The following is a 56312-nucleotide window of genomic DNA, read 5'->3' as shown; positions in this document are numbered from 1 at the left end:
GAGTTCACGCCCGTCCCCGCGCGGCATGCCGAGCAGCGTGGCGATGCCCTCGCTGTCGCGCAGGTCCGAAGGCAACGACTCGACGGGGCGCCCCCGCCACAGCACCGACGCATTGCGCACGCGCGAGGCCATGATCCACGCCTCGGCGAGCACCTCGGCGTCGTGCTCGTCGAGCAGGTCGAGTTCGGCCAGCGCCCGGAGGGTGGAAACGGTGCTCGTCCCGCGCAGTTCCTCGTGGTCGTGGGCGTGCTCGAGCTGGTAGAGCTGCACGCACCATTCGACGTCGGAGAGTCCACCGCGGCCCAGCTTGAAGTGGGTGCGAGGGTCGGCTCCGCGCGGGATGCGCTCGGCCTCCATGCGCGCCTTGAGCGTCCGGATCTGACGGATCGACTTCTCCGAGATACCGCCCTCGGGCCAGCGAAGCGGATCGATGAGGGCCTCGAAGTCACGCCCGAGGGAGGGATCACCGACGACGAAGGCGGCGCGCAGCAGCGCCTGGGCCTCCCAACCCTCCGACCAGCGTTCGTAGTAGCTCGCGTACGAATCGATGGAGCGCACGAGCGGCCCGCTCTTGCCTTCAGGGCGCAGGTCGGCGTCGATCTCGAGCTTCGGGTCCGAGCCGGGCAGGTGCACGAGGCGACGCAACTGCGTGACGACGGCGAGCGCCTGGTCCTGGGCAGCCGAGGCGTCGGCTCCCTCGCGCGGGCGGTGGACGAAGATGACGTCGGCGTCCGAGCTGTAGCCGAGTTCGCCTCCGCCGTAACGGCCCATGCCGATGACGGCGATGTCGGTGATCTGTTCCTTCTCGCTGCCGAGCACCTCGCGCCAGGCGAGGTCGAGGCCGACCTGGAGCGTGGCGGACATGATGTCGGTGAGTGCGCCCGAGACGCCGTCGAGGTCGATCTCGTGGAGCACGTCGGCGATGGCCACGCGAGTGAGTTCGTTGCGGCGCACCGAGCGCGCCGCGAGCATCGCCTTCTCGACGTCCTGCTGGCGGCTGACGACAGACGCCATCGTCGAGGCGATGGCCGTGCGTGAGCGCGGCACGCGGCGAGAGGACTCCGCGAACAGTTTGACGCTCTCGGGTGCGCGTTCGAGAAGGTCGGCCACGTAGCGCGAGCGCGAGAGCACCTCGGCGAACAGTTCGGCGGTGCTGCCCTCGCGCAGGGTGTTGAGGTACCAGTGCGACGTGCCCAGCTCGTCACTGATGCGCCGGTAGGCCAGAAGTCCCGCGTCGGGAGTCGGGCCGTCGGCGAGCCACTGCAGGATGACCGGCATGAGGGTGCGCTGGATCTGCGCGCGACGCGTGAGGCCCGCGGTGAGCGCTTCGAGGTGACGCAGAGCGCCCGCCGGATCCGCGTACCCGAGCGCCGAGAGGCGGTCGCGAGCGCCTTCGTCGGACAGGCGCGCATCGTCGTCGTCCAGGCGCGCGACGGCCGAGAGAAGAGGCCTGTAGAAGAGCTTCTCGTGCAGGCGGCGCACGGAACGCGACAGATCGCGCCAGTGGCGCGTCACCGATTCGGCGGGGTCGCTCGTGAAGCCCACGGCGCGACCGAGACGACGCAGGTCGGCGTCGTTCGTCGGCATGAGGTGCGTGCGGCGCATCTTGCTCAGCTGGATGCGGTGTTCGAGCACGCGAAGCTGGCGATAGGACGTGTCGAGCGCCGAGGCATCCGTGCGCCCGACATAGCCCCACGAACTCAAGGTCATGAGAGCGTCGAGCGTCGAGCGTGCGCGCACCCGATCGTCGGTGCGTCCGTGCACGAGCTGGAGCAGCTGCACGGAGAACTCGATGTCGCGCAGACCACCCTGGCCGAGCTTGATCTGTCGCTCCTGCTCGTGCGAGGGAACGTGCGCCTCGACGCGTCGACGCATCGCCTGGGCGTCCTCGACGAAGTTCTCCCGCTTGCTCGCCTGCCACACCATCGGGCGGATGAGCTCGGTGTACGCCTCGCCGAGGGCCACGTCGCCCGCGACAGGCCGTGCTTTGAGCAGCGCCTGGAACTCCCAGCCCTTGGCCCAGCGCTCGTAGTACGCCTTGTGGCTCTCGAGGGTGCGCACGAGCGGACCCTGCTTGCCTTCGGGGCGCAGTGCCGCGTCGACCTGCCACAGCGAACCCTCGCCGGTGCTTGCGGAACAGGCGCGCATCATCTCGGTGGCGAGTTCGGTGGCCACCCGCAGTGCCACGTCCTCGTCAGCACCCTCGGCTGGTTCGGCGACGAAGACAACGTCGACGTCGGAGATGTAGTTGAGCTCGCGACCGCCGGTCTTGCCCATGCCGATGACGGCCAGACGCGCCTGATCGGCCCCGTCGATCCTCGTCGTGGCGATGTGCAGACCCGCCTCGAGGGCAGCGCCCGCAAGGTCCGCGAGCGAGGCCGCCGTGGCCGGCAGGACGTTGACCGCGATCTCGGTGACGTCGAGCGCCGCGATCTGCACGAGCTGACGGCGGTAGGCGACGCGCAGGGCGTCGTAGGCCGTGACCTTCTCGTCCCGACCGTCGATCTCCGCGATGAGCAGACGGGCCAGCGTGTCCTGATCCCGCCGCTGTGCGGCGACGACGTCACGCCACTGGTCGGGCTTGGCGACGAGGTGGTCACCCAGCGCGCTCGACGCACCCATGACGCCGAGAAGGCGTGCGCGGGCCTCGGTGTCACTCAACGCGTCGGCGAGCGCCTCACGCTCACCGTCGTCGAGGACCTCCCGCAGGCGAGCCAGGAGGAGCAACGCCTGATCCGGGTCGGCCACCGCCGTGACCGTGGCCAACAGCGAGCCCTGATCGAGCAGGTCCGACACCTCCGCGGCGAGGCTCTGGGCGCGCGTCGTGTCGAGGAATCCGGCGCGCCGCCAGGGCGACGAGCCTGCTCGGGCGGCGTTGGCGTTCACAGCCGACGCAGGTCCTGCTTGATCTCGAACTCCGTGACCTGGTCGCGGTAGGCGGCCCACTCGGCGCGCTTGTTGCGCAGCACGAAGTCGAAGACGTGTTCACCGAGCACCTCGGCGACGAAGTCGCTCTCCTCCATCGTGCGGATCGCTTCGTCGAGCGAGGCCGGCAGAGGCTCGATGCCCATGGCGCGACGCTCACGCTCGGTGAGGTTCCACACGTCGTCCTCGGCCTCGGGCGGCAGGTCGAGCTCGTCCTCGATGCCCTTGAGCCCGGCGCCGAGGAGGACCGAGTACGCGAGGTAGGGGTTGGCCGCGGCGTCGAGCGAACGCACCTCGACGCGGGTGCTCTGCCCCTTCGACGGCTTGTACATGGGCACGCGCACCATGGCGCTGCGGTTGTTGTGCCCCCAGCAGATGTGCGCGGGCGCCTCCGCGCCGCCCCACAGGCGCTTGTAGCTGTTGACGTACTGGTTCGTGATGGCGGTGAACTCCGGCGCGTAGCGCAGCAGTCCCGCGATGAAGTGACGGCCGGTGCGCGAGAGCTGGTAGGGCGCTCCCGGCTCGTGGAAGGCGTTCGTGTCTCCCTCGAAGAGCGAGAGGTGGGTGTGCATGCCGCTACCGGGCTCCCCCGCCATCGGCTTGGCCATGAAGCTCGCGAAGTAGCCCTGTTCGAGAGCGACCTCCTTGACGACGGCCTTGAACGTCTGGATGTTGTCGGCCATCGAGAGGGCGTCGGCGTAGCGCAGGTCGATCTCGTTCTGGCCGGGCCCGCCCTCGTGGTGGCTGAACTCGACGGAGATGCCCATGTTCTCGAGCATCGTGATGGCCGCGCGACGGAAGTCGTGCGCCGTGCCGTGCGGCACGTGGTCGAAGAAGCCCGCCGAGTCGACCGGCACCGGGCGACCGCGACGCAGTTCTTTCTCGAAGAGATAGAACTCGATCTCGGGGTGGGTGTAGAAGGTGAAGCCGAGGTCACCGGCCTTCGTCAGCGCTCGGCGCAGGACGTCACGCGGATCGGCCAGGCTCGGGCTGCCGTTCGGCAGGAGGATGTCGGCGAACATCCGGGCCGTACCGGGGTTCTCACCGCGCCACGGGAGCACCTGGAACGTCGAGGCGTCGGGGCGAAGGAGCATGTCGGCCTCGTAGACGCGGGCGAACCCGTCGATTGAGGAGCCGTCGAAGCCGATGCCCTCGGAGAACGCGCCTTCCAGTTCAGCGGGCGCGACGGCCACCGACTTGAGGGTGCCGAGCACATCCGTGAACCACAGACGGACGAATCGGATGTCACGTTCTTCGATCGTGCGCAGCACGAACTCCTGCTGTCGGTTCATGGAACTCATCCTGCCTCACTCGGCCCGCGAACGCGGAGCGGCCCCGGGGAGACTCCCCGGGGCCGCTCACATGCCGGACTCAGTTCACTTGGAGTACTTCACGTGGATGTTCATCCGATCGCGCGTCTCCCCCGAAACCGTCAGCGTGACACCGCTGCCCGCCGTCAGGGTCGAACCCGTCGGGTTGGTGGCGTCGTAGTAGTTCGTCGCCTTGCGGTCGTCGAACGTGGCCACGCCCGGTGCCGAACGCCACGTGGTGGGGACGTCGTTGCGGTGCAACGTGAGCGACGCCGTCTTTTGACGCGAGAACGGCGCGTCCCACGGCTGCAGCTTGTTCGAGACGTTCGTACCGTCGGACCACTTCATCGCCTTGGCGTGACTGTCGACCGGGAGGACGAGGCCGTGGCCGGGGTGCGTGGAAACGTTGTTGTCCTCGTACTCGTTATCGACGTACCAGACGAGCATGCCCGTCTGGAACGCGAAGTGCTCAACGAGGTTCGGCTGCGTCGTAAGGAACCCGAAGTTGTACGGCCCCGTCTTGAGGTAGCGGTCGTAGCCGTTGTACTGACGGTTCTCCGCCATGTAGTAGTGGCTCTTCTTCTCGCTCGTCGAACCGCTCGTGCGCGAGAAACCCTTGGCGACCCAGCCGTTATCGCCGGACTCGACGTCGTCCGACAGCAGCGTGGCGCCGTCGGCGACCACCTTGATGTCGTCGAGGAACGGGCCGGCCATGTGGACGCCACCGTCGGTCTGGTAGCGGAAACGGAAGTCGATCTTCTTACCCGCGTAAGCCGACAGGTCGAAGGAGAGCTGCGACCAGTTCTTGTTCTCACCGGTCACCTCCTTGCCGACCTGCGTCCACGTCGAGCCGCCGTCGGTGCTGACCTCGCCGTAGAGGAAGTCGTAGCCCTCCTCGATCTCGTACCAGGCACCGGTGGTGAGGGCGGCCGACTTCTTGCCCGTGAGGTCGATCGAGCGGGTCAACGTCGAGTTGAGGTTGTCGGCGCTGCCGCCCCACCACTCGCTCTTGCCGGACTGCGGCGTGTTGTACATCGTCGTGATCGTCTTGTCGGGAAGGCCGACGACGACCGCCTGCGGAAGCTTGGCCGAGTCACGATCACTCGGGCCGACGGCGACCTTCTGGCTCTTGCCGTACGGGACGCTCGTCGCGTCGAGCCAGCCGAGCTGCAGCTTCTCCCACGGGCCCATGTAGCCGGGGCGGGAGCCGATGTCGGTCTTGCCGTCGCCCAGCCACGAACCGGCGCTCATGAGCGACCAGTAGGAGACGTCGTTCTGCGCGCGGTTGGTTGTGTCGTAGAGGTCCGGGAGGCCGAGGTCGTGGCCGAACTCGTGGGTGAACACACCGAGGCCACCGTTCTCCGGCTCGGTGGTGTAGTCGCCGATCCACAGGCCCGTGTTGCCCAGCGGCACGCCGCCGAGCTTGTTCTGGGCCGGTCCGCTGCGGCCCGCCTCGTTCGAGTAGGCGTACCAGCGGTGCGACCAGATGGCGTCCTCGCCCTGTGCGCCGCCGCCTGCCTCCTCGCCCTCACCGGCGTGGATGGCCTGGAAGTGGTCGATGTAGCCGTCAGGCTCCTCGAAGTCGCCGTCGCCGTCGTAGTCGTAGCGGTCCCACTTGTCGTAGTCGGCGAGGTAGGCCTTGATCTGGGCGTCGGTCTTGCCGGCCTTCTTCTGCGCCTCGACCCACGCCGTGGCACTGTCGCGGATGAACGACCAAGAGCCTTCAGCCTCGCTCGTGCCATCACCCTCGACGGGGTTGTGGCCGTAGCGGGCCTCGTTGAAGGGCACCTTCACCCAGTCGCTCACGTCGCCCTTGACTGCGAAGCGGCCGTTCGACTGCTTGGCGTAGAAGTCCTTGAACGACTCACCGGCGCCGAACATCATGTCGAGGTAGTGGGAGCGGTTGAAGTCGGACTTCCACAGCGTGCTGTTGTCGTCGGTCGCGCTGCCGTCGAGCTTCTCGTCGGGCTGCTGGATCTTGTTGTGCAGGGGGCCAGCGCTGCCGCCGGTGGCGGGCTTCGTCTGGTCACCGAACTCGACGAGGAAGCTCAGAATGTTGGCTTCGCGGTTGACGTCGTACTGGACGTAGCGATCCTTCTTCTTGCCCTTGTGGCCCTTGCCGTGGTCGCCGCCCTTGACGGCGATGACCCGCTTGCCGTTGACGGTCGTCGTCGTGGCCTCGCCCTTGAGCAACGCGTCGACGGCGGCCTTGCGCAGTTCGTTCTGCTGCTCGGCGAGCGGGTTCGGCCGGTTGTCCGATCGGGCCTGCCGCTGGTTCCCCTTACCCTGCGGCGGCGATTCGGCCGAGACGGCGCTCGGGGCCACGATAAGCCCGAAGGCAGTCATGGTGCCGATGACTGTGGATGCGATACGTCGCTGTGTCATGTGTTCTCCATGGTGTTCCACACGAGGCTGCACCCGACGCGCAGCCACCCAGAAGCTACCCAGGTTGCACTCAGATACCCATGACCGGCGCCACAACGGTTTGATAACGCTACGAATGCGGATTGCGTTCTGCCGCAGGCAAGCTGGACGTCCAAATGCGTCCATTTTCATCGCAAATAGCGTCCGGCAACGGACCAATTTTTCGAACCTGACGCGAATGGCGTCCCACCACCAGCTCGCATGGCAGACCGACGCGCCGCGCGTCAATGACTACCCTTGACCCATGAGTGAAGAGGCAGCCCCCTACCGCGCGTCGGAACGCAAACGTGTGCGCACGGTGACCCTGCAGCAGATGAAGGAGCGCGGCGAGCGCTTCACGATGCTGACGTCCTACGACATGTACACCGCCGAGATCTTCGACGAAGCGGGCATCGAGACCCTCCTCATCGGCGACTCGGCCGGAAACAACGTCTACGGCTACGAGACGACGCTGCCCATCACGCTCGACGAGATGATCCCGCTCGTGCGCGCCGTCGCCGGCGCCGCCAAGCATGCCCTCGTCGTCGCCGACCTGCCGTTCGGCAGCTACCAGGAATCGCCTGCCCAGGCCTTCGCGAGCGCCGCTCGCCTCATGAAGGAGGGACGCGCGCACGCGGTCAAGCTCGAGGGCGGCGCCCACATGGCCCCCACCGTCGAGCACCTGGCGAAGAACGGTATTCCGGTCGTGGCGCACATCGGATTCACTCCGCAAAGCGAGCACGCTCTCGGCGGTTACCGCGTGCAGGGTCGCGGTGACGCTGCCGCACGGCTCGTAGAGGAGGCCAAGACCCTCGAGCGGGCGGGCGCGTTCTGCGTCCTCATGGAGATGGTGCCCGCCCCGGCGGCCAAAGCCGTGACGGAGGCGCTTCGGGTCCCGACGATCGGCATCGGCGCGGGCCCGGACTGCGACGGGCAGGTGCTCGTGTGGCAGGACTTCGCCGGTTTGCGCGACGGTCGCTACCCGCGCTTTGCCAAGAAGTTCGCCGATGTCCGCACCGTTTTGCTCGACGCCGCTCGCGCCTACCATGAGGACGTCTCCTCGGGTGCTTTTCCCGCCACTGAGCACAGTTTCGAGAACTGAATTCCGCACCACGGCGCCACTCACCTCGTGAGGTGAGTGGCGCCGTGTTCTGCCACTGCGTGTCGTGTCCCCGACCTACCGGCCGTCACGAACCGCGGGTCGCGCTCTCGGTGTCGTCCTGCGGCCGGCCGTGCGGCCACCACCCTTCGCGCACGAGGCGCGCCGGCCAGTACGCAAGTACCCCCGCGGCCGCCAAGCCGAGAAGTGCGTTGACGGCCACCGCCGGCGCCAGGCCCACGAGGGCCGTCACACCCGAGAGCGTGAGCGGTCCGAGCGTGTTGCCGGTGTCGCTCAGTTGGCGCCAGATGCCGAGGAACGCCGCGCGCCCGACATCCGGTGAGAAGTCGGCCCCCAGCGTCATGACGAGGCCCGAGCCGATTCCGTTGCCGAACCCGAGGACGCAGCTGACCGCGAGCACTGTCGCGGCCGTGTGGGTGAACGGCATGACAGCAAGTGCCGCGGCCATGAGCAGCATCGACGGCACGGCCACCGCACGCCGTCCGCGTAGGTCCATGACGCGTCCGGCCGGATAGAACACGAGCATGTCGATGCCGGCCGAGATGGCGTAGACGAGGCTCGTCGTCTGCTCGTCGAGGCCGACGTGCGCCGACCACAGCGGGATGACGACCTGGCGCGAGCCACGCACCGCCTGCACGAGCAGGACCCCGAGCCCGACCGTTGCGAAAACCGGCAGGTGGGTGCGCAGCACGTCTCGCGGCGTGACGCGCGCCGGAGTGGCGCCGCCGGCATCAAGAGCACCGGGTAGGTCCTCCATGCGGGTGGCACACCATCCCGCGAGGAGGAGGCAGGCGATGGCCAGAATCCACGCGGCCGGCACCCCGAAAATGCCGATGAGCGCGGCTCCGATGAGGGGGCCGATGAAGAAGCCGATGCGCATGACGCCGCCGAGGAGCGACAGGGCTCGCGCGCGGTGGGTGATCGGTACGGCTTCGGTGAGGTACTTCTGGCGTGCGAGGAGAAAGACCGCCGATGCCATGCCGATGACGAAGACGCCGGCGATGAGGCTCACGAGACTCGGCAGCATGGCGAGGACGCATCCGAGGGCCGCCACCAGACCGGCGAACACGAGGGCTCGGCGCTCCCCGAAGCGATCGGTGAGCCCGGAAGCGGGGATGTTCGACACGAAGGAGCCCAGCCCGAAGAGCATCGCGATGAAGGCTGCGAGCGCCACGCCCGCTCCCCTGCTCGTGGCTTCGGCCGGAATGATCGGCAGCAGTGCCCCCTCGGCCGCTCCGAACAACAGCGACGGGCCGTAGGCGGGTACAGCAAGGCGGCGCAGATCGAATCCGAGTTCCGCGCTCATCTCGCCTCCTCCCGCAAAGCGCCGACGACCCGTCGAGCATCGTACTTCGATGACCTATCTATCCCGCGTGCACCCTCGCCCACGCGCAACGGCACCCACCGGACGCGGTGGGTGCCGTTGCGGTTCGCGATGGGGCGGGTCAGTTGTCGCCCTCGAACTCGCGGTCTTCCTCGTCCCACTTCTCACTCTTGGCGTGGGCCGTGTCGAGAGCGTTGCGAGCCTCCGCCTCGGTGGCGTACGGGCCGAGCAGGTAGGACTTCGAGTTCGTCTCGCCGCCCTGCTCAACGGAGTTCGTGTCGACGTTGTACCAGTAGGCCATGCGGCTCACCTCCACTGGCGCGTGCGCGCCTCGTTGGCTCGTCGAGTCGCGTGTGACCCGACCTCTAGACTCACCCTATGACGAGTACGCGCGCGAAGATCACCCCTGGACACATCGGCCCGAAGCGCTCCGTCCCCTCATCCATCGCGCGCCCCGAGTACGTCGGGCGCAGCGAGGCCCGCGAAGGTCACGAGCGTTACGTCAAGGACGCGGAGACGATCGAGCGCATCCGCGTGGCCGGACGCATCGCCGCCGGCGCCATGGAGGAGGCCGGCAAGGCCGTCGCCCCCGGTGTCACGACCGACGAACTCGACCGCATCGCCCACGAGTACATGTGCGATCACGGCGCCTACCCCTCGACCCTCGACTACCTCGGATTCCCCAAGTCGTTGTGCACGAGCGTCAACGAGGTCATCTGCCACGGCATCCCCGACTCCACGGTTCTGGAGGACGGAGATCTCGTGAAGCTCGACGTCACGGCCTACAAGGACGGCGTACACGGCGACAACTGCGCCACCTACCTCTGCGGCGACGTCGACGAGGAATCACGGCTGCTCACCGAGCGCACGAAGGAGGCCATGATGCGCGGCATCAAGGCCGCCAAGCCGGGGCGCCAGGTCAACATCATCGGTCGCGTCATCGAGCAGTACGCCAAGCGCTTCGGGTACGGCGTCGTGCGCGATTACACCGGCCACGGCATCGGCACCGAGTTCCACAACGGGCTCATCATTCCGCACTACGACGCGGCACCTCACCACGACGACGTCATCGAGGTGGGCATGGTGTTCACCGTCGAGCCGATGCTCAACCTGGGCTCCGGCGACGCCGCAGCAGTGTGGAGCGACGGGTGGACCGTCGTGAGCCGTGACGGCTCCCGCTCCGCACAGTTCGAGAACACCGTCGTCATCACCGAGGACGGCTACGAGATCCTCACGAGCACCGAGGCCTGACGCTCGTTCTCGACGGCGCGCGGGTTGCAGCGTCCCGGTGAACCGGCACTAGTCTGACCGGAATACTTCATCGACCCCCGCGAGCCCGCACCGGGCCGCGACGAGGAGAGAGCATGACGAAGAAGTCCTACCCCCTGGGCATCGACGTGGGCGGTACCGGCATCAAAGGCGCTCCCGTCGACCTCGACACGGGCGAGTTCGTCGCCGACCGCCTCCGGATCGACACCCCCGAAGGCGCTACGCCCGGTGCCGTCGCAGATGTCATCGCCGAGATCGTCGAGCACTTCTCCGACCTCGTCGGTGACGAACCGATCGGGGTGACGATCCCGGGCGTCGTCCAGCACGGCGTCGTGCGCACGGCGGCGAACATCGACCCGGCGTGGATCGACACGAACGCCGAAGAGCTCATCGCGGCGCGCCTCGGCCGCCGCGTCACCGTCGTCAACGACGCGGATGCCGCGGGTTACGCGGAGATCCACTACGGGGCGGCCAAGGATCGTGACGGGCTCGTCGTCGTGACGACGCTCGGCACCGGTATCGGTTCGGCCGTCATCAACGACGGGCAGTTGGTGCCCAACTCCGAGTTGGGTCACCTCGAGATCGACGGCAAGGACGCCGAGAAGAAGGCTGCCCACTCGGCGAAGGAGCGCGAGGAGCTCAGCTACGAGAAGTGGGCCAAGCGCCTCACGAAGTACTACACGACGCTCGAGAACCTTCTGTGGCCCGACCTCCTCGTCGTCGGTGGCGGGGTGTCGAAGAAGGCGGACAAGTTCCTGCCCCTGCTCGAGATCCGAACGGAGATCGTGCCCGCGAGGCTGCAGAACGCCGCGGGCGTCGTCGGCGCCGCGCGTCTCGCGCACGAGGCGCACACCAACTGACCGCTGCGCCCTCGCGGGCGTGACATGACAGAAGGCCGGATTCCCGATCATTTCGGGATTCCGGCCTTCTCGTCCGTTCGGCGTGCGTGGCCGGGGTGCGGCCCGCATCGATGACGTCACCTCGTGAGTTCTGCCACCGTGCCCGCTTCGACTGCCGGGGTGGTGGCCCGCGAAGCTCGTTGAGTAGTACTCAACACCACACAGCGCAGGGTGCGCAACAACCTCATTCTTGATTGATCATTCTGTTCAAAGCGGACGGGTATGCTCTGGTCATACCGCCCATCATGATCAGGGAGACGCACATGGAACCGGCCAAGGACGCTCGCGAGCAGCACCCCGACGTCCAGTTCGACGACACCGACCGCGCACTGTTGCTCGCTCTGGACGAGGATCCCCGCATGACGACAATGGCCCTCGCGCAGCGGTGCGGACTGGCCCGGGGCACGGTGCACGCGCGTCTCGAACGCTTCCGCGAGGCCGGCGTCCTGCGCCTCAACAGCGCCCGCGTCGATCCCGCCAGGCTCGGGCGTCCGCTCAGCGCCATGGTTGCTGTCGAGCTCGACCAGCACGACATCGACGGTGCGATCGCCGCCCTCTCCCGGGTACCCGAGGTGCTCGAGTGCTTCGCGCCCGCAGGCGAGACCGACCTCCTCGTGCGCGTTGTCGCACGCGACCCGGACGACCTCTACCGGGTGAGTGAGGATGTGCGCCTGTGTCCGGGTGTCACTCGGACCCGCACGAGCGTGTACCTGCGTCGAGTCATCCCCTACCGCGTCGGGCCGTTGCTGCGCGAGGGCCTGCCGAAGAACAGGCTTTCGAAGAAGAGTTGAACCGGGCCGACGGGTGTCGGCAGAGGCACTGTCGGCCTAGTCTCGAGAAAGCAGGTCGCTTCGACACCCGCTCGAGAGGACATGACGATGACCGACCCGAAGAAGAAGCTCAGCGCCGCTGAGGTCCGTGAGACTGCCCCGGCCAGCTGGGCGCAGATCATGGGTTCCCTCAAGGCGCGCTACGCGACGAAGGACTTCGCGACGGGTCTCGCCCTCGTCGATCGCATCGGTGCGTCCGCGGAGGAGATGGATCACCACCCCGACATCACGCTCACGTACACCGATGTCGTGGTGTCGCTCGTCAGCCACGACGTCGGCGGGCTCACGAGTCGCGATCTGGCTCTGGCGAAGACCGTCGGCGACCACGCACGCGATCTCGGCGTCGAGGCTGACGTCGCGGGTCTCACCCAGCCCGACTTCGGTTTGGACACGCGCCGTCACGATGACCTCGGCCCGTTCTACGCGGCGCTGCTCGGCTCGTCACTGAAGAACGGCGAGCCGGTGGACTCCACAGGTCAGGTTCCGACGGTGTGGTGGCAGAACCCGGACGAGGACGAGGGCGGCCCCCAGCTTCCGCCGTCCGAGGTCGAGCAGCGCTGGCACATCGACGTATGGGTCGCGGCCGACGCTGCGCAACAGCGTCTCGCGGCCGTCCTCGACGCCGGCGGGCGCCTCGTCAGCGATGCCGCGGCACCTGCGTACTGGGTGGTCGAGGACGCCGACGGCAACCGTCACTGCATCTGTACCCCCGAGGGCCGCTGACGACTCACGTCGCAGCCGCTTGCTCGGCGTGTGACTTGAGCGCGGCGACAGCATCGCTCGGGTGTTCGAGTGCCAACGCGATGCCAGTGACTTGACGCTCAGCTCCGAGCAAGCTGACGACTCGCACCGGTTCGGCGAGTTCGATCCGGACGTTCGGCGGGGCCATAGGACGCTCGATCACGAGGCATGAGCGCGGTGGGTCTGCAAGCGCCCCGATCGGTGTCACGGAACTCACGAGGCGCCAGGGCACCTCGGCCACGGTGAGCGGTGCGACTCGCAGATGCAGCATGTCGGCCGTCAGCACGTGGGGGTAGGCCCTTAGCGTGGCCACCCAGCCGATCGTCCGCCAGATCCCGTACAGGGATAGGGCGAGGACGAGCCACCTAACCCCCGCGAATGCAGCGACTCGATGCCAAGGAACGGCAGTGTGAACCGCTGCCGCTTCCACGGCCATCACGGCGATGAGAACACCCATCACAGGCGCCTCTCCGTCGGGTGCGTGCAGACCAGTGGCCCGATCGGTAGATCAGGGCGGCCACCCCATCGCAGCCACACACCTCGCGCGAGTGAGAGCTCGAGCGTGATGAGACGGTCAATTCGGCGCGGCAGCGGCCCCGCAAGCGCCGCTTCCATCCGTTGCGACCACAGGCCACTCAGGCTCGCATAGGCACGAACGGCAGCGAACACGGCCCAGACGGCTAGGGCCAGCTCGACGACGATGACGGCAACGATGAGATGGCGAAGCCCGCTTCCGCCCGTGACCGCGAGCAGGACCTCCGCGAGCAATACGAGGCCGAGCGCGACCGATACCCATCGGCGCCTCGCGGCGTCCCGTTGCGCGCGTCGAGCACGACCTGACGAATCCTCGTCCGATCCGCCGGGCTCACTCCGAGGAAGCGACACCACACCTCGAAGGCCGGGCCCAGCTTCGCAGTACGCACGAGGACACGCAGTTCGTGCGGCCATTGGGCTGGTGGTGGAACTCGCCCGAGGCGAGCAGCCGTCTCGTACGCCGAGGTGAGTGCCGCGAGCACCCGCCCGTCGCCGTCCCGCCGCCTCACAAGATCGAGGGCGCGGCGTTCGGCGCGGACGAGGCTCTCCGGAAGCCCGATCCGGGCCGCGGCATCCTCCGGCGCCGTTACGGCCTGGTCGTAGACCGCGGCGAACTCGTGCTCATGGGCCAGCATCGCCTCCAGCTTGGAGATGCGCACTTCGATCGCCGCGCGTTCCACCATGGCCTTGTTCAGTGCGACCTGTAGGCGATCCCTCGTGTCCCGGCCCGAATGAGCCGCGTCCTTGAGCGAAACTCCCACATCCGCGAGCGCCCGCAGGGCGAGCAACCGGTCCACGTCGTCACAGTCATAGACCCGATACCCGCTCGGTGATCGTGCGGGCTCGGGCAGCACGCCAACCCGGTGGTCGTGACGGATAGCCCGCGGGCTGACCCCGGCGAGGGCGGCCAGCTCACCGATCAAGAAGAAGCCCGGCATGTCGCTCATGGGTTCATCCTCGACGTTGTCGCCACGTCAAGGTCAAGAAGGCAACGAAGTTCGCGACCTCGAACGCCCATGAAGAGGCCGGTCAAGACGCGAGCCCGCCCCGGACCGGCCTTCGATGGTGCCCTGGCGTCAGCCGAGCTTGTTCCACTTCGCCGCGGAGCGCCTGGCCTTCACGTCGCTCGCCTTCGAGCGGGCGCCCGACGCTGCGCCGGCGAGAGTTGCCTTGGGGTCGTTCTTGAGATTGGCGACCGTTTTCTTCGCGGCGGGAACGCCGTGCTTGAGGGTCGAGCGGACTACCGGAAGCGCCGTCGCGAAGACGGGGAAGAGCGGCGAGAGAGCCTTGTCGTAGGTGCCGACGAGCATGTCCTCGTGCTTGGCGAACTGACGCTTGAAATCGGAGATACCATCGTTAAGCAGCCCGTTGAAGTCGTAGCGCTCGACGCCCTGTTCCTTGACGTGCTTCATCGCCCAGAACTTGAGGCCGTAGTTGAGGCGCAGCTTCATGCCGCGCGGGTTGACGCCGCCGTAGAGCTCGAACGCCGTCTTGCCCGAGACGACGAGCCAGACGAAGGCGACAACCTCGTCACCCTCCCAGGCCGCGATGAGCTGCGAAGCCGGGCCCATGAAATCGCGGATCTGCTCGTGGTAGAGGTCGGAGTGGACGGCGAAGTTGGCGCGCTTCGCGGTCTCCTTGTTGATGGCCAGCACCTGGTCGAGGTCGGCCCGCTCGGTGACGAGGCCGAAGCGCACGTTCTCGGCCTTGAACGACTTGCGCACATTCTGACGGGTGGAGCTCGACAGCTCCTTCATGATGGTGTCCTCGTCGCGCGTCACGTCCACGATGAGAGTGCGCGGGATGAGCCCCGTGTTCTCGCTGCGCTTGTAGCCCGCAGCTTCGACATCGGCCAGCCAGTCCGAGGACGGTGCCGCAATCCTCTCGGCGAGGTCTTCGTCCGAAACGCCCTTCTCCAGCGGGGAGAAGGGGGCCTCCCAATCGGGTTCGATCGTGATGCCGATCGGCCCGTGGGTGCGCTTGACGTAGTCGGCGAGTGCCTCGACGACGCGGCCACGGTCGGCCTCTTGGGCCTGCGGGCCACGCGGGACGTACGCGAGTGACTTGAACGGCTGCGGCAGCGTGCGAAGCAGCACCTGCGCGGAGCCGACGATCCGTGCGCCGTCACGCACGACGACCCGGTCGGCACTCCACTCGTATTGCGACTTCAACTCGCCCCATCCCCACAGCTGCAGGGGGTGTCCGCCGGAGGAGTTGACAAGATCGTCCCACTCGTCGCGGTCGTGGCAGGGGGTCACCGTGAGCGTCATGTGAGTCAGGCTATCGGCTCACGGCGACCCGCTCGAAACGTCCACGCCGGGCGGCCGCTCCGTTCAGGAGAGCGCGGCGCTCTCTCCCTCGGGAACCTCGATGACCTCGACGCCACCGTCGAGACCGTAGTCGCGTACGTGCCCGAGGTAGAGGCCGCGCGCTCGGTCCGCCGCCACCTTGTCGTGGATCGGAATGACGTGCTTCGGCTCGACGGCTCGCACGAACGCGATCGTCTCGCGCACGGCGGACCACGGGGCCACCAGGGGAAGACAGAGATAGTCGACGTTCTCGGGGCGCCCCTCGAGGGAGTCGCCGGGGTGGAACAGGCGCGGCTCCCCGTCGCCGCTCGCCACGATGCCGACATTGCTGATCCGCTCGATGTACGGGTGGATCTCGGCGTGCGTCGCACCCACGCCTTCGAAGCGCGCGCCCTTGACGGAGAAGGTCTCCCCCGCCTTCGTCGCCGTGACGTCGAGGCCCTTGTCGCGCAGCTGCTCGGCGGTCTGTGGGTCGGCGAACCACGCGGCGTCGGGGTTGGCCTCGCGCAGGGCGTCGAGGCGGTCGGGGTCGAGGTGATCCGGGTGTTGGTGCGTCACGACGATCGCGTCGACGCCCGCAACGTCGTCGAAGGAGCTGAACGTGCCCGGGTCGAACAGAACGGTCGCGTCGGCGACGGAAAGTTCGACGCACGAATGTCCATGGTGCGTGAGCTTCATGTCCTCACGGTAGGCACACACGCCGCGGTGTGGGAAGGAGGGCGTGACCTTCGCGCGAAGCGAATGCCGATTCGCCTGGACCCCAACGCCTTAAGGGCGTTGTCGGTGGCTGCGGATAGGCTGACGGACGTGGACTTCATCACCGATCAGCCCCCGTACGACCTCACGTACAACGACGTCTTCATGGTGCCGTCGCGCTCGCACGTGACGAGTCGCCTCGACGTCGACCTCACGACGCCCGACGGCGTGGGCACCACGATCCCGCTCGTCGTGGCCAACATGACCGCGATCTCCGGCCGACGCATGGCGGAGACGATCGCGCGCCGCGGCGGCATCGCCGTCCTTCCCCAGGACATTCCGATCGCAGCCGTCCAGGAAACGATCCGGGACGTCAAGGCGAGCCACACGGTCTACGAGACGCCGGTGACGATCGCCCCCACCGCTCCGGTCTCCGACGTCCTCGCGCTCCTCGGCAAGCGCGCTCACCGCATGGCTGTCGTCGTCGACGACGAGAACACGCCGCTCGGCCTCGTGAGCGAGAAGCACTGCCTCGAGGTCGACCGTTTCTCCGTCATCGCCGACGTCATGTCGAAGGACATCACTGTCGTCGAGGCGGGCGGCGACCTGCAGGACACATTCGATCTGCTTGAACGCGAACACCGCGATCTCGCGGTCGTCGTGGAGAACGACGCGCTCGTCGGTGTGCTCACCAAACGGGGCATTCTGCGTTCGACGATCTACTCCCCGGCTCTCGACCCACAGGGGCGCCTCGCCATCGGTGTGGCCATCGGCATCAACGGTGACGTCGAGACAAAGGCCCGCGCGATGCTGGAGTCCCACGCCGACGTGCTCGTCGTGGACACCGCGCACGGTCACCAGGAGAAGATGATCGAGGCGCTCGGCACGGTGCGTCGCGTGCGTGACGAGTTCGAGGCCGCGAACGGGCGTCGCGTACCGATCGCGGCGGGCAACGTCGTGACGGCTGACGGCGCGCGTGACCTCGTCGAGGCAGGCGCCGACATCATCAAGGTGGGCGTCGGGCCGGGCGCCATGTGCACGACGCGCATGATGACCGGCGTGGGCCGTCCCCAGTTCTCCGCGGTGCTCGAGTGCGCTGCAGCAGCCAGTGAACTCGGCGCTCACGTGTGGGCCGACGGCGGCGTGAAGTACCCGCGTGACGTCGCGCTCGCGCTGGCCGCCGGCGGCGCGTCCGTCATGATCGGTTCCTGGTTCGCCGGCACTTGGGAGTCTCCCGGCGACCTCAACCGTGACGCCGACGGGCGCCTCTACAAGGAGTCGTTCGGCATGGCCTCGGCCCGTGCGGTGCGCAACCGCACGTCCGCCCAGGGGGCGTTCGATCGTGCTCGTTCGGCCCTGTTCGAGGAGGGCATCTCGAGCTCGCGTATGTACCTCGACGATCAGCGTCCCGGAGTCGAGGATCTTCTCGACTCGATCATCGCGGGCGTGCGCAGTTCGTTCACGTACGCGGGCGCCAAGAACATCGAGGAGTTCCACGCGAAAGCTCGCATCGGTGTTCAGAGCGCGTCCGGCTACGACGAGGGGCGCCCGCGTCACACGAGCTGGTGACCTGGCCCTGACGCTGTGCTGCCCCCACCCGAGACGATTCGGGCGGGGGCAGCTGTTGTTCAACTCGCCGAGCGAACGCACTGACGCTGTCTGACCCGGTTCTCACCCGGCAGGAGCCTTGCTCACCGCACTGCTCGGCACCTCGAAGGTCCGCATGCTGCGGATGAAGAGAGGTACGACGGACGCGACGAGCAGGAAGCACGCTCCCACGGCGATCACCGGACGAGCTCCGTAGGCGGCCGCCAGGGGCGCCGCCAGCATCGAGCCCAGTGGCAACGCGACAAAGGACATGAGGATGTCCCACGAGTGCACGCGGCCTTGGAGCTCACCCGGCACGGCATGTTGGATCGCCGTCTCCCAGTGCACGTCGTAGAACAGCAGGCCTGCGTAGCCGATGGCAGCGAGGACCGCGATCGGCCACACCGAGTGGAACACCGCGAAACTGAACGCCCACAGCGGCATGAGGATGAGCGGCGCCCAGCCGGTGAACAGCGGGCGTTTGAGATGAATGCGCGCCCCGAGCGCAGCGCCGAGGAATCCGCCGAGCCCCTCGGCAGCAGCGACGATGCCGACGGCGTGTGCGCCCCCGAGTTCCGACGCGACGAGCAGCGGGGCGAGCACGAGCACCGCGCCGTTGCCGATGTGGTAGAAACCCGCGGCCAACAGGCCCCAGAGCAGCCACGAGCGCGAGCGCACGGCGCGCCAGCCCGCCACGAGCTGCTCGGTGAACGCCTCGGATCCTTCCGTCCGCACGATGTCGACCGGGCGCGCCCAGGCCAGCACCGCGGCGAGGGAGACCACGAACGTCACGGCGTTGAGGGTGAACCCGAAGGCCGGCCCGGCGAATCCCACGGCCGCGCCGCCTGTCACGGGTCCGAGCATGAGCATGAGCTGACGCAGGCTGGTCAGTGTGCCGTTCGTGCGTTGACGCTGATCGGCGGGAATGACGGCTCGCCGCCACGTCATGAAGGCTGGCCCGAAGAAGGCGCCCGCCGCTGCACTGACGAAGGCGCACACGATGACGAGCGGCGTCGACCAGGCGCCGACGGCAAAGGCCGCGGCGAGCACAGCCGCCGCGATGGCCCTCACGACGTCGGTGAGAGCCATGATGAGCCGCGGCTGCACCCGGTCGGCCCACACGCCGCCGAAGAGCGTGAACACCAAGCGTGCGACGGTGGTGGCCGTGATGGCGGCGGCCATCTGGCCCGCACTTCCGTGGGCGAGAACGATGGCCACCGGCAACGCGACCACCTGGAAGGCGTCGCCAAGCCAGCTCGCCACCTGGCCGGCCAACACGCCCTGCGTCCGTCTCTCCACCCATGAAGTGTGCCGCATGCGCGCCGACCAGGCGGTTCTGCAAGGAAGTCACCGACTGTTCGACAGTGCGCTGCGGGGAGATGGTGGGATGAGCCGGCCTGTAAGCCGGGTTGTGTTCCGCGCACCGTCACCGGTGTCGCTTCGGCGATCATCCATCTAGGCCGCGCATCGCTGCGTGGCTCGAGCAATCTACCCGTGCGCTCAGCGGGCAGCTTCGACGCGCACTGTTCGATCTTGCTCCGGGTGGGGTTTACCGAGCCGCTCCAGTCACCTGGAGCGCTGGTGGTCTCTTACACCACCGTTTCACCCTTACCGCGCACGAAGCGCGGCGGTCTGTTTTCTGTGGCACTGTCCCGCGGGTCACCCCGGGTGGCCGTTAGCCACCACCCTGCCCTTCGGAGCCCGGACTTTCCTCGGCGAAGACGAATCTTCGACGCGACCGCCCGGCCGACTCATCCAAGGGGCAACTCTACCGCCGGTCAGGAGGCGCCCTCGACCACCTCGAACGTGAGCTTGCCGCCCATGATGTCAGCGTCCGTGAGGCGCACCGTGCAGGTCTCCCCTTCGGGCGGCGCGGTAGCACCCTCGGCGGCACGGGCTGGTGCGACGACAGCGTGGTCGACGAGTTGGACCGTCACACGTCCGCCACCCTTGCCCTCCTTGTCGGGGCCCTCGACAACGAGCGCGCCGAATGTCTCGCCGACGGAGGACGACAGGGCAGCTGCCTCCACGCGGTCGACGCAGGCGCGGTCGATCTTTCCGGCGACCTGGTCGCTCGAACGCATGATCTCGGGCAGGTCGGGCAGTGCCTCGCGGGCCCAGGCGGGCACCTCTCGTCCGTTTGCGAGCGCCTCACAGATGACGAGCCCGAATCGGTCGACGAGGCGACGAAGCGGCGCCGTCACGTGGGCGTACGGCGCGGCGACGGCGGCCTGCTCGGTGATCTCGGGGGTCGTGCCGTCGAACGGCGTGTAGGCCGCCCCGCGGAACAACGTGACCGCCTCATGGATGAGCGCGAGGTGACGCGGGTCGTCCCGGTCGAGACGGCGCAGGAATGCGCCGTAGGTCTCGTCCTTCGCCCACACGAGCCCGAGGCCCTTGGCCTGGAGGCGGAAGCGTTCGACGTCGCGAGGATCGGGCTTCGGCATGGTGCGCAGGATGCCGACGCCGCCGTCGAGCATCATGCGTGCCGCCACCATGCCGGTCATGAGTGAGATCTGCGCGTTCCAGTCCTCGCTGGGCACGGGCGGACGGAAGTGCACCTCGTACCGCCCGGGCTCGGGCTCGCTGACTTCCTGGTCGGGCATCGGCAGCGAGGCTCCGCCGCGCTCGAGTTCGAGCCTGGCGCGCAGCTCTCCGATGCGCTTGAGCAGGGCGACACGCGGGTCGTCGCTGCCGGAGTCGACCGCGCCCTGAACGCCCCGGTAGTCGAGACGTTCGACGCTGCGCACCTGCGCGCGGTAGAGCGTCGCGTCGGTGACCTCACCGCGGGCGTCGAGCGTCATGTCCCACACGAACGCCGAGCACACCTGATCGGGCAGAAGGCTCGCGGCGCCCTCGCTCAACTGGCTCGGGTGCAGCGGGATGCGAACGTCGGGCATGTAGATCGTCTGGCCGCGACGGCGGGTCTCGGCATCGAGGTTACCGCCGGGACGCACGTACAGGGGCACATCGGCGATGGCGTAGCGCACCCGGAACCCATCACCGGCCTCCTCGAGATGCATCGCCTGGTCGAGGTCCATCGACCCGACGGGGTCGATCGTGAAGAACGGCACGGCCGTTTCGTCGCGTTCGGGCACTTGGACCGCAGCCATCGCCTCGCGGGCCTCCGCGACGGCGGCCTCGGGGTAGTCGAGGCTCAGTTCGTACTCCGCGCGCAGGGCGTCGAAGGAGCGAGCGAGGTCGCCGCCGGTGTCACGGCTCGGCCAGAGGATGCGGGTCTTCGGCATGGCCCGAGCCTACAAGCGCACGTCGACGAGAGGCACGCTCCACGCGCGTTGTCCGGCCCGGAACGACTGCTGCGCCGAGGGAGGATCGGGCTACGCTGGCCCGCGTGATCGTCCTCCTGCCGCCGTCGGAATCGAAGACCACGCGCACGCGTGGCGCGCGCCTCGACCTCGCGAAGCTGTCGTTCCCCGAGCTGACCGAAGCCCGACAGCAGGTCGCCGCAGCGGTTAGCGAGGTGAGCGCGCGCGACGAAGCGCCCGAGGTGCTCGGGGTCTCCCCCAACCTTGCCGACGAGATCGCCCGCAACACCCGACTCCTCGATGCTCCGACGTTGCCCGCCGCGCAGCTCTACACCGGCGTGCTCTACGACGCGCTCGGGTTGTCCGACCTCGAAGGCGCCGACAAGGCGCGGGCGACGCGGCGCGTCGTCATCTCCTCGGCGCTCTACGGCGCGGTCCGTCTCGGAGACCGCCTCGCGCCCTACCGCCTGTCGATGGGGGTCAACCTTCCTCCGCTCGGTGCCCTCGCCGCTCACTGGCGCTCGGTGCTCGACGCGCCGCTGAGCGAGGCCGCAGGCAAGGGCGTCGTCGTGGACTGTCGATCCTCGACGTACGCCGCCTCGTGGAACCCGAGTGGCGAACTCGCGCGCCGCTGGGTTCACATCCGCGTTCCCGGCGCCACGCACATGGCGAAGCACACCCGCGGACTCGTGACCCGAGCCCTCGTCACGGATGCGCGCGACCCACGCACCCCCAAGGCGCTCGCTGCCCAGCTGGCCGAGACGTTCGACGTCGACCTCCACGAAGCGACGTCACCGTCGAAGCCGTGGATCCTCGACGTGAGCGTGCGCGAAGCCACGGCCTGACCGGCGTGGACGTCGACGCCGCACTGGAGCTGCTCGCTCGGGTCCCGTGCGTTCTCGTCTTTCTCGCCGCCCTGACGGTCGTGGCCGAATGCGCGTCGATCGCCGGCCTCTTCGACCTGCTCGGCACGAAGGTGGTGGCCCTGGCCCGGGGCCGGATCGCTCTCGTGTGGGTGATGTTCATGGCGACGGCGGTTCTCGTGACGGCCTTCCTCAGCCTCGACACGACGGCCGTTCTCATGACGACGGCCTCCGTCGTGGTCGCGCGGCGTCTCGACCGCCCCGTCGCATTGTTTGCCTTTCCAACGCTCTGGATCGCGAACATGGCCTCGCTCTGGCTGCCCGTGTCGAACCTGACGAACCTGCTCGCCCGGGACGTCCTGCCTCACCCCAATGCGCTCGGGTTCCTGGAGGAGGCGTGGCCCGTCGCGCTCACGACGACGCTCGTGCCCCTTCCCGTGGCGGCCGTCGTCTGGCGGTCCTCATTGCGCGGCACCGCGGTGGCCCCTGCGGAATCGGCGCCCCCACAGCCTGCCCAAGACGGCGTGCTTCCCGCAGTCGGCACGCTCGTTGCTTGCATGTGCGTGTCGATCCTTCTCGTCGAACCCGCCGTGGCTGCATCCGTCGCGGCGCTCTTGTGCGTAGCCGTCATCGCCACGAGGCGCCGAAGCGCCCTCGCCGAGATCGAGATCCCGTGGCGCAGTCTCGCCATCACATCGGCCCTGTTCGTCACCGTGGCGCTCGTTCACGGTTCCGGGGTGCTGCGTCCCGCACTGGGTTCCTTGGGCGACGCTCCCGCGTGGACGCTCACGGCCGCCGGAGCGCTCGTCGCGAACGGGCTGAACAACCTTCCCGCCTACCTCGCGCTCGAGCCCGCCGCCCACGGTGAGACGGATCGGGTGCTCGCGCTCCTCGTGGGCGTCAACGTGGCGAGTGGCATCACCTGGTGGGGTTCGGTGGCCACGCTCCTGTGGCGTGACCGTCTTCGCCGTGCCGGTGTCCGGATCAGGTGGGGAACCCACCTTCGACTGACCGGCCTGGACACGCTCGTCACGACGCTCGCTGCAGCCGGAGTGCTCGAGCTCGTCACCCGCTGAGCTGCAGGGTGCGTCAGTTCGGACCGAACGCCACCGTGAGGGCTCGCTCGAGATCTGCGGCGAGGTCGCCCGCGTCCTCGAGGCCCACGGACAGGCGCACCGTGCCGTCGGTGATGCCGATGGCAGCGCGCGCCTCCTCGCCCATGCGGCGATGGGTTGTCGTGGCGGGGTGGGTGGCCATCGACTTGGAATCGCCGAGGTTGTTGGAGATGTCGACGATCTCGAGAGCGTTCATGAGGGCGAAGGCCTCGGCCTTGCCGCCGTCGATCGCGAACGTCACGACCGTGCCGCCCCCACCCATCTGCCGCTTCGCCAACTCGTGCTGGGGATGTGAGGGGAGGAAGGGGTAGAGCACGGTGCGCACTCGGGGGTGCGCTTCGAGCTGTTCGGCCAGACGCAACGCCGCTGCGGCCTGCGCCTCCACGCGTAGACGCATCGTCTCGAGCCCCTTGAGCAGCACCCAGGCGTTGAACGCCGAGAGTGTCGGCCCGGTGTGACGCACGAGGTTCTGCACGGGCCCGTCGATGAACTCCTTCGGCCCGAGGATCGCCCCGCCGAGCACGCGGCCCTGGCCGTCGATGTGCTTGGTGGCCGAGTAGACGACGATGTCGGCGCCGTGTGCGAGCGGCCTGCTGAACACGGGCGTTCCGAAGACGTTGTCGACGACGACCTGCGCACCGGCGCCGTGCGCGAGGTCGCAGACCGCTCGCATGTCGACGAGCTCCTGCATCGGGTTGCTCGGCGATTCGAAGAACACGGCGGTGGTCGGCTCGGCCAGCGCCTTGCGCCACTGCTCGAGGTCAGGTCCGTCGACGAAGACCGTCTCGACGCCCCACCGCGGCAGGATCTCGTCGAGGATGACGAAGCACGAGCCGAAGAGCCCCCGCGAGGCGACGACGCGGTCGCCGGCGCCCAGCAGCGCGGCGAGGGCCGTGAACACCGCCGACATGCCCGATGCAGTGGCGGAGCACGCTTCAGCCCCTTCGAGGGCCGCGAGGCGCTGTTCGAGCATCGCTGTCGTCGGGTTGCCGTACCGGCTGTAGACGAACCGCTCGCTCTCCCCGGCGAAAGCGGCCTCGGCGGCTTCGGCGCTGTCGTAGACGAAGCCGGAGGTGAGGTACATGGCCTCGGCCGTCTCCTCGAAGCCGCTGCGGGCCAAGCCTGCTCGGACAGCGAGGGTGTCGGGGCGAAGGGTGGGCTCACTCACCGAATGCTCTCCTTCCCACGGGCAGGTTTGCTGCGCGTGGTGCGTCGGGGAAGCCGGGCGGGCCCGGCTGTTTCCATAACGCAACCTTATGAAGAAGTGTCTGCTTCGCTATCTCGCCCGCTTCGATGTCCAACCGGTGGACGATGGCGGGGGGCTCAGCGCAGGTGGTGCGTGTCGTTGGTGAACGCGACCTGCGCGTTCCCGTCGCGCCATACCTCGATGCCGGTGAGCGAGCCCGGTGCTGCCGCGAGCCTCCACGCCGCATCGATGTCGAGCCCGAGCACCGCCGAGAGCACCGACATGATGGCGATCCGGTGCGTCACGACGACGACCGCTCCCCCGCGCTCCACGGCGCGCTCGAGCGCGTCGGAGATCCGCGCGTCGAGCTGTGCGCGCGTCTCACCGCCGGGGGCGCTGTACGTGGCGTCATGGCGCAGACTCGACAGCCCGGCGGCGTCCCGAGCGTGGATCTCCTTGAAGCTGAGGCCGTCCCACTCGCCGAAGGCCTGCTCGTCCCAATCCTCGTCGACCTGCGCCTGCACGCCCAGCGCCTTCGCGACCGGCGCTCCGGTTTCGATGGCCCGCGCGAGCGACGACGTCACGACGCTCACGGTCTCGGCGCCTGAGACGAGCGCGCCGACGGCCCGCGCGACGCGCTCCGCCTGGTCGCGACCGGCCGCGTTGAGCGCGGGGTCGGCGCCGCCACGGCCGTCGAGCTTTCCGCCCGTCGTGAAGTCGGTGACGCCGTGACGCACGAGAACGATGCGGGTCGGCTTGCCGAGGTCGGGGTTCGACGTCACCGGGGCGACGGTCTTGGCTTCGCGCTCGGTCGTGTCCGGTTCGCTCGTGCCCCCCGGGGCCTCGTCCTTCGTTGCTCCGCCAGGCGCGCCCTCATCGTCGGTCTCACTCGTCGAATCGTCGGGCTGCCACGCGTCGCGACGCACGGTCACGCCGTCCATGCCGTCGTTCGACAGCTTGTCGGCAGCCTTGTTCTTCTCGCGCGGGATCCATTCGTAGGTGACGGCCCCGCCGGCACTGGCGATCTCGGACGAGATGGTGCGCGCTTCGGCGGCGAGACGCTTCATGTCCTCGTGCTTGATCTTCCAGCGACCCGACATCTGCTCGACGACGAGCTTGCTGTCCATGCGCACCGTCACTGCCGCGGACGGTTCGTGGTCGAGTACGGCCCGAAGCCCCTCGATGAGGCCGGTGTACTCGGCGACGTTGTTCGACTCCTTGCCGAGCGGCGCAGCCCGCTCGGCAAGCACCTCCCGCGTCTCGCCGTCCCGGACCAACGCGCCATATCCGGCAACACCAGGATTACCGCGCGACCCTCCGTCAGCTTCGACAATGAGGCGTCGTGTCATGGCGAGATCCCTTCGGGGTCAGCGTTGTTCAGCGACGCGAGGCGTCGGCCAGAGACAGGGTCGGGTCGAGGGGGCGCCCCTTCCGACGTGCGTCAGACGTCGGATTCGGCCGTGCGCACGAGAATGCGGCCACACTCGTCACAGTTGACGACCGTGTCGGCCGAGGCCGCCTTGATCCGGGCGAGGTCACTCGCGTTGAGCTCGAGGCCACAGCCCATGCAGCGACGTCCGTGCAGCGCGGCGGCGGCCACACCGCTACGCGCCCGGATGCGGTCGTACTCGGTCAGCAGTTCGGCGTTGATCGTGGGTGCCATGTCGGCGCGCTTGCTCGCGACCTGGGCCCGCTCCGCGTCGAGCTGCTTAGAGTCCGCGGCCATCGCGTCCTTGAGTTCCTTGACCTTCACCTCAGCGGCGTCGGCGGCCTTGGTGAAACCGTCGAGGCGCTCACGCAGTTCCTCGGCACGCTCCATAATCTCGAGTTCGGTGTCCTCGAGAACGCTCTGGCGACGGGCCAGGGTGTCGAGCTCGTGCTGGAGAGCCTGAAGGTCCTTCGCCGTGCCCTGACCCGCGTCGAGACGCTTTCGGTTGCGTGCAGCACGCTCACGCACCTGCTCGACGTCGGCCTCGCTGCGGCTGATCTCGCGTTCGACGTCCGACACGGCGGTCTGAGCGAGAACCATCTCCTCCGTCGCGGAGTCAGCGGTGGCCTTCGCCTCGGCGAGCTCCTTGGCCTGCGGCAGGTTGGCCAGACGGTGGTCGATCTGGTCCAGGCGCGTGTCGAGCTTCTGCAGGTCGAGCAGCTTCCACTGCTGCTGAAGTTCTGCCTTCACTGCTGTTCTCCTTCGCTTGTCGAGACCAAGAAGTCCCAAGGGTCGGTGCGGCGGCGCGAGACGGCCACCTCGAGGTCGGCGCCTTCGGCGCCAACGGCGTCACGCAGGCGTTCACTCGCGTGCTCGAGCCACAGCCACTCACTGGCCCAGTGCCCGGCGTCGACGAGGAAGAGCGGCTTGTCGGCCGCGTCCTCCTCGCGCGATTCGATGGCGGGGTGGTGACGCAGGTCCGCCGTCACGTAGACATCGGCTCCGGCCGCACGGGCGGCGCCGAACTCACCGTCACCTGCGCCACCGAGCACGGCGACGCGGGCGACTTCGGCGTCCGGGTCACCCGAAACCCGCAGGCCCACAGGAGCGGGCGGCAGTTTTGACGCGAGGCGTTCGCAGAAGGCACGCAGCGTCATCGGTGACTCCAGGTCGCCGACCCGGCCGAGCGGCTGGCCCTCGGTCTCGACGAGCGGCTCCACGCCTCTCAGGCCGCACGCGACGGCGAGCGCGTCGTTGACGCCGGGCGTCGCCACGTCGGCGTTCGTGTGCGCGGCGTACAGCGCGACATCGCCGACGACGAGAGCCGTCACAGCGCGGCCCTTGCCGCTCGTCGTGGCAACGGACTTCACACCGCGCATGAGCAGAGGATGGTGCGTGACGAGCAGGTCGTACCCACCGTTCACAGCCTCGTCGATGACGTCGAGGGCCGGGTCGACAGCGAAGAGCACACGCTCGATCGGCTGCGCCGGGTCGCCCGTGACCAGGCCGACGGCATCCCACGACTGAGCGGTCGACGGCGGATAGAACCCGTCGAGGATTCGCGTGACCTGAGCCAGCGTCGTGGTGGAGTTGTTCATGTGGGCCCCGCCGGGATCGAACCGACGACCGACGCGGTGTAAACGCGTTGCTCTACCAGCTGAGCTAGAGGCCCCGAGCCCGGTTGGGTGCTGCGGGCACGGACGGCAAGCTTACCCGTCGCGTGCCGCCCCACCGTCGGGCCTGCTCGTCAGAGCGCTTCGAGCGCGCCCGTGAAGTCACGCGCCTCACCGGGGCCGTTGACGAGCGACCAGCGCACCGTCATGTCGGCATCGACGAGGAACGTTCCACGAATGGCGAATCCGGCGTTCTCGTCGAAGACGCCGTACGCCTTCGCAACCTCGCCGTGCGGCCAGAAGTCCGAGAGCAGCGAGAAGTCGTAACCCTGGTCCTCCGCCCACGCGCGCTGGGTGAACATCGGGTCGCAGCTGATGCCGACCACGCGCACGGAGGCGTCGTCGAAGCTCGGCATCGTGTCGCGGATGGTGCACAGCTCACCCGTGCAGATGCCCGAGAAGGCGAAGGGGTAGAACACGATCAGCGTCGGCCGCTCGGTGACGATCTGCGACAGCGTCACGTCCTCACCGAATTGGTTCTTGAGCGTGAAGTCAGGAGCCTTGGAACCCTCGGTCACTGTCGTCATGGTTCGTCCCTTTCGTCGGTGCGCGATCAGCGCTGTTTGGCCGTGCCGCCCTGCACGAGCTTCGTGCCGATCCAGTCCTCGCCGACCTTGAACGTCGAGCTGGCCTTGAGGCCGGCCGTCGTGGCCGCTTCCTGGATGTCGGCGGCGTCGACGTTCTCGGGGCTGCCGACCTTGGGAACGATGAGCAGGACGAAGCCCTTCTCCTCGAGGGTCGCGAGCGAGTCGACGATGTCGTCGGTGAGGTCGCCGTCACCGTCGCGGAACCACAGCAGAACGGAGTCGACGCTGCCGTCGTAGTCCTCGTCCTCGATCTCCGAACCGACGATCTCGGCAATCGCATCTCGCCACGATTCCTCGACGTCGTCGTCCCAGCCGATCTCCATGACGACGTCGTCAGCGGAAAAACCGATCTTGGCCGCCGGATGTGCCCCTGCGGTCTGGTTCACGTGGTGCGTCCTCTTTCTTGCTCCGGGGGCGCATGCGCGCGTACCCCTCGACGATGTTCCCTCGGGCAGTTCGCCCGAAGGTGCTTTCAGGTTAGTCCACAAGGTCGCGACGCACATTGCAAGGTGGTCTGCCGTTTCCGGAGTTGTCGCACGCCCAACTCGCAAGGGAATTCGTACCGATCAGTAGCCCTCCCCGGTTTCCCACGACGCGCCTTTCGGGGGCAGGATGGGGGCAGTGGCGCGTGCCAGGTAGCGCCGACGAAGAAACTGAAAGGACGCACCGTGTCCCTTGATGAAGCCGGCCCGATTCTCAATGGCATCCCGAGCCAGTTGCCGGACGTCGATCCGGAGGAGACCCAGGAATGGCTCGACTCTCTCGACGGTGTCATCGACGAGCAGGGCCGTAACCGCGCCCGCTACGTCATGCTCAAGCTCCTCGAGCGTGCCCGCGGCCAGCAGATCGGCGTGCCGTCGCTGACCGCGACGGACTACATCAACACGATCGGCCCCGAGTCCGAGCCGTGGTTCCCGGGCGACGAGGACATGGAGCGCAAGTACCGCGCCTGGATCCGCTGGAACGCTGCGGTCATGGTGCACCGCGCGCAGCGCCCCGACGTCGGCGTCGGCGGCCACATCTCCACGTACGCCTCGGCCGCGACGCTCTACGAAGTCGGCTTCAACCACTTCTTCCGCGGCAAGGACCACCCGGGCGGCGGTGACCAGATCTTCATCCAGGGCCACGCCTCCCCCGGTATTTACTCGCGCGCCTACCTCGAGGGTCGCCTGAGCGAGGAGCAGCTCGACGGCTTCCGTCAGGAGAAGAGCCACTTCATCGACGGTGAGCCCGCCGGTCTGCCGAGCTACCCGCACCCGCGCAACATGCCGGAGTTCTGGGAGTTCCCGACGGTGTCCATGGGCATCGGCCCGATGAACGCCATCTACCAGGCCATGGTCAACAAGTACCTGCACAACCGTGGCCTCAAGGACACGTCCGAGCAGCACGTGTGGGCCTTCCTCGGTGACGGCGAGATGGACGAGGTCGAGAGCCGCGGCGCCCTGCAGTGGGCAGCCAACGAGGAGCTCGACAACCTCACGTTCGTCGTCAACTGCAACCTGCAGCGCCTCGACGGTCCGGTGCGCGGTAACGGCAAGATCGTCCAGGAGCTCGAGGCGTTCTTCCGCGGCGCGGGCTGGAACGTCATCAAGGTGCTGTGGGGCCGCGGGTGGGACCCGTTGCTGGCCCAGGACCGCGACGGCGCGCTCGTCAACATCATGAACAAGACGCGTGACGGCGACTACCAGACCATCCGCGCCAACGACGGCGCGTTCGTGCGTGAGCACTTCTTCGGTCAGGACCCGCGCACGCGCAAGATGGTCGAGAGCTGGTCGGACGACGACCTGTGGTGGAAGCTCAAGCGCGGTGGCCACGACTACCGCAAGGTGTACGCCGCCTACAAGGCCGCCACGGAGCACACCGGCCAGCCCACCGTCATCCTCGCGCACACCATCAAGGGCTACTCGCTCGGCACGCACTTCGCGGGCCGTAACGCGACGCACCAGATGAAGAAGATGACGCTCGAGGACCTCAAGATGTTCCGCGACTCGCTGCAGATCCCGATCAGCGACGAGGAGCTCGAAAAGGACCCGTACCGTCCGCCGTACTACCACCCGGGTGAGGACGACCCGGCGATCCAGTACCTCATGGAACGCCGCGCCAAGCTCGGTGGCGGACTGCCGTCGCGCAAGGGCCGCTCCGGTGAGCTGACGCTGCCGGGCGACGAGGCCTACAAGATCGCCAAGAAGGGCTCCGGCAAGCAGGAAGTGGCCACGACGATGGCCTTCGTGCGCATCCTCAAGGAGCTCATGCGCGACAAGGAGTTCGGCAAGCACATCGTGCCGATCATCCCCGACGAGGCGCGCACGTTCGGTATGGACGCGTTCTTCCCGACGGCGAAGATCTACAACCCGCACGGTCAGCACTACCGCTCCGTCGACGCCGAGCTCATGCTCGCCTACAAGGAGTCGCCGCAGGGTCAGCTGCTTCACCTGGGCATCAACGAGGCCGGTTCGGTGGCGGCGTTCACCGCCGTCGGCTCGGCGTACGAGACGAACGACGTGCCGATGGTGCCCGTCTACGTCTTCTACTCGATGTTCGGTTTCCAGCGCACGGGTGACTCGATCTGGGCGGCTGCCGACCAGATGGCTCGCGGCTTCCTCATCGGAGCCACCGCCGGTCGCACGACGCTGACGGGCGAGGGTCTGCAGCACGCGGACGGTCACGGCCTGCTACTCGCGGCGTCCAACCCGGCGATCCGCGCCTACGACCCGGCTTACGGGTACGAGATCGCGCACATCGTCCAGGACGGCCTCAACAAGATGTACGGCCCGAACGCCGAGAACGTCATCTACTACCTCACGGTCTACAACGAGCCGCTCGTGCAGCCGGCCGAGCCGGAGAACGTGGACGCCGAGGGCATCCTGCGTGGCATCTACAAGCTCAAGGACGGCCTGTTCGACGGTGTCGGCGAGAACGCTCCGCGCACGCAGCTGCTCGCTTCGGGCGTCGGTGTGCCGTGGGCTCTCGAGGCCCAGGAACTGCTCAAGGACGACTGGGGCGTCGTCGCCGACGTGTGGTCGGTGACGTCGTGGAACGAGCTGCGTCGTGACGGTCTCGAGGCCGACGAGCACAACTTCCTCCACCCGGACGAGGAGCGTCGAGTCCCGTACGTCACGCAGAAGCTGCAGGACGCCCCCGGGCCGGTCATCGCGACGTCCGACTCGATGCGTCAGGTGCACGACCAGATCCGTCAGTACGTGCCGGGCGAGTACCACTCCCTCGGCGCCGACGGGTTCGGTTTCTCCGACACCCGCGCTGCGGCTCGTCGCTTCTTCCACATCGACGGTCCGTCCATGGCGGTGCGCGCACTGCAGTCGCTGGCCGACCGCGGTGAGGTTGACAAGGACGTGCCGAAGCAGGCCGCCGAGAAGTACCAGCTGCTCGACGTGCGTGCCGGAACCTCCGGCAACGCTGGCGGCGAGTCGTAGACCGACACCGCCAGAGCAATAGCGAGGGGCCGGTCACCGCTGAACTGCGGTGACCGGCCCCTTCGTGCACCGAGGCGGACGCGCGTCAACGCCGGCTGAGATACCTCTCGCGTGCGAGAACGGCGATGTCCGGCATGTCCGAGAAGATCCCGTCGATGCCGGTGGCGTACAGCTTGTCGAGATAGTCGACGACCCGACCGAAATCGCCGGGGTTACTTCCGTTGCGCAGGTCCGCGGGCAGGAAGTCGTTCTCGGCCCGCACCGTCCACGGGCACACCTGGAGGCCGACCGCGTGGGCATCGCGAACGAGAGACGTCGGAGCACCGAGGGTGTTGTCCGCGTTCCAGGCGATGACCTGCTTGACCGACGGCCCCAGACCGTCGAGCAGGTGTGCCCACTCCCGCAGCCCGGCCGGTGATGTCAGGTGGGAGTAGGAGCGCTTCTTCGGGTCGGCGAAGGGGCCGCCCTTCGCGTCGGTGAGGAAGACGAGTGGTGCCTTCACCTTGAAGCGAGTGCGCAGGTCGAGCAGGTTCTGCAGTTCGAACGACTGGATGAAGATCGGGGCACCGGGCCGGTCGAGCCCGTAGGTGCGGATGAGCGGGACGAGCTTCTCCTCGAGTGGCTTGCCCTGCGCGCGAAAGTACGTGGAGTGCTTCGTCTCGGGGTAGACGCCGATCATGCGCCCGAGCTCGCGCTCCAGTTCGCGGCGCAGCTTGAGCACCTCCTCAAACGTCGGCACCTGCCACAGCCCGTCGTAGATCGTGTTGCGCTGACGCAGCTCGGGCAATCTCTCCACCGCGCGCAGCGTCCGAAGCTCGGCGAGCGTGAAGTCCTCCGTGAACCATCCGGTGACCGGTTTGCCGTCGAGCGACTTCGTCGTCTTGCGCGAGGCGAACTCGGGGCGCTTCGCGACATCCGTCGTGCCCGAGATCTCCGGCTCGTGACGTACGACGAGCACGCCGTCCTTCGTGATGACGAGGTCCGGTTCGATGATATCGGCACCCATGCGTGCCGCCAGACGGTAGGCCCCGAGTGTGTGCTCGGGGCGGTAGCCGCTCGCTCCGCGGTGTCCGACAACGTAGGGCTTGCGGTAACGCGCACCGTGTCCATGACGTCGATGACCGGAGGTCGTGGAGGCCTGTGCGGCATCGCCCAGAGCGAACGTCGCCGCCGAGGCGGTGGTGAGTGACAGGAGTGATCGTCGCTTCATGAAGGCCATGAGACCGCCCCGGTGTGATCACGGCGCGTCGGGGAAGTGAACAGGGAACGAACCGGGGAACCCGGCCTCGGCGGCCGTGACGGTACGGTGTGGCGCATGGTTGCGCACTCCCCTGTCTCCGACGCATCGATGACGGCGATCCACCGGGCGAGTTCGGCCATGGCCACCCACGCGAGCGCCCGCGTCGAGAGCCGTCACGCGTGGTTCTCCGACCTCGCGGCCGACGATCGCAGCTGGATCGGCGTCATCGCGCAGGACGGCATCCGCTCCTTCCTCGGCTGGCTACGAGACCCCTCCGTCGACGACTCGCACGCCATCGACATCTTCGCCAACGCCCCGCGCGAGCTGGCGCGGCGCATCACCCTGGAACAGACCCTCGACCTGCTGCGCACCGTCATCGAGGTGGTCGAGGAGGAAGCGCCGCAGCATGCGCGGGCCGAGGAGCGCGCCACCGTGCGCGAGGCCGTCCTGAGATACGCGCGCGAAGTGGCGTTCGGGGCCGCGCACGTCTATGCCCGAGCCGCGGAGTCACGCGGCGCGTGGGATGCCCGACTCGAATCCCTCGTCGTCGACGCCGTCGTCCGCGGTGAGCCGGACGAATCCCTCGGCTCGCGTGTGAACGCTCTCGGGTGGGCCGAGGTGCGCGGCGTGACGGTGGTCGTCGGCTCCAGCCCCGCGGGCGGCGAGTCGAGCGTCGTCGACCCGCTGCGGCGCGCCGCTCGTCATGCCGGCCTCGAGGTGCTCGTCTCGGTCGAAGGACGACGCATGATCGCCATCATCGGGCCGGTGACGGATCCGATCGCAGCCGCGACGACCCTCGCAGATCATTTCGGACCGGGCCCCGTCGTCTGTGGCCCCAAGGTGCCCCACCTCTACGCTGCCGGGCGCTCCGCCCGCGACGCCATCCGCGGTTACGAGGCGGCGCCGGCGGCACCACAGCTGCCTCGCCCGACCCGAAGCGACGACCTGCTCGCGGCCAGGGCCGTTGCGGGAGACGACAAGGCGCGCCGCGCGTTGGCCTCCATTGCGACCGGCACGCTCGACGTGGGTTCGCCACTGGGCGACACGGCCCGCACGTACCTGCGCACGGGTTCGCTCGAAGGCACCGCGCGCGAGCTGTTCGTCCACGCCAACACTGTGCGATACCGGCTCGGACGCATCCTCGACGCCACCGACCTCGACCTCACGGACACCCATGACGCGTTCGCTCTGCGGCTCGCGATCATGTTCGCCGACCTCGAGGCCGGGCGCCGCGCACGACGCCCCCGCGGGGACGTCGGCTTGTAGGAACCCTACAAATCACACTCGCGAAGTTCGTCGCCCGCCCGGTCGCAGTGCAGGGGCCAGGCCGGGCAGAGTGGAACCGTGCTTGCGATCGTGTGCCCTGGACAGGGCTCCCAGACCCCCGGTTTCCTTCGCCCGTGGCTTGCGCTGCCGGATTTCCGCTCCCGCATGACCTGGCTGTCGGCCTGCGCGGATATGGACCTCGTGCACTACGGCACCGAGGCCGACGCGCCCACCATCAAAGACACGGCCGTCGCGCAGCCCCTCATCGTCGCGAGCGGGCTCGTCTCGCTTCTCGCGCTGTTCGAGCACCCCGTCGAGGGCTTCCGTTCGGTCAGCGCCGGTGCGGGCCACAGCGTCGGTGAGATCACCGCAGCTGCCGCCGCGGGCGTCCTCACGGCCGAGCAGGCCATGGTGTTCGTGCGTGAGCGCGGCGCCGGAATGGCCGACGCGGCCGCCGTCACCCCCACCGGCATGAGCGCCGTCATGGGCGGCGAGCAGAGCGAGGTCGTCGCCCACCTCGAGGCCAAGGGCCTCACCCCCGCCAACATGAATGGCGCCGGCCAGATCGTCGCCGCGGGCACGCTCGAGCAGCTCGAGGACCTCAAGGCCGACCCGCCGGCCAAGGCCCGCGTCGTGCCGCTGCCGGTCGCCGGAGCGTTCCACACCGAGCACATGGCGCCCGCGCTGGACCGCCTCTCTGCCTTTGCCGGCGCCATCTCGACGCACGACCCGCGCATCCCGCTCGTGTCGAACAAGGACGGTCTCGTCGTCCACGACGGCACGAAGGTGCTAGAGCGTCTCGTCACCCAGGTGAGCAACCCGGTTCGCTGGGATCTCACGATGGAGACGTTCAAGGCCATGGGCGTCACGGGTCTCATCGAGATTCCCCCGGCGGGCACGCTCGTCGGCCTGGCCAAGCGCGCGATGCCCGGCGTCGAGACGCTCGCCGTCAAGACCCCGGACGATCTCGACGCTGCGCACCGCATGGTGCGGGAGCACGGCGTACTCGAGGACGACATCGAACCGGCTTGGCGTCTCGTCATCGCGCCGGCCAAGGGCACGATCACCCGTGCGCCGCTGGCCGAGGGCGACACGATCCGCCCCGGCGAGACGATCGGTCAGGTCGTCACCGCACGTGACGCCTACAACGCCGTCGCGCCGCACGGCGGACGCATCATCGAGTGGCTCGTCGAGGACGAGGACCCGGTGTCGCCCGGCCAGCCGCTCGTCCGCCTGCACCCGGCAGGTGCGTGATGGCGACGATCACGCAGCGCACCGGAGCCGAGTTCACCCGCGTGCTCGGCGTGGGCGCCTACCGCCCGGAACGCCTCGTGACGAACGACGAGATCGTCGGTCCGATCGACTCCTCCGACGAGTGGATCCAGGAGCGATCGGGCATCAAGACCCGTCGCTTCGCGCGCCCCGAAGAGACGATGCTCGACATGGCCGAAGCCGCCGCCCGTGAGGCGATCGCGAACTCCGGCATCGACCCGTCACTCATCGACGGCGTCCTCGTCGGTTCGGTCACCCATCACCTGTTCACCCCAGCGGCTGCACCGATGCTCGCCGACCGCCTCGGGCTCGACAAGCCCGCAGCCATCGACATCGCCGCGGCGTGCGCCGGCTACTGCTTCGGCATCGGCCTGGCCTCGGACATGATCCGCTCCGGCGATGCGAGCCACGTGCTCGTCATCGGCGCGGAGAAACTGACGGACGTTCTCGACCTCACCGACCGCGGTTCGGCGTTCATCTTCGGTGACGGCGCCGGAGCGGCCGTCGTCGGCCCGAGCGACCACGTCGGCATCGGCCCGACGATCTGGGGCAGCGACGGCTCCGGTTGGGAGTCGATCCGCCAGGTAGGCGAAGGCCACCAGGCCGACCCCAAGATCACGATGGCCGGCCAGTCCGTCTTCCGCTGGGCCGTGTGGAGCATGGCTCCGGTGGCACTGCAGGCCGTGGAGGCCGCAGGGCTGACGCCGGACGACATCGACGTGTTCATCCCCCACCAGGCCAACACGCGCATCATCGACGCGATGGTCAAGCAGATGAAGCTGCCCGAGCACGTCAAGGTCGCCCGCGACATCGTCGACATGGCCAACACCTCCGCGGCGTCAGTGCCGCTGGCTGCCGAGCGGATGATCCGTGAGGGCCAGGCCAAGAGCGGCGACATCGCGCTGCAGATCGGCTTCGGTGCCGGCCTCGCGTACGCCGCGCAGGTCATCGAGATTCCGTAACCCACCAGTTCCCGCGCCTCGGCGGGTAACCCGAGGTGAGTCAGATACCGACCTCGATCGAATGCCGATCGAGCAACCACAAGGAGAGACACCATGGCTGCTTCCGAGCAGGAGATCCTCGCCGGCCTCGCCGAGATCGTCAACGAGGAGACGGGCATCGACGCCTCGTCGGTCCAGTCGGACAAGTCCTTCACCGACGACCTCGACATCGACTCGCTGTCGATGATGACGATCGTCGTCAACGCCGAGGAGAAGTTCGGCGTGCGCATCCCGGACGAAGAGGTCAAGAACCTCGTCACCGTCGGCGACGCCGTCAACTACATCAAGAACGCCCAGGCCTGAACCTTCACCAGGCCGGACGACGGTGGCTCACCCGCTCGGTGAGCCACCGCCTCCCACCCGCTTCCGTCACACCCCGCATCGAGGAGTTCGCCTCATGAGCGAGAACCGCCGAGTCGTCATCACCGGCCTTGGAGCCACCACTCCGCTGGGCGCCACCGCGCCCGCCACCTGGGAAGCTCTGCTGGCCGGCAAGAGCGGCGCCCGCACCCTTGAGGAGAGCTGGGTGAGCGAGTACGAGCTGCCCGTCACCTTCGCCGCCACGCTCGCCGAGAGCCCTGCCTCGACGCTGGCGAAGGTCGAGCTCAAGCGCATGGACCCGTTCACGCAGTACGCCATGGTGGCGGCTCGCGAGGCGTGGGCCGACGCTGGCTCCCCCGAGGTCGAGCCGGAGCGCCTCGCCTCCGCCATCGGTACGGGTATCGGCGGCGTGCAGTCGCTGCTCGACCAGTACGACGTGCTCAAGGAGAAGGGCGCGCGTCGCATCTACCCCCTCACTGTGCCGATGCTCATGCCGAACGCTGCCTCCGGCAACGTGTCGATGGAGTTCGGCGCCAAGGCGGGCGCTCACACGTCGGTTTCCGCGTGTTCGTCGGGTGCGGAGTCGATGGGCTTCGCGGCCCAGATGATCGCCTCCGGTCGAGCCGACATGGCCATCGCCGGCGGTAGCGAAGCACCGATGCACCCGCTGCCGATCGCCGGTTTCGCTGCTGCGCGCGCCATGTCGACGCGCAACGACTCCCCCGAGACTGCTTCGCGTCCGTGGGCTCCCGACCGTGACGGCTTCGTGCTCGGCGAGGGCGCGGCTGTCGTCGTGCTCGAGGAGTACGAGCACGCCAAGGCCCGTGGCGCCACGATCTACGCCGAGTTCGCGGGGCTGGGAATGTCCGCTGACTCCTACCACATCACCGCCGGCGACCCGGAGGGTGCAGGTGCCGCTCGCGCCATGACCGAGGCCATCACGAGCGCCGGGTTGACGCCCGCCGACATCGTGCACATCAACGCTCACGCCACCTCGACGCCGGTCGGTGACGTCGCGGAAGCCACCGCGATCCGACGCGCGTTCGGTGACGCTGCCGGTGGCATCGCGGTCACCGGCACGAAGTCGATGACGGGCCATCTCCTCGGTGCCGCAGGTGCACTCGAGACGCTCATCGCGGCGCTCACCGTCCACCACCGCCTCGTGCCGGCCACGATCAACGTCGACGAGGTGGACGAGCCGTTCGCCGACCTCGACCTCGTGCGCGGCGAGGCGCGCAAGCTGCCCGACGGCGACGTCGCCGTTCTCAACAACTCGTTCGGCTTCGGCGGCCACAACGTCGCCGTAACCCTCAGGAGTGCTTCATGAACGCCCTCACCGCTGCGCCGGAGGCGCCTGCCGCCGACCCGCGCGACCCGAACCTGCGTCTGGAGAACTTCCTCGACGACGGCACGGTGGAGATCATCAACGAGGTCGAGAAGTCGGGCTTCGTCTCGGCGCGTGGCCGCGCGAACGGCGCTCCCGTCGTCGTGTTCTGCTCGGATGCTCGCGTCCAGGGCGGCGCCATGGGCGTCGAGGGCTGCAAGGCGATCGTCGAGGCGTACGACATCGCTCTCGCTGAAGGCACGCCGATCATCGGCCTGTGGCACTCAGGTGGCGCCCGCCTCGCGGAGGGCGTGGTCAGCCTCCACGCCGTGGGTGAGGTGTTCGCCATCATGACGCGCGCCTCGGGCAAGATCCCGCAGATCTCCGTCGTCATCGGAGCCGCCGCGGGTGGCGCGGCGTACGGCCCGGCTCTCACGGACGTCGTCATCATGGCCGAGAAGGGCCGCATCTTCGTCACCGGTCCGGACGTTGTGCGCAGCGTCACCGGCGAGAACGTCGACGCCGCGCGTCTGGGTGGCCCGGAGCCACACGGGCGTCGTTCGGGTGTGGTCCACGTCGTGACGGAGACCGAGGACGAGGCGTTCGAGCGCGGACGCCTGCTCGCCTCCCTCATGGCCGATCAGCGTGAGTTCGATGTCGCGGGCACCGAGGAACGCGACCTGGGCGAAACGTTCCCCGAGAACGCGAAGCGTGCCTACGACGTGCACCCGCTCGTCGACAACCTCTTCGACGACGCGGCCGAGATCATCGAGCTCCACGCGAAGTGGGCGCCGAACATCGTCACGGCCCTGGGGCGTTTCGGTGGACGCACGGTCGGCGTCATCGCGAACAACCCGATGCGCCTCGGTGGCTGCCTCGACTCCCCCGCCGCCGAGAAGACGGCCCGCTTCGTGCGTATGTGTGACGCGTTCGGCATCCCGCTCGTCGTCCTCGTTGACGTTCCGGGTTACCTTCCCGGCGTCGGCCAGGAGTGGGACGGTGTCGTGCGTCGCGGCGCGAAGCTGCTGCACGCGTTCGGCGAGTCGGTGGTCCCGCGCGTGACGCTCGTGACGCGCAAGACGTACGGCGGCGCATACATCGCGATGAACAGCCGTTCGCTCGGCGCGACGAAGGTGTTCGCGTGGCCGAGCGCGGAGGTGGCCGTCATGGGTCACGTCGCGGCGGTGCGCATCCTGCACCGCCGTCGTCTGGCCGAGGTCGAGATCGACGACCGTGCGCGCGTCGAGGAGGAACTGGCAGCGGAGCACGCAGTGCTCGCCGGCGGCTTGGAGCGCGCGCAGGAGATCGGTGTCGTCGACGAGGTCGTCGAGCCGACGAAGACGCGCGGAGCGCTCGTAGCTGCGCTCGCCGAGGCTCCGGCTCGCCGAGGCGAGCACGGCAACATTCCGCTGTGACGTTCGCTCATTGACTGCACGCGAAAGGGCGGTGCCTCCCCCAGAGGAAGGCACCGCCCTTTGGTGTGTGGGCGTCGGGTCAGCCGACGCGGTGGAGCCAGCGCACGGGCGCACCGTCACCGGCGTACCGGAAGGGCTCCAGTTCCTGGTCCCAGGCCGTGCCGAGCAGTTCGGCCATCTCTGCGCGGAACTCCTGCGGGTCGCCGCCGCTCGCCATGAGGGCGCTGCGCAGTCGGTCCTCGCTGACGACGGCGTCGCCGCTGGCGGAGGTCCAGGTGTGATGGATGCCCAGGCTGGGCGTGTGCGACCAACGCGAGCCGTCCGTGCCGGCCGAGGGCTCTTCGGTGACCTCGTAGCGCACGTGATCCCAGCCGCGCAGGGCGCTGGCGAGCCGCGCGCCGGTACCGGCGTCACCGGCCCAGCTGAACTCGGTGCGCACGAGGCCGGGCGCGACGGGCTGATCGGTCCACTCGAGGGACACGTCGAGGCCCAGGATGCTCTCCAGGGCCCATTCGATGTGCGGGCACAGCGCCGCTGGGGTGGAGTGAACGAACACCACCCCGCGGGTCATGACGCGTGAGGACGTCATCGACATCCGAACCTCCTGTGTGCGCGAGGGACGTCTTCCCCAACGACCTCATGCGATTTCAGGTGTTCGAACTGTGCGGTTGTGGCCCCATCATGCCTCACGGGCACGGCGAAGGCGAGAACGCCGCGCGGGCGGGCGCGGTCGAAAACTGGACTTCGGAGTAGGGCGGGTGGGGCTTGAACCCACGACCCAAGGATTATGAGTCCTCTGCTCTGACCGGCTGAGCTACCGCCCCGAGCCCGGCGCTCAGGCGCCCGGCACTCGCGGAAGTGTAGCCGCTCGCCCCCAAGGACGAGTCCGCAGCCAACACCGCGTGCAGCGCCCACGTGGCCGCGAACCCCCAAAACCCTGTCATACCTATGCTTGTGTGTTTGTACCGATTAGGTCACAGGTGAGCATTCGGTAGCGCTCATCCGTGCAGGCGTTACTACGCTCACATCCATGACTGGAGCCACCACTGCCACCGAGCAGTCCGACATCCGGGCGAAGCGCGGCGAGCCGCTCGTCGTTCTCGAGGGTGTCAACAAGCACTACGGTGACCTGCATGTCCTGAAGGACATCAACCTCACGATCAACCGCGGCGAGGTCGTCGTCATCCTCGGCCCGTCGGGTTCGGGTAAGTCGACGCTGTGCCGCACGATCAACCGCCTCGAGACGATCGAGAACGGCACGATCCAGATCGACGGCAAGGAGCTTCCCGCCGAGGGAGCGGGCCTCGCGAAGCTGCGCGCCGACGTCGGGATGGTCTTCCAGTCGTTCAACCTCTTCGCCCACAAGACGATTCTCGACAACGTGACCCTCGGCCCGATCAAGGTGCGCAAGAAGTCCAAGGGCGACGCCGAGTCGCGCGCCATGGAACTGCTCAAGCGCGTGGGCGTCGACCACCAGGCCAAGAAGTTCCCGGCCCAGCTCTCCGGCGGTCAGCAGCAGCGTGTGGCCATCGCGCGCTCGCTCGCCATGGAGCCGAAGGTCATGCTCTTCGACGAGCCCACCTCCGCCCTCGACCCCGAGATGATTAACGAGGTCCTCGACGTCATGGCGCAGCTGGCCAAGGAGGGCATGACGATGATCGTCGTCACGCACGAGATGGGCTTCGCCCGTCGCGCTGCCGACCGCGTCATCTTCATGGCCGACGGCGAGATCCTCGAGCAGGCTGAGCCCGAAGAGTTCTTCACCAACCCCAAGTCCGATCGCGCCAAGGATTTCCTCGGCAAGATCCTCACCCACTGACCCTCGGGTCAGGTCTTTTACCAGGAGGAAATCCATGATGAAGCGCGCAATCGCCACGGTCGGCGTCGCGTCCCTCGCCCTCGGCCTCAGCGCCTGTGGCGGCAGTGACGACGAGTCGAGCTCCGGCTCGGGCGACAAGGTCAAGATCGGCATCAAGTTCGACCAGCCGGGTCTCGGCCTCAAGGCCGGTTCCGATTACAAGGGTCTCGACGTCGACGTCGCCAAGTACGTCGCCAAGGAAATGGGCTACGAGGCGGACAAGATCGAGTTCGTCGAGACGCCGTCCAAGCAGCGCGAGAAGATGCTCGAGAACGGCTCCGTGAAGATGATCTTCGCGACCTACTCGATCACCGACAAGCGCAAGAAGGTCGTCTCCTTCGGTGGTCCCTACTTCATCGCCGGCCAGTCGGTCCTCGTGAAGTCGGACAGCTCGATCAAGAGCGTCTCCGACCTGTCGGGCAAGAAGGTCTGCTCCGTCACCGGTTCGACGTCGGTCGACAACCTCAAGGAGAAGCAGCCGAACCTTGTGCCCCAGAAGTACGACAAGTACTCCGAGTGCGCGGACGCTCTCGCCTCGGGCGCCATCGAGGCCATGACGACGGACAACACGATCCTCGCCGGCTACGCCAACCAGGACGCCTACAAGGGCAAGTTCAAGCTCGTCGGTGACCCGTTCACCGAGGAGAAGTACGGCGTCGGCCTGAAGAAGGGCGACAAGGCCACCTGCGAGAAGGTCAACGCCGCGATCAAGAAGATGGTCGACTCCGGCGAGTGGAAGAAGGCCGTCGAGGCCAACCTCGGCGCCGACTTCAAGTACGACACTAAGGTGAACCCGCCGAAGTCGTTCGAAGCCTGCTCCTGATCTATCTGACGCGGCGGGTGGGGCCGGTGAACTTTCACCAGCCCCACCCGCCTCGCACGTTCCGAAAGGCATTGCATGTCAACGCTTTTCAGCGATTATGATCTGCTGTCCGCGCTGTGGATGACGATCAAGCTGACGATTGCTGCGGCTATCGGTTCCCTCGTCGTGGGCACCCTGGTCGCCGTTCTGCGCATGTCGCCGGTGCCGATGCTGCGTTTCCTTGGCACCTCGTACGTCAACATCTTCCGCAACACGCCGCTGACGCTCATCATCCTGTCGTGCAACCTCGTGCTGTGGGCAAAGCTGGGTATCAACCTGGCTGACAGCAAGAGCCCCGACTTCTTCAACACGAACAACTTTCGCCTGGCGGTCGTCGGTCTCGTGCTCTACCACGCGTCGTACGTCTGTGAGTCGCTGCGTTCCGGTGTGAACACCATTCCGCTCGGGCAGGCCGAGGCCGCTCGCTCGATCGGTCTGACGTTCGGGCAGTCGCTGCGCGAGGTCATCCTCCCCCAGGCCTTCCGCGGCTCGATTGTTCCGTTGGGCAACGCCCTCATCGCCCTCACGAAGAACACGACGGTCGCCGTCGTCATCGGCGTGGCTGAAATGGCGGCAATGCTCGCAAAGGTCACCGAGGACGACCCGGGTCTGCTCAACCAGGCCTTCGTGGCCTCGGCGATCGCCTTCGTCCTCCTGACCCTGCCGACCGGACTTCTCGTCGGCCACCTCGGCAAGAAGTTGGCGGTGAAGCGATGAGCGCCGGAGTTCTCTTCGACGCGCCAGGCCCCAAGGCCCGCCGTCGTCACATGATCCTGACCGGGGTCGGTGTCCTGCTCTTGGCAGCCGTCCTCTGGGTCGTCTATAAGCGACTTGACGACAAGGGGCAGTTCACGGCCGCCATGTGGAAGCCGTTCACGGATCCTGAGCTGTGGAAGGAATACATCCTCCCCGGCCTCGTGGGCACGCTGAAGGCGGCCTTCGCCGGCATGATCGGCGCGACGATCTTCGGTGTCATCTTCGCGATGGCTCGCATGTCGCAGATCAAGCCCCTGAGCTGGGCCGCGGGTGTCATCGTCGAGTTCGGGCGCGCCGTCCCCGTCCTGCTCATGATGCTGTTCCTCTACGGCGCACTCACCCGCGGCGGCGCCGAGGACATCCACGCCTTCATCGCGACCGTCACGGCCCTCGTCATCTACAACGGTTCCGTGGTCGCCGAGGTCATCCGCTCCGGCGTCGACCAGCTGCCCAAGGGCCAGCGCGAGGCGGGTGTCGCGATCGGTCTGACCGACTCGCAGACGCTGCGTTCGATCCTGCTCCCCCAGGCTGTCACCGCGATGCTGCCGACGCTGATCAGCCAGCTCGTCGTCATCCTCAAGGACACGGCGCTGGGTTACCAGGTTCAGTACGGCGAGATGCTCTACAAGGGCAAGAACGCCTCGACGATCTTCGCCAACATCGTGCCGACGCTCATCGTCATCGGCACGATCTACATCCTGCTCAACTACGCGATCTCCAAGGTCGCCGTGCTCGCTGAGAAGTGGCTGCAGAACCGCGGCCGCGCAGCCGAGGACAGCGCTCAGGGCGGCGGCCCGGCGGGCGGCGTCACAGCCGGTGTGGCAGCGGTCGGGGCCCCCGGCGTCGACCTCGCCGTACACAACAAACAGGTGTAGGGCGATCCCTCGACGAGGCCCCCACGATCTGATCGCGGGGGCCTCGTTCGTACCTGTTCACCTGCCCGGAGAAGGGCAACGAAAAAGGGCCGCTTTCGCGGCCCTTCTCGTTGTGCTCCCCCACTTGGACTCGAACCAAGAACCCTCCGATTAACAGTCGAATGCTCTGCCAATTGAGCTATAGGGGAATGCTTGACCCAGCGGCCCGGGCTCTCACCCGAACGTTTGGCGCGCCGTAACTGTAGCAAAGGTTTCTCAGCCGTTCATAATCGCCTTGCCACCGGTTCAGCGCATGCCGGCCTCACGCAGTCGGTTGAGCTGAGTCTGCAGTTCGAACAGCCTCGCGCTGGCCGCGCGGGAGTCGTCGGCGTAACCGCTCGCGCCCGGGTCCAGACGGCGCAGGCGGCCCAGAGCGTCGGCGATCGCCGCGTTGAGCGCGCCCTCCTGCACGTTCTGGATGAGCGCCCCGACGTAGCGCTCGTCGGGGCGCCCCGTCGTCGGGTCGAGCTTCGTCGGCAGGTCGCGCACGACGAGTTCGGTGAGCACGTCGTGCAACTGCGGGTCGGTGCTCGAGCGAATGGCCTCGTTCCACGCCCCGATGGACGTCACACGTGACGGCCCGCCCGCCTTGATCGCAGCATCCAGGATGAACCGGTGCGCCGGTGCGCGAAGGTCGCCGGGGCGCAGTTGCTCGAAGACGGTGCCCTTCAACGACTCGGGGTACTGGAGCATCACCTGGAGCAACTGCCGCTCCCCCGCGATCGTCGGATCACGAGGATCCGGCTTGGGGATACGCGGACGCTCCGGCGCGACCGGGATGCCCGCGTCGGGGCGACTGGCTGTGTCGTTCTGCTGCTGCCCCTCAGGTGGACGCTGGGCCGTGGCACGCCGGTTCTCGTAGCGTCGAGCCGTACCGCCCTTGGGCGCGGTGCGAACGGCGGCGTTGAGCTGTTCGATCTCGACACCGATCCAGCCCGCCACCGTGCGCACGTACTCCGGACGCAACGTCGTGTCGCGGATACCCGCGATGATCGGCGCAACGGCCTTCATCGCCGATACGCGGCCCTCGGCGTGGTCGAGATCGAACCCGGAGATCGTCGTACGCACCGCGAACTCGAACATGGGCACCGCGTCGTCGATGAGGGCCTTGACCGCCTCGTCGCCGTGGCGCAGCCGCAGGTCGCACGGGTCCATACCGTCCTTCGCGACGGCCACGAACGACTGGGACGCCCAGCGCTGATCCTCCTCGAACGCCTTCATCGCTGCCTTCTGGCCGGCTGCGTCGCCGTCGAAGGTGAAGATGACACGGGCCGGCGTACCGCCGGCCTCGTCCCGCATGATGCGCCGCAACGACTTGATGTGGTCGACGCCGAAGGCCGTGCCACAGGTCGCAACGGCGTTGTCGACGCCGGCCAGGTGCGCCGCCATGACGTCGGTATATCCCTCGACGACGACAGCGCGGCGCTCACGCGAGATCGTCTTCTTCGCGAGGTCGAGGCCGTAAAGCATGTGGGTCTTCTTGTAGATCGGCGTCTCGCTCGTGTTGAGGTACTTCGCCTCGATGCGGTCGTCGTCGAAGATCCGGCGCGCGCCGAAGCCGACGGTGTCGCCCGTGATGTCACGGATCGGCCACACCACTCGCCCGCGGAAGCGGTCGTAGAGCCCGCGCGAGGACTGCCCCGCCAGACCAGAGGCCGTCATCTCGTCGGGGTTGAAGCCCTTGGCCTGGAGGTGCGCGACAAGAGCGTCACCGGAACGCGGCGCAAAGCCGACGCCGAAGTGCTTGGCGTGGGTGCCGTTGAAGCCCTTGGCCCGCAGGAAGTCACGCCCGGCGCGGGCATGCTCGCCCTTGTCGCCGATGAGCCGCTCGAGGTAGAACTCCTCGGCCACCCGGTGGGCCTCGACGAGACGCATGCGGCGCCCGGCCGGCTCGCGGTCGGGGCGCTCGCCGTCCTCGTAGCGCAGCTCCAAGCCGACCTTCGCGGCCAGACGCTCGACGGCGTCCGTGAACGTGAGGTGCTCGAGCTCCATGACGAAGGAGATGACGTCGCCCGACTGGCCACACCCGAAGCAGTGGTAAACGCCGACAGCGGGGCGCACGGTGAAACTCGGCGTCTTCTCGTCGTGGAACGGGCACAGACCCTTGAGCGAACCGGCACCAGCCCGACGCAGCGTGACGTGCTCGGAGACGACGTCCTCGATGTCCACGCGGTCCTTGACAGCAGCGATGTCCTCCGCCTTGATGAGACCGGCCACGTCGCTCCTTCCGGGATCTTCACGCGTCCCCTCAGTCTAGGCGCGAGGGGTGTTCGCCTGGCTCAGTGACTGTGGACGCCGAGGCGCACGGCCCGGGCGTCCGTCAGGCTCGCCACTTGGTCCACGACGACGCGCAGCGCCTCCGCGTCCGACGTGGCGTGTTCGATGTCGTCGAGGAACATCGGGTCCATGTCGTCCGGATGCTCGGCGAAGTGCGCCACGAGCGCCTCCACGACCTCACGCTGCCGTGTGTGCTGTTCGTCGCGCATCGGAGTGAACATGACGAAGTGCGCCGAGATTCCCTTGAGCACGGCCACCTGAGCGCGCACGTCGTCCGGGATGACGAGGCGTGCCTCGTAGCGCACGAGCGGGGCACTGCCGTAGCTCTCCCGCGTGGCGTCCTCGGGCGCTGCCGCGAAGCGTCCGACGAGGGTGCTCGTCATGTCCTTGAGAGCCGCGAGATCGCGGCGGGTGCCGTCGTACGTCGCCGGAAGGTCGTCACGCAGGACCCGTTCCAGCGCTTCGTCGAGGACTGCCTCCGGCAGGTCGGGCGCATACATCCGTGCGGCCACCTCGACGACAGCCGCCCGCTCCGCCGTGCCGTCGAGCGCCTTCAGGTCCAGGGCCTCGGCCGCGATGGCGTCCTCGACGTCGTGCACGCTGTAGGCCACGTCGTCGGCCCAGTCCATGATCTGCGCCTCGAGACACGTGCCGCCTTCCACACCGTCACGCACGAAGTCGAAGACGTCGCGATCGTCCTCGTACACCCCGAACTTGCGGGAGCCCTCGGGGCCGTGGCTGCGCCGCCAGGGGTACTTCGTCGACGCGTCGAGCGTCGCCCGCGTGAGGTTGAGCCCGGCAGGGCGCCCCTTCGGGGTCTGACGCTTCGCCTCGAGGCGTGTGAGGAGTCGGAACGTCTGGGCGTTGCCCTCGAAACCACCGATGTCGTCGCACAGAGCGTCGAGGACCTGCTCACCGAAGTGCCCGAACGGTGGGTGCCCCAGATCGTGGGCCAAACATGCGGCGTCGACGACGTCGCTGTTGCACCCGAGAGCGTCTGCCAGTTCGCGCCCGATCTGCGCCACCTCGAGCGAATGTGTCAACCGGTTGCGAACGAAATCGTCCGTACCTGCCTGCCACACCTGCGTTTTCGTCGACAACCGGCGCAAGGCCGCCGAGTGGACGATGCGCGCCCTGTCGCGCGCGAAGTCATCACGATCGGAGCGCTTACGTGTCAGATCCTCGACGACGTAACGCTCGCGGTCGGCGGCGGTGTAGGCGTTCAGCGAAGGGCCTCGAGCTGGTTGCGAAGGTCGGTGGCCCAGCCCTTGAGCCAGTCGCGGCGCATCTCGTTCCAGGCGTCTGCGATGAAGTCGCTGGGGAACATGATGCTCGACTCGTCCGGCAGGGAAAGACCCAGGTCGCGGCCGTCCGCATCGGTGATGACGCGCCACTCGAGGACGGACTCCAGCGTCAGCCACTGGCCGAGCGCGAAGCCGAGCATGGCGACGAACGGCGTCGGATCCTCACGCTCGTCCTCGTCCTGGTCAAGGACGTCGTCGACGTAGCTCTCGTACGCGCGATCGATGGAGCGCACATCCGTGACGTCGATGTTCCAGCGCGCAGCATCGTCGAGCCACTTGTCGAGCACCTCCTGCTCGGCCGGCCCCACGGGTTCGATGGTGATCTCGCTCATCAGCTGGCCCTCCCGTAGCGCACGCGAGCGCGCTCGCGCGCCTTGATCGCCTCGACCTCTCGGTCCTTCGGCGGCGCGTTGGTGACCAGGGAGTCGATGAGTTCGCGCGACGCCGCGGTGATCGCCTCGACGGCCGCCTCGTACGCGGCCTCGTTGGCGGCGGAGGGCTTGGTGGATCCACCGATCTTGCGCACGTACTGCAACGCTGCGGCGCGCACCTCGTCGTCGGTGGCCGGAGGCTCGAAGTTGTTCAACGGACGGATGTTGCGGCACATGCGCATAGCGTTGCACATTCCGCCCACTACGACGGCAGTCGAGCGGCCCCGCCCACTACGCTGAGAGCATGACTCGCCTCCCGCACCCCCTGGTCTCGGCCACGCGCCTGAAGCAGCGCCTCGACGCCGGTGAACCCATCACGCTGCTCGACGCGCGGTGGGTGCTCGGTGGCGAATCGCAGCGTCCTGCCTACGCAGAAGCTCACCTTCCCGGCGCACGCTGGGTGGAGTTCGAGGACGCCCTCACCGGAACGCCGGGCGACGGCGGAGAAGGTGGCCGTCACCCCATGCCGAACCGGAAGAGCTTTCAGTCGGCCATGCGCGCTGCCGGCGTGATGAACGACGTTCCGGTCGTCGTCTACGACGCCTCCAACTCCCTGGCGGCCGCCCGTGCGTGGTGGCTTCTGCGCTACTTCGGCAAGCTCGACGTCCAGGTCCTCGACGGAGGGTTCGACGCCTGGGTCGCCGCGGGTGGCGACGTCGTGCCCGGCGAGGACTCCGCCGCCGAGGAAGGCGACTTCGTCGCCACACCGAGCCATCTCACCGCCGTCGACGCCGAAGGTGCAGCCGACCTCGCAGACCGCCACCTGCTCATCGACGCCCGATCCCCCGAACGTTTTGCCGGCCAGAACGAACCGGTCGACGCCGTCGCCGGACGCATCCCCGGCGCCGTTAATATCCCCGCCCTGTCGAACGTCGGCCCCGACGGGCGCTTCCTGTCGACCGACGACCTCGCCATGCGGTTCACCGCCAAGGGCCTGCCCACGCACCAGCGCGTCGGCGTGTACTGCGGCTCCGGTGTTCAGGCCATGCACCTGGCTCTCGCCCTCGAAGTGAGCGGCGTGTTCCCGGACCCGGCCGTCTACGTCGGATCGTGGTCGGACTGGATCACCGATCCCGATCGTCCGGTCGAGAGCGACGCCTGGACCTGAGCCCCCGTTCCACCGACGAAACGGCCGTGGCCGCTCCCGACTGATCGGGAGCGGCCACGGCCGTTTGGCGTGCGGTGTGGCTCAGACGCGCTTGGGCAGGCCCAGGGTGACGTCGGCCTCGGCCTCGAGCTCGAGCGCCTTCTCCGGCTCGGCCTTCATGTCGGTGCCGAGCGTCGGCATGACCGAGCGCAGCTCGTTCTCCCACGTGCTCCACTCGTCCTTGAACGACGTGCGCAGGATGTCGAGCGCGATCGGCACTGCGGTGGACGCACCCGGCGAGGCGCCGAGCACGCCGGCGATCGAGCCGTTCGCCGAGCTGATGACCTCGGTACCGAACTGGAGCGTGCCCTTCGTGCCCGAAGCGGGCTTGATGATCTGCGCGCGCTGACCGGCGACGAAGAGCTTCCAGTCCTCGCTCTTGGCCGTCGGGGCGAAGTCACGCAGCGCCTCGATGCGCTTGGCCTGGTTGGCGATGAGGTCCTGCGCCAGCACCTTCGTCAGGCCGAGGTTGTCGAGACCGGCCGTCGCGATCGGCAGGAGGTTGTCACCGCGCAGCGACGCGAAGAGGTCGAGAACCGAGCCCTCCTTGAGGAACTTCGGCACGAGGCCCGCGAACGGGCCGAACAGCGCGGTGCGCTGGCCGTCGATGATGCGGGCGTCGAGGTGCGGCATCGACATGGGCGGAGCACCCTCGGCGGCCTTGCCGTACACCTTGGTGTTGTGCTTCGAGGTGAGCGCCGTGTTCTCCGTCGACAGGAACGTGCCGGAGACCGGGAACAGGCCGTAACCCTTGACCTCGGGAACGCCCGCCTTGCGCAGCAGCTTCAGCGTGTAGCCGCCGGCGCCGACGAGCACGAGCTTCGTACGGACCGTCTTGGCCGCACCGTCACGCAGGTTCTTGACCGCGACGTTCCACGTGCCGTCGGAGTTGCGCGAGATGTCGGTGACGTCGTGCTCGAGCTCCATTGAACCACCGCGGGCCGTGAAGTCGGTGAAGAGCTGACGCGTCACCGCACCGAAGTCGACGTCGGTACCGCTCGGGGCATAGGTGGCGGCGATCTTCTCACCAGCAGGGCGGCCCTCGATGAGCAGCGGCGACCACTGCTCGATCTGACCGTAGTCCTCCGAGTGCTCCATGTCGTGGAAGAACGGGTGCGCCGAGAGAAGACGGTGACGCTCACGCAGGAACTTCTGGTTCGCGTCGCCCTTGACGAACGACATGTGCGGCGTGTTGTTGATGAACGTCGAAGGCTCACGCAGAGCGCCCTCGCGCACGAGCGAGCCCCAGAAGGTCTTCGTCGTCATGAACTGCGAGTGGATGCCGATGGCCTTCGTGATGTCGACGCTGCCGTCGGGCATCTCAGGCGTGTAGTTGAGCTCGCACAGCGCCGCGTGGCCGGTGCCCGCGTTGTTCCAGCCGTTCGACGACTCCTTCGCCACGGCGTCAAGACGCTCGTAGACGCTCAGTTTCCACTCGGGGTGGACTCGCTGGATCATGGCCGCCAGCGTCGCGCTGACGATGCCGCCTCCGACGAGAACGACGTCCACGGACTCGGATGCGCTCTTCGCGCCCTCGTTGTTCACCCACATACCCCTTCACATCGCGTAGTCAGGCTCTCCCGACGACGATACTCGGCGGTCACGACCCGCGGCCACTCGGTGTGCACGCTGTGACGCGTTGCTCAGCCGCCGGAGTTCTCCGCCTCGGCCTCGGCGACCCACGCCGCCTGCTGCGCGGTGAGGTCCTGCGTGTCCAGCCACCCCTCGGGCAGGACGACGCGTCGCTCGCTTCCGGCGCGACCGCGCGGCCCCTCTGCGGGGGCTCCGGGCCACGGCTGGTCGAGGTCGAGGCTCGCGATGAGGTCGTCGAGCGAGGCGAGCGAATCGACGAGCGCCAACTGGTGGCGAAGCTGCGAGCCGACGGGGAAGCCCTTGAAGTACCAGGCGATGTGCTTGCGAATGTCGCGACAGCCCTTGACCTCGTCGTCGTAGAACTCGACGAGGTACTCGGCGTGACGACGCAGCGTGGCGCACACCTCTCCGAGACCGGGGTCGACTCGGGCGTCGGAGCCGGCGAAGGCGGCAGCGAGTTCGGTGAAGAGCCACGGACGACCGAGGCAGCCTCGTCCGACGACGACGCCGTCGCACCCGGTCTCGGTGACCATGCGCAGCGCGTCGTCTGCGGACCAGATGTCGCCGTTGCCGAGCACGGGGATGCTCGTCACCGTCTGCTTGAGGTCGCGAATGGCACTCCAATCGGCGTGGCCCGAGTAGGCCTGCGACGCGGTGCGCGCATGAAGCGCGACGGCGGCCGCGCCCTCGCCCTCGGCGATGCGGCCGGCCTCGAGGAAGGTGAGGTGGTCGGCGTCGATGCCCTTGCGCATCTTGACGGTGACCGGGATGTCGTACGGCGCCGCCTCGCGGATCACCGAGCTGACGATGCCGCGGAACAGCTCCGTCTTCCACGGCAGCGCCGAGCCGCCGCCCTTGCGCGTCACCTTGGGCACGGGGCAGCCGAAGTTGAGGTCGATGTGGTCGGCGCGTCCCTCGCTCGCGAGGATGCGGGCCGCGCGCCCGGCGTTGACCGGGTCGGTGCAGTACAGCTGGATCGAGCGGGGGTTCTCGTCGGGGTCGGTCTCGATGAGCTTCATCGTGATGGGGGTGCGCTCGACGAGGGCGCGCGAGGTGATCATCTCGCTGACGTAGAGCGACGTCGCACCGCTCGCCCCACCGGCCACGGCGCCCTCGGTGCCGTACTGACGACACAGGCGTCGGAAGGCCCGGTTCGTGATGCCCGCCATCGGCGCGAGCACGACCGGGGAGTCGATCGTGTGGCGCCCGATCTGCAGGGGCGCGAGAACGGGCGTGGCGGGGCGGTCGAGAACAGTCATCGCGTCCCATTCTCCCACCTCGCAGCGAGTGCCCCGAAAGCGCGAGCGCGGGCGTCCACTACGCTTGTTCGGTGCCCGAGAACGAGTCCACGAACGACCAGCGCCCCGAAGTCTCCGTCAGTACGACGCGCGCGAAGGTGATGCACGCGTCCGACCCCGCCGTCGGCGCGATGGCCCGCCTCCCCCAGGGCGCCGTCGTCACCGCGTTCGTCGTCGTCATGGTGATCGGCATCGTCTTCCGGGGCGTCATCGGCGCGATCTGCTTCGGCCTCGTCTCGCTCGTGCTGGGCTGGCTGCTCTACCTGTCGTGGAACCAACTGCGCCCCGTCGACCGCCTCGCGCGCGCTGCCGTCCTGTGTCTGACGGTGGCCGTCACCGTCGTCCTCGCCGTTCCCAAGTGAGCGATCTTGACAATGATTCTCACTTGAGGTGAGAATGGTTGTCATGCTTCGCACCTCACGCCTCAGCCTCGCCGCATCCGCCCTCGTCGCCACCACGGCCCTCACGGCCTGTGGTTCGGGATCGTCGAATTCGGGTTCGGGCGACAAGGTCGAGACGGTCGCGAGCTTCTACGCCCTGCAGTACGCCCTCGAGCGCATCGGCGGCGACCGTGTGGAGGTCTCCTCGCTGACGAAGCCCGGGCAGGAGCCGCACGACGTCGACCCCTCGCCCAAGCAGATCGCCGCGCTGGCAGAATCCGACCTCGCGGTCTACCTCAAGGGGTTCCAGCCGAGCGTCGACGCAGCCGTCTCCTCGAACGCAAAGAAGGACAAGACGCTCGACGTCGCACCCGACGCCGACATGACGCTCAAGCTGTCGTCGACCGAGAGTGTCGGCGGCGAGGCCCACGAGCACAGCGAGGGCGACGGGCACGACCACAGCGGGGACACGGACCCGCACTTCTGGCTCGACCCGGTGCGCTACAAGGCCGTCGTTCAGGCCGTCGGTGCGCGCCTGGCCAAGGCCGATCCGGAGGGCAAGGCCACGTACGAGGCGAACACGAAGAAGATGGTGGCCGACCTCGACGCGCTGAACACCGAGTTCAAGAGCGGCTTGGCGAACTGCACGAACAAGACCCTCGTCACGGGCCACGCGGCGTTCGGCTACCTCGCGAGCCGGTACGGTTTCACGCAGGTCGGTGTCAGCGGCGTCTCCCCCGAGGCCGAGCCCACGCCGCAGCGCCTCAAGGCCGTGGCCGCGTTCGCGAAGAAGCACGACACGACGACGATCTACTCGGAGACCCTCGTCTCGCCGAAGACCGCCGAGACGGTGGCCAAGCAGACCGGCGCGAAGGTCGCCGTCCTCGACCCGCTCGAAGGCCTGACCGACGCGAGCAAGGGTAAGAACTACTTCGAGGTCATGAAGTCCAACCTCACAACGCTGAAGCAGGGACAAGGGTGCAAGTGAAGGACGACAGTGAGCCGGTGATCCGGCTGCGCTCGGCCGCGTTCGGCTACGAGGGGCGGGCCGTCGTCAGTGACGTCGACCTCGACATCAACCACGGCGAGATCATCGCGGTGCTCGGGCCGAACGGTTCCGGTAAGTCGACGCTGATGCGCGGCGTGCTCGGCCTCAACGACCACGTGAGCGGCGAGGTGGAGCTCTTCGGCACGCCCGCGGCCGAGTTCAAGGAGCGCACGCGCATCGGCTACGTGCCGCAGCGACACACGCTCTCGGGGTCCGTTCGGGCGACGGTCGAGGAGATCGTCGAAGTCGGCCGGTTGCCGCACCGACGCTGGTACCAGCGCGCAAGCGCCGAGGATCGTCGTCTCGTCGCCGAGGCCCTTTCCGAGGTAGGCCTCGCCGACCGCGCGCTCGCCGACGTCTCCACGCTCTCGGGCGGTCAGCACCGTCGCGTCCTCATCGCTCGAGCGCTCGCCGCACAGCCGGACGTCCTCGTCATGGACGAACCGACGGCGGGCGTCGACACGGCCAGCCAGGAAGTGCTCGCCGAGGTGCTCCAGAGCCTCGCCGCGACCGGTGTCACCATGGTGATCGTCACCCACGAGATCGAAGCGCTGCGCGGCGTCATCACCCGCGTCGTCAAGGTGACCCATGGGCACATCTCCTTCGACGGCACGCCCGGCGAGTACGGGCAGCGGTTCGCCCGCACCATCTCCGACGACCACCTGCACGTTCCCGGCACTCACGACGCACACCACGACGCCGAGCACCACGTGCCCGGCCCGAGTTACGCCGTCGGACCGCTCGATCCGTCCCCACGCCACGAAGGAGGCCGACGTGGCTGAACTGTTCGCCCTCGACGCGATGCGTCACGCGCTCGTCGCGGCGCTGCTCGTCGGTGCTGCGGCGCCGGCGGTCGGCGTCTTCCTCGTCCAGCGCCGCCTGTCGCTCATCGGTGACGGCATCGGCCACGTCGCCCTGGCGGGCGTGGCCGTCGGTGTCCTCTTCTCGACGTCACCCATCCTGACGGCCCTCATCGCCGCCGTCCTAGCGGCGTGCGCCATCGAGTTCATTCGCCTGCGCGGCACGACGAACGCCGACGTGGCGCTGGCCGTCATGTTCTACGGCGGCATCGCGGCCGGCGTCGTGCTGCTGGCGCGCGCGGACAACGCGGGTCAGACGTCGATCAACCAGTACCTCTTCGGTTCGATCCTCACGACGGCCAGCGACCAGCTGTGGCAGTTCGGTGCCCTGGCGCTCGTCGCCGTCGGCGCGACGACGGTGCTGCGCAAGCGACTCTTCGCCGTCGCCAACGACGAGGAGTACGCGCGTGCCGTCGGTCTCCCCGTCGTGCCGCTCAACCTCCTGCTGTCGGTCCTCACGTCGGTGACCGTTGTGCTCTCGATGCGCGTCATCGGCCTGCTGCTCATCTCGGCGCTGATGATCCTGCCGAACGCGACCGGCCAGATCCTCGCCCGCAGCTTCCGCCTGACCACGGCGATCGCCGTGATCATCGGATGCCTCAGCGGCGTCAGCGGCGTCGTGTCGGCCTACTACCTCGACACCCCGCCCGGCGGAACGGTCGTGCTCGTGGCCGTCGGCATCTTCCTGGCCGCGTCGTTCGCGAGCGCCGTCGTGCGTTCAACTCGGGCGCGGCATGCGCGTCGGGTCACGCATCACGCGCACGAGCACCGAGAGGGATGCGGACACCCGACGGTGCGCCACGGTGACCACGTCGACTACCTTCACGACGGCGAGTACCACGCACCGCACAAGGACCACTGGGACGCTCACGCGCCCGCCGATGCCGCGCCGAGCCCGAGGAGGCACGATGTCGACGCGTAAGCCCACCCGCCAGCAGGCAGCCGTCAGCGCCAAGCTCGACGAACTTGACGACTTCACCTCAGCGCAGGAGTTGCACGCACAGCTGCGTGCTTCCGGCGAGACGGTCGGCCTCGCCACCGTCTACCGCACGCTGCAGAACCTCGCCGGCGACGGCACCGTTGACGTGCTGCGTACCGATGACGGCGAGGCGATCTACCGCAGCTGCGCGACGTCGAAGCATCACCACCACCTCGTGTGCCGCAACTGCGGACACACGGTCGAGGTGGAGGGCCCGACCGTCGAGCAGTGGGCCGATTCGGTGGCCGCGCACCACGGCTTCACCGAGGCGACACACCAGATCGAGATCTTCGGATTGTGCGCGCAGTGCTCGACGCGGAAGACGCACGTCTCGCTCTGACACCGCACAGCCTGCGCCTCGTCGGCGCGCGCTCGTCAGTCGATGAGGCCGTCGTCGTCGTAGATGCCACCGTCAGGGGCGTCGGGGTCGGCCATGAGCTGCGGGTCGTAGCCGGCCTTCGGCTTGGCGGCCTGCGCCTCGGTATTTTCGCTCTCAGCGGCGCTCACCGCGTCGACGGCGCCACCGTAGCGACGGTCGCGGCGGGCGTAGGTGTCGACGGCTTCCCAGAGCATTCGGCGGTCGAAGTCGGGCCACAGGGTGTCGAGGAATACCATCTCGGCGTAGGCACTCTGCCAGAGCTGGAAGTTGCTCGTGCGCTGCTCGCCGGAGCTGCGGACGAACAGATCGACGTCCGGCAGCTCCGGCGCGTAGAGGTAGCTCTGGATCGTCTTCTCGGTGATCTTCTTCGGCGACAGACGACCCGCGGCGACGTCCTCGGCCATGGCGCGCGTGGCGTCGACGAGTTCGGCGCGTCCGCCGTAGTTGACGCACATCTGCAGGGTGCAGACGGTGTTGTTCTTCGTGCGCTCCTCGGCGCGCTCGAGTTCGCGCACGACCGAGCGCCACAGGCGAGGCTTGCGGCCGCTCCAGATGACGCGCACGCCCCACGAGTCGAGCAGGTCGACGCGGCGACGGATGGTGTCGCGGTTGAAGCCCATGAGGAAGCGCACTTCTTCGGGCGAACGGCGCCAGTTCTCCGTCGAGAAGGCGTAGGCGGAGATGTTCTTGACGCCGATGTCGATGCAGCCGGCGACGACGTCGATGAGCATCGCCTCGCCCGCCTCGTGGCCCTTGGTGCGCGGCAGGCCTCGCTCGTTCGCCCAGCGGCCGTTGCCGTCCATCACCATGGCGATGTGCTGAGGAATCAACTCGGCCGGGATCGCCGGGGGCGTGGCCCCACTCGGGTGCGGTTCGGGCTTGATCGGCGT

At 68.0% G+C, this 56312-nt stretch carries 52 protein-coding genes, 3 tRNA genes and 1 other RNA gene (3 of these 56 only partly in view); 25 read left to right on the top strand and 31 right to left on the bottom strand.

Features of this window, described 5'->3' with window-relative positions; translation table 11 throughout:
• The 3 genes from IM689_RS05495 to IM689_RS05485 form a co-directional block, all read right to left on the bottom strand.
• Nucleotides 1-2886 carry the 5' portion of a bifunctional [glutamine synthetase] adenylyltransferase/[glutamine synthetase]-adenylyl-L-tyrosine phosphorylase gene (locus IM689_RS05495; RefSeq protein WP_193643192.1) on the bottom strand. The gene continues 105 nt to the left of window position 1, outside the view, so only the first 2886 of its 2991 coding nucleotides appear in the window; its start codon is at nt 2884-2886; the stop codon falls past the left edge of the window.
• Nucleotides 2883-4217 (bottom strand): type I glutamate--ammonia ligase, encoded by a 1335-nt coding sequence (gene glnA / locus IM689_RS05490; protein WP_193643191.1) that lies wholly within the window; start codon nt 4215-4217, stop codon nt 2883-2885. Before glnA ends, IM689_RS05495 begins: the two co-directional genes overlap by 4 nt.
• 84 nt (nt 4218-4301) lie before the next feature.
• On the bottom strand, nt 4302-6620 hold the full coding sequence (locus tag IM689_RS05485) for an immune inhibitor A domain-containing protein (RefSeq protein ID WP_193643190.1): 2319 nt from the start codon (nt 6618-6620) through the stop codon (nt 4302-4304).
• A gap of 283 nt (nt 6621-6903) precedes the next feature.
• On the opposite strand from IM689_RS05485, the gene panB reads away from it, so the two are divergent.
• Nucleotides 6904-7740: a 3-methyl-2-oxobutanoate hydroxymethyltransferase gene (gene panB / locus IM689_RS05480; protein WP_193643189.1), complete on the top strand. Its 837-nt coding sequence runs from the start codon at nt 6904-6906 to the stop codon at nt 7738-7740.
• 85 nt (nt 7741-7825) lie between these two features.
• Here panB and IM689_RS05475 read toward each other — a convergent pair whose 3' ends face one another.
• Nucleotides 7826-9064: an MFS transporter gene (locus IM689_RS05475; RefSeq protein ID WP_193643188.1), complete on the bottom strand. Its 1239-nt coding sequence runs from the start codon at nt 9062-9064 to the stop codon at nt 7826-7828.
• Between the two features lie 139 nt (nt 9065-9203).
• Nucleotides 9204-9383, bottom strand: a complete 180-nt coding sequence (locus IM689_RS05470; RefSeq protein ID WP_129665416.1) for a methionine aminopeptidase — start codon at nt 9381-9383, stop codon at nt 9204-9206.
• Between the two features lie 77 nt (nt 9384-9460).
• On the opposite strand from IM689_RS05470, the gene map reads away from it, so the two are divergent.
• The 4 genes from map (at nt 9461) to IM689_RS05450 (ending at nt 12803) form a co-directional block, all read left to right on the top strand.
• Nucleotides 9461-10333 (top strand): type I methionyl aminopeptidase, encoded by an 873-nt coding sequence (gene map, locus IM689_RS05465; protein ID WP_129665414.1) that lies wholly within the window; start codon nt 9461-9463, stop codon nt 10331-10333.
• Nucleotides 10334-10446: 113 nt separating this feature from the next.
• Complete coding sequence (gene ppgK / locus IM689_RS05460) at nt 10447-11211, top strand: polyphosphate--glucose phosphotransferase (protein ID WP_193643187.1); 765 nt, start codon at nt 10447-10449, stop codon at nt 11209-11211.
• A 302-nt stretch (nt 11212-11513) separates the two neighbouring features.
• Nucleotides 11514-12041, top strand: coding sequence for an Lrp/AsnC family transcriptional regulator (locus tag IM689_RS05455; RefSeq protein WP_193643186.1), 528 nt, complete (start codon nt 11514-11516; stop codon nt 12039-12041).
• 87 nt (nt 12042-12128) lie between these two features.
• A complete protein-coding gene (locus IM689_RS05450) occupies nt 12129-12803 on the top strand; it encodes a 4a-hydroxytetrahydrobiopterin dehydratase (protein WP_227484471.1) in 675 nt (224 codons plus the stop codon).
• A 4-nt stretch (nt 12804-12807) separates the two neighbouring features.
• Here the strand turns inward: IM689_RS05450 and IM689_RS05445 are convergent, their stop codons facing one another.
• From IM689_RS05445 to IM689_RS05430, 4 genes are all read right to left on the bottom strand, one after another.
• Nucleotides 12808-13134 (bottom strand): hypothetical protein, encoded by a 327-nt coding sequence (locus IM689_RS05445; RefSeq protein WP_193643184.1) that lies wholly within the window; start codon nt 13132-13134, stop codon nt 12808-12810.
• Between the two features lie 367 nt (nt 13135-13501).
• Nucleotides 13502-14302, bottom strand: coding sequence for a MerR family transcriptional regulator (locus IM689_RS05440; protein ID WP_227484470.1), 801 nt, complete (start codon nt 14300-14302; stop codon nt 13502-13504).
• A 129-nt stretch (nt 14303-14431) separates the two neighbouring features.
• Entirely contained in the window at nt 14432-15625 is a 1194-nt protein-coding gene (locus tag IM689_RS05435; protein WP_193643183.1) for a lipid II:glycine glycyltransferase FemX, read from the bottom strand.
• A gap of 63 nt (nt 15626-15688) precedes the next feature.
• A complete protein-coding gene (locus IM689_RS05430; RefSeq protein WP_193643182.1) occupies nt 15689-16342 on the bottom strand; it encodes an MBL fold metallo-hydrolase in 654 nt (217 codons plus the stop codon).
• A gap of 129 nt (nt 16343-16471) precedes the next feature.
• On the opposite strand from IM689_RS05430, the gene IM689_RS05425 reads away from it, so the two are divergent.
• Complete coding sequence (locus tag IM689_RS05425) at nt 16472-17929, top strand: GuaB1 family IMP dehydrogenase-related protein (RefSeq protein WP_193643181.1); 1458 nt, start codon at nt 16472-16474, stop codon at nt 17927-17929.
• Between the two features lie 102 nt (nt 17930-18031).
• On the opposite strand, the gene IM689_RS05420 is transcribed toward IM689_RS05425, so the two are convergent.
• The 3 genes from IM689_RS05420 to IM689_RS05410 form a co-directional block, all read right to left on the bottom strand.
• Nucleotides 18032-19246 (bottom strand): MFS transporter, encoded by a 1215-nt coding sequence (locus tag IM689_RS05420; protein WP_193643180.1) that lies wholly within the window; start codon nt 19244-19246, stop codon nt 18032-18034.
• 85 nt (nt 19247-19331) lie between these two features.
• An RNA gene (gene rnpB / locus IM689_RS05415) (RNase P RNA component class A) lies at nt 19332-19701 on the bottom strand.
• 24 nt (nt 19702-19725) lie between these two features.
• Nucleotides 19726-21195 carry an RNB domain-containing ribonuclease gene (locus IM689_RS05410; RefSeq protein WP_193643179.1) on the bottom strand — a complete coding sequence of 490 codons (1470 nt, stop codon included), beginning with the start codon at nt 21193-21195 and terminating at the stop codon, nt 19726-19728.
• Nucleotides 21196-21299: 104 nt separating this feature from the next.
• Between IM689_RS05410 and IM689_RS05405 the strand changes: the two genes are divergently transcribed.
• The gene (locus tag IM689_RS05405; protein WP_193643178.1) at nt 21300-22058 is read left to right on the top strand and encodes a YaaA family protein; all 759 of its coding nucleotides are present in this window, start codon (nt 21300-21302) and stop codon (nt 22056-22058) included.
• Complete coding sequence (locus IM689_RS05400; protein ID WP_193643177.1) at nt 22019-23152, top strand: ArsB/NhaD family transporter; 1134 nt, start codon at nt 22019-22021, stop codon at nt 23150-23152. Before IM689_RS05405 ends, IM689_RS05400 begins: the two co-directional genes overlap by 40 nt.
• A 13-nt stretch (nt 23153-23165) precedes the next feature.
• On the opposite strand, the gene IM689_RS05395 is transcribed toward IM689_RS05400, so the two are convergent.
• The 7 genes from IM689_RS05395 to IM689_RS05365 all read right to left on the bottom strand — a co-directional run bounded on the left by IM689_RS05395 (nt 23166) and on the right by IM689_RS05365 (nt 28452).
• A complete protein-coding gene (locus IM689_RS05395) occupies nt 23166-24359 on the bottom strand; it encodes an O-succinylhomoserine sulfhydrylase (RefSeq protein ID WP_193643176.1) in 1194 nt (397 codons plus the stop codon).
• Between the two features lie 155 nt (nt 24360-24514).
• A complete protein-coding gene (locus IM689_RS05390; RefSeq protein WP_193643175.1) occupies nt 24515-25726 on the bottom strand; it encodes a bifunctional RNase H/acid phosphatase in 1212 nt (403 codons plus the stop codon).
• A gap of 92 nt (nt 25727-25818) precedes the next feature.
• Nucleotides 25819-26556 (bottom strand): zinc ribbon domain-containing protein, encoded by a 738-nt coding sequence (locus IM689_RS05385; protein ID WP_193643174.1) that lies wholly within the window; start codon nt 26554-26556, stop codon nt 25819-25821.
• The gene (locus tag IM689_RS05380) at nt 26553-27404 is read right to left on the bottom strand and encodes a Nif3-like dinuclear metal center hexameric protein (protein ID WP_129665385.1); all 852 of its coding nucleotides are present in this window, start codon (nt 27402-27404) and stop codon (nt 26553-26555) included. Before IM689_RS05380 ends, IM689_RS05385 begins: the two co-directional genes overlap by 4 nt.
• A gap of 1 nt (nt 27405) precedes the next feature.
• A tRNA-Val gene (locus IM689_RS05375) sits at nt 27406-27478 on the bottom strand.
• A 75-nt stretch (nt 27479-27553) separates the two neighbouring features.
• Nucleotides 27554-28006 (bottom strand): peroxiredoxin, encoded by a 453-nt coding sequence (locus tag IM689_RS05370; RefSeq protein WP_047312091.1) that lies wholly within the window; start codon nt 28004-28006, stop codon nt 27554-27556.
• 26 nt (nt 28007-28032) lie between these two features.
• Nucleotides 28033-28452, bottom strand: coding sequence for a DUF3052 domain-containing protein (locus IM689_RS05365; protein ID WP_082128838.1), 420 nt, complete (start codon nt 28450-28452; stop codon nt 28033-28035).
• A gap of 282 nt (nt 28453-28734) precedes the next feature.
• On the opposite strand from IM689_RS05365, the gene aceE reads away from it, so the two are divergent.
• On the top strand, nt 28735-31497 hold the full coding sequence (gene aceE, locus IM689_RS05360) for a pyruvate dehydrogenase (acetyl-transferring), homodimeric type (RefSeq protein ID WP_193643172.1): 2763 nt from the start codon (nt 28735-28737) through the stop codon (nt 31495-31497).
• A gap of 85 nt (nt 31498-31582) precedes the next feature.
• Here the strand turns inward: aceE and IM689_RS05355 are convergent, their stop codons facing one another.
• Nucleotides 31583-32707, bottom strand: coding sequence for a glycerophosphodiester phosphodiesterase (locus IM689_RS05355; RefSeq protein WP_193643171.1), 1125 nt, complete (start codon nt 32705-32707; stop codon nt 31583-31585).
• A 105-nt stretch (nt 32708-32812) separates the two neighbouring features.
• On the opposite strand from IM689_RS05355, the gene IM689_RS05350 reads away from it, so the two are divergent.
• The 6 genes from IM689_RS05350 to IM689_RS05325 all read left to right on the top strand — a co-directional run bounded on the left by IM689_RS05350 (nt 32813) and on the right by IM689_RS05325 (nt 39336).
• Nucleotides 32813-34003, top strand: a complete 1191-nt coding sequence (locus tag IM689_RS05350) for a PucR family transcriptional regulator (protein ID WP_193643170.1) — start codon at nt 32813-32815, stop codon at nt 34001-34003.
• Nucleotides 34004-34081: 78 nt separating this feature from the next.
• Entirely contained in the window at nt 34082-35257 is a 1176-nt protein-coding gene (locus IM689_RS05345) for an acyltransferase domain-containing protein (protein WP_193643169.1), read from the top strand.
• Nucleotides 35257-36237, top strand: coding sequence for a beta-ketoacyl-ACP synthase III (locus tag IM689_RS05340; protein WP_129665377.1), 981 nt, complete (start codon nt 35257-35259; stop codon nt 36235-36237). The genes IM689_RS05345 and IM689_RS05340 overlap by 1 nt, the downstream gene beginning before the upstream one ends.
• A gap of 93 nt (nt 36238-36330) precedes the next feature.
• The gene (locus tag IM689_RS05335) at nt 36331-36579 is read left to right on the top strand and encodes an acyl carrier protein (protein ID WP_047312086.1); all 249 of its coding nucleotides are present in this window, start codon (nt 36331-36333) and stop codon (nt 36577-36579) included.
• A 94-nt stretch (nt 36580-36673) separates the two neighbouring features.
• A complete protein-coding gene (fabF, locus tag IM689_RS05330; RefSeq protein ID WP_187034726.1) occupies nt 36674-37924 on the top strand; it encodes a beta-ketoacyl-ACP synthase II in 1251 nt (416 codons plus the stop codon).
• Nucleotides 37921-39336, top strand: coding sequence for an acyl-CoA carboxylase subunit beta (locus IM689_RS05325; RefSeq protein WP_047312084.1), 1416 nt, complete (start codon nt 37921-37923; stop codon nt 39334-39336). The genes fabF and IM689_RS05325 overlap by 4 nt, the downstream gene beginning before the upstream one ends.
• A gap of 79 nt (nt 39337-39415) precedes the next feature.
• Here IM689_RS05325 and IM689_RS05320 read toward each other — a convergent pair whose 3' ends face one another.
• Nucleotides 39416-39931, bottom strand: coding sequence for a DUF3145 domain-containing protein (locus IM689_RS05320; RefSeq protein ID WP_047312083.1), 516 nt, complete (start codon nt 39929-39931; stop codon nt 39416-39418).
• A 155-nt stretch (nt 39932-40086) separates the two neighbouring features.
• A tRNA-Ile gene (locus IM689_RS05315) sits at nt 40087-40160 on the bottom strand.
• Between the two features lie 206 nt (nt 40161-40366).
• Between IM689_RS05315 and IM689_RS05310 the strand changes: the two genes are divergently transcribed.
• From IM689_RS05310 to IM689_RS05295, 4 genes are all read left to right on the top strand, one after another.
• Complete coding sequence (locus IM689_RS05310; RefSeq protein ID WP_187034723.1) at nt 40367-41155, top strand: amino acid ABC transporter ATP-binding protein; 789 nt, start codon at nt 40367-40369, stop codon at nt 41153-41155.
• Nucleotides 41156-41189: 34 nt separating this feature from the next.
• Nucleotides 41190-42017 (top strand): glutamate ABC transporter substrate-binding protein, encoded by an 828-nt coding sequence (locus IM689_RS05305; RefSeq protein ID WP_047312082.1) that lies wholly within the window; start codon nt 41190-41192, stop codon nt 42015-42017.
• Nucleotides 42018-42092: 75 nt separating this feature from the next.
• Complete coding sequence (locus IM689_RS05300; protein WP_193643168.1) at nt 42093-42773, top strand: amino acid ABC transporter permease; 681 nt, start codon at nt 42093-42095, stop codon at nt 42771-42773.
• Nucleotides 42770-43687 (top strand): amino acid ABC transporter permease, encoded by a 918-nt coding sequence (locus IM689_RS05295; RefSeq protein WP_193643167.1) that lies wholly within the window; start codon nt 42770-42772, stop codon nt 43685-43687. The genes IM689_RS05300 and IM689_RS05295 overlap by 4 nt, the downstream gene beginning before the upstream one ends.
• A 115-nt stretch (nt 43688-43802) precedes the next feature.
• Here IM689_RS05295 and IM689_RS05290 read toward each other — a convergent pair.
• From IM689_RS05290 to IM689_RS05270, 5 genes are all read right to left on the bottom strand, one after another.
• Nucleotides 43803-43875 (bottom strand) — tRNA-Asn (locus IM689_RS05290).
• Between the two features lie 97 nt (nt 43876-43972).
• Complete coding sequence (gene dnaG, locus IM689_RS05285; protein WP_193643166.1) at nt 43973-45943, bottom strand: DNA primase; 1971 nt, start codon at nt 45941-45943, stop codon at nt 43973-43975.
• Between the two features lie 62 nt (nt 45944-46005).
• The gene (locus IM689_RS05280) at nt 46006-47229 is read right to left on the bottom strand and encodes a deoxyguanosinetriphosphate triphosphohydrolase (protein ID WP_227484549.1); all 1224 of its coding nucleotides are present in this window, start codon (nt 47227-47229) and stop codon (nt 46006-46008) included.
• Nucleotides 47226-47639 carry a DUF3806 domain-containing protein gene (locus IM689_RS05275; RefSeq protein ID WP_193643165.1) on the bottom strand — a complete coding sequence of 138 codons (414 nt, stop codon included), beginning with the start codon at nt 47637-47639 and terminating at the stop codon, nt 47226-47228. The genes IM689_RS05280 and IM689_RS05275 overlap by 4 nt, the downstream gene beginning before the upstream one ends.
• A complete protein-coding gene (locus IM689_RS05270) occupies nt 47639-47914 on the bottom strand; it encodes a DUF2277 domain-containing protein (protein WP_047312224.1) in 276 nt (91 codons plus the stop codon). The genes IM689_RS05275 and IM689_RS05270 overlap by 1 nt, the downstream gene beginning before the upstream one ends.
• 68 nt (nt 47915-47982) lie before the next feature.
• Here IM689_RS05270 and IM689_RS05265 point away from each other — a divergent pair, with 68 nt between their 5' ends.
• Complete coding sequence (locus IM689_RS05265; RefSeq protein WP_193643164.1) at nt 47983-48846, top strand: sulfurtransferase; 864 nt, start codon at nt 47983-47985, stop codon at nt 48844-48846.
• An 81-nt stretch (nt 48847-48927) separates the two neighbouring features.
• Here the strand turns inward: IM689_RS05265 and mqo are convergent, their stop codons facing one another.
• Nucleotides 48928-50430 (bottom strand): malate dehydrogenase (quinone), encoded by a 1503-nt coding sequence (gene mqo / locus IM689_RS05260; protein ID WP_319803813.1) that lies wholly within the window; start codon nt 50428-50430, stop codon nt 48928-48930.
• Between the two features lie 98 nt (nt 50431-50528).
• Entirely contained in the window at nt 50529-51737 is a 1209-nt protein-coding gene (gene dusB / locus IM689_RS05255; protein WP_118912637.1) for a tRNA dihydrouridine synthase DusB, read from the bottom strand.
• Between the two features lie 71 nt (nt 51738-51808).
• Here dusB and IM689_RS05250 point away from each other — a divergent pair, with 71 nt between their 5' ends.
• The 5 genes from IM689_RS05250 to IM689_RS05230 are packed head-to-tail and all read left to right on the top strand — an operon-like array spanning nt 51809 to nt 55383.
• Complete coding sequence (locus IM689_RS05250) at nt 51809-52138, top strand: DUF6703 family protein (RefSeq protein WP_047312074.1); 330 nt, start codon at nt 51809-51811, stop codon at nt 52136-52138.
• Between the two features lie 43 nt (nt 52139-52181).
• On the top strand, nt 52182-53144 hold the full coding sequence (locus IM689_RS05245; RefSeq protein WP_227484467.1) for a metal ABC transporter substrate-binding protein: 963 nt from the start codon (nt 52182-52184) through the stop codon (nt 53142-53144).
• The gene (locus IM689_RS05240) at nt 53141-53986 is read left to right on the top strand and encodes a metal ABC transporter ATP-binding protein (protein ID WP_193643161.1); all 846 of its coding nucleotides are present in this window, start codon (nt 53141-53143) and stop codon (nt 53984-53986) included. Before IM689_RS05245 ends, IM689_RS05240 begins: the two co-directional genes overlap by 4 nt.
• The gene (locus tag IM689_RS05235; RefSeq protein ID WP_193643160.1) at nt 53979-54986 is read left to right on the top strand and encodes a metal ABC transporter permease; all 1008 of its coding nucleotides are present in this window, start codon (nt 53979-53981) and stop codon (nt 54984-54986) included. Before IM689_RS05240 ends, IM689_RS05235 begins: the two co-directional genes overlap by 8 nt.
• Nucleotides 54973-55383, top strand: a complete 411-nt coding sequence (locus tag IM689_RS05230; RefSeq protein WP_118912642.1) for a Fur family transcriptional regulator — start codon at nt 54973-54975, stop codon at nt 55381-55383. The genes IM689_RS05235 and IM689_RS05230 overlap by 14 nt, the downstream gene beginning before the upstream one ends.
• 35 nt (nt 55384-55418) lie before the next feature.
• On the opposite strand, the gene IM689_RS05225 is transcribed toward IM689_RS05230, so the two are convergent.
• A protein-coding gene (locus IM689_RS05225) for an isoprenyl transferase (RefSeq protein ID WP_047312069.1) crosses the window boundary here: on the bottom strand, nt 55419-56312 show its 3' portion. The gene runs 3 nt beyond the window's last position; the window shows 894 of its 897 coding nt (coding positions 4-897); its start codon lies beyond the right edge, outside the window; its stop codon occupies nt 55419-55421.
• A protein-coding gene (recO, locus tag IM689_RS05220) for a DNA repair protein RecO (RefSeq protein WP_193643159.1) crosses the window boundary here: on the bottom strand, nt 56312 shows a 1-nt sliver of it. It continues 797 nt past the right edge of the window; just 1 of its 798 coding nucleotides falls inside the window; its start codon lies beyond the right edge, outside the window; the stop codon is cut by the window's right edge — 1 of its three bases falls inside, at nt 56312. Before recO ends, IM689_RS05225 begins: the two co-directional genes overlap by 4 nt.

The organism is Dermacoccus barathri (assembly GCF_015070805.1).
In the GTDB taxonomy this organism is placed as follows: Bacteria; Actinomycetota; Actinomycetes; order Actinomycetales; family Dermatophilaceae; genus Dermacoccus; species Dermacoccus abyssi.
This window is presented reverse-complemented; position numbering and strand designations above follow the sequence as displayed.

Bases quoted from the DNA above. Each gene is read 5' to 3' on its own strand.
- glnA (WP_193643191.1), bottom strand. From the start codon at position 4,217: ATGAACCGACAGCAGGAGTTCGTGCTGCGCACGATCGAAGAACGTGAC.
- IM689_RS05485 (WP_193643190.1), bottom strand. From the start codon at position 6,620: ATGACACAGCGACGTATCGCATCCACAGTCATCGGCACCATGACTGCC.
- panB (WP_193643189.1), top strand. From the start codon at position 6,904: ATGAGTGAAGAGGCAGCCCCCTACCGCGCGTCGGAACGCAAACGTGTG.
- IM689_RS05475 (WP_193643188.1), bottom strand. From the start codon at position 9,064: ATGAGCGCGGAACTCGGATTCGATCTGCGCCGCCTTGCTGTACCCGCC.
- IM689_RS05470 (WP_129665416.1), bottom strand. From the start codon at position 9,383: ATGGCCTACTGGTACAACGTCGACACGAACTCCGTTGAGCAGGGCGGC.
- map (WP_129665414.1), top strand. From the start codon at position 9,461: ATGACGAGTACGCGCGCGAAGATCACCCCTGGACACATCGGCCCGAAG.
- ppgK (WP_193643187.1), top strand. From the start codon at position 10,447: ATGACGAAGAAGTCCTACCCCCTGGGCATCGACGTGGGCGGTACCGGC.
- IM689_RS05455 (WP_193643186.1), top strand. From the start codon at position 11,514: ATGGAACCGGCCAAGGACGCTCGCGAGCAGCACCCCGACGTCCAGTTC.
- IM689_RS05450 (WP_227484471.1), top strand. From the start codon at position 12,129: ATGACCGACCCGAAGAAGAAGCTCAGCGCCGCTGAGGTCCGTGAGACT.
- IM689_RS05440 (WP_227484470.1), bottom strand. From the start codon at position 14,302: ATGAGCGACATGCCGGGCTTCTTCTTGATCGGTGAGCTGGCCGCCCTC.
- IM689_RS05435 (WP_193643183.1), bottom strand. From the start codon at position 15,625: ATGACGCTCACGGTGACCCCCTGCCACGACCGCGACGAGTGGGACGAT.
- IM689_RS05430 (WP_193643182.1), bottom strand. From the start codon at position 16,342: ATGAAGCTCACGCACCATGGACATTCGTGCGTCGAACTTTCCGTCGCC.
- IM689_RS05410 (WP_193643179.1), bottom strand. From the start codon at position 21,195: ATGCCGAAGACCCGCATCCTCTGGCCGAGCCGTGACACCGGCGGCGAC.
- IM689_RS05390 (WP_193643175.1), bottom strand. From the start codon at position 25,726: ATGACACGACGCCTCATTGTCGAAGCTGACGGAGGGTCGCGCGGTAAT.
- IM689_RS05380 (WP_129665385.1), bottom strand. From the start codon at position 27,404: ATGAACAACTCCACCACGACGCTGGCTCAGGTCACGCGAATCCTCGAC.
- IM689_RS05370 (WP_047312091.1), bottom strand. From the start codon at position 28,006: ATGACGACAGTGACCGAGGGTTCCAAGGCTCCTGACTTCACGCTCAAG.
- IM689_RS05355 (WP_193643171.1), bottom strand. From the start codon at position 32,707: ATGAAGCGACGATCACTCCTGTCACTCACCACCGCCTCGGCGGCGACG.
- IM689_RS05350 (WP_193643170.1), top strand. From the start codon at position 32,813: ATGGTTGCGCACTCCCCTGTCTCCGACGCATCGATGACGGCGATCCAC.
- IM689_RS05340 (WP_129665377.1), top strand. From the start codon at position 35,257: ATGGCGACGATCACGCAGCGCACCGGAGCCGAGTTCACCCGCGTGCTC.
- IM689_RS05335 (WP_047312086.1), top strand. From the start codon at position 36,331: ATGGCTGCTTCCGAGCAGGAGATCCTCGCCGGCCTCGCCGAGATCGTC.
- fabF (WP_187034726.1), top strand. From the start codon at position 36,674: ATGAGCGAGAACCGCCGAGTCGTCATCACCGGCCTTGGAGCCACCACT.
- IM689_RS05325 (WP_047312084.1), top strand. From the start codon at position 37,921: ATGAACGCCCTCACCGCTGCGCCGGAGGCGCCTGCCGCCGACCCGCGC.
- IM689_RS05320 (WP_047312083.1), bottom strand. From the start codon at position 39,931: ATGTCGATGACGTCCTCACGCGTCATGACCCGCGGGGTGGTGTTCGTT.
- IM689_RS05310 (WP_187034723.1), top strand. From the start codon at position 40,367: ATGACTGGAGCCACCACTGCCACCGAGCAGTCCGACATCCGGGCGAAG.
- IM689_RS05305 (WP_047312082.1), top strand. From the start codon at position 41,190: ATGATGAAGCGCGCAATCGCCACGGTCGGCGTCGCGTCCCTCGCCCTC.
- IM689_RS05300 (WP_193643168.1), top strand. From the start codon at position 42,093: ATGTCAACGCTTTTCAGCGATTATGATCTGCTGTCCGCGCTGTGGATG.
- IM689_RS05295 (WP_193643167.1), top strand. From the start codon at position 42,770: ATGAGCGCCGGAGTTCTCTTCGACGCGCCAGGCCCCAAGGCCCGCCGT.
- IM689_RS05275 (WP_193643165.1), bottom strand. From the start codon at position 47,639: ATGAGCGAGATCACCATCGAACCCGTGGGGCCGGCCGAGCAGGAGGTG.
- IM689_RS05270 (WP_047312224.1), bottom strand. From the start codon at position 47,914: ATGTGCCGCAACATCCGTCCGTTGAACAACTTCGAGCCTCCGGCCACC.
- IM689_RS05265 (WP_193643164.1), top strand. From the start codon at position 47,983: ATGACTCGCCTCCCGCACCCCCTGGTCTCGGCCACGCGCCTGAAGCAG.
- dusB (WP_118912637.1), bottom strand. From the start codon at position 51,737: ATGACTGTTCTCGACCGCCCCGCCACGCCCGTTCTCGCGCCCCTGCAG.
- IM689_RS05245 (WP_227484467.1), top strand. From the start codon at position 52,182: ATGCTTCGCACCTCACGCCTCAGCCTCGCCGCATCCGCCCTCGTCGCC.
- IM689_RS05230 (WP_118912642.1), top strand. From the start codon at position 54,973: ATGTCGACGCGTAAGCCCACCCGCCAGCAGGCAGCCGTCAGCGCCAAG.